Annotated in this window: 64 protein-coding genes (1 of these 64 only partly in view); 54 read left to right on the top strand and 10 right to left on the bottom strand. The window is 42.9% G+C overall.

Annotation, left to right across the window (positions count from 1 at the left end):
• The 30 genes from V7121_RS03790 to nuoN all read left to right on the top strand — a co-directional run.
• On the top strand, nt 1-103 hold the final stretch of the coding sequence (locus V7121_RS03790) for a GNAT family N-acetyltransferase (protein WP_335545788.1). It extends 344 nt beyond the left edge of the window; 103 of the gene's 447 nt are visible here — the last part of the coding sequence; the start codon falls outside the window, past its left edge; its stop codon occupies nt 101-103.
• Nucleotides 104-287: 184 nt separating this feature from the next.
• On the top strand, nt 288-1,331 hold the full coding sequence (locus tag V7121_RS03785; protein ID WP_335545786.1) for an L-threonylcarbamoyladenylate synthase: 1,044 nt from the start codon (nt 288-290) through the stop codon (nt 1,329-1,331).
• Between the two features lie 316 nt (nt 1,332-1,647).
• Nucleotides 1,648-2,205 (top strand): manganese efflux pump MntP, encoded by a 558-nt coding sequence (locus tag V7121_RS03780; protein ID WP_335497077.1) that lies wholly within the window; start codon nt 1,648-1,650, stop codon nt 2,203-2,205.
• A 79-nt stretch (nt 2,206-2,284) separates the two neighbouring features.
• Complete coding sequence (locus V7121_RS03775) at nt 2,285-2,722, top strand: low molecular weight protein arginine phosphatase (RefSeq protein WP_335497075.1); 438 nt, start codon at nt 2,285-2,287, stop codon at nt 2,720-2,722.
• Between the two features lie 180 nt (nt 2,723-2,902).
• Nucleotides 2,903-3,349, top strand: coding sequence for a ribose 5-phosphate isomerase B (rpiB, locus tag V7121_RS03770; RefSeq protein WP_335497073.1), 447 nt, complete (start codon nt 2,903-2,905; stop codon nt 3,347-3,349).
• Between the two features lie 93 nt (nt 3,350-3,442).
• The gene (locus tag V7121_RS03765) at nt 3,443-4,009 is read left to right on the top strand and encodes a TIGR01440 family protein (protein ID WP_335545785.1); all 567 of its coding nucleotides are present in this window, start codon (nt 3,443-3,445) and stop codon (nt 4,007-4,009) included.
• Nucleotides 4,010-4,275: 266 nt separating this feature from the next.
• Nucleotides 4,276-5,517 (top strand): serine hydroxymethyltransferase, encoded by a 1,242-nt coding sequence (glyA, locus tag V7121_RS03760; protein ID WP_335497069.1) that lies wholly within the window; start codon nt 4,276-4,278, stop codon nt 5,515-5,517.
• A gap of 213 nt (nt 5,518-5,730) precedes the next feature.
• Nucleotides 5,731-6,360 (top strand): uracil phosphoribosyltransferase, encoded by a 630-nt coding sequence (upp, locus tag V7121_RS03755; protein ID WP_335497159.1) that lies wholly within the window; start codon nt 5,731-5,733, stop codon nt 6,358-6,360.
• Nucleotides 6,361-6,597: 237 nt separating this feature from the next.
• Nucleotides 6,598-8,859 (top strand): S8 family serine peptidase, encoded by a 2,262-nt coding sequence (locus V7121_RS03750; RefSeq protein ID WP_335545784.1) that lies wholly within the window; start codon nt 6,598-6,600, stop codon nt 8,857-8,859.
• Between the two features lie 381 nt (nt 8,860-9,240).
• Entirely contained in the window at nt 9,241-9,465 is a 225-nt protein-coding gene (locus V7121_RS03745; RefSeq protein WP_335497065.1) for an AtpZ/AtpI family protein, read from the top strand.
• A 2-nt stretch (nt 9,466-9,467) separates the two neighbouring features.
• Nucleotides 9,468-9,842, top strand: coding sequence for an ATP synthase subunit I (locus tag V7121_RS03740; RefSeq protein ID WP_335497063.1), 375 nt, complete (start codon nt 9,468-9,470; stop codon nt 9,840-9,842).
• A 22-nt stretch (nt 9,843-9,864) separates the two neighbouring features.
• Nucleotides 9,865-10,578 carry a F0F1 ATP synthase subunit A gene (gene atpB, locus V7121_RS03735; protein ID WP_335497061.1) on the top strand — a complete coding sequence of 238 codons (714 nt, stop codon included), beginning with the start codon at nt 9,865-9,867 and terminating at the stop codon, nt 10,576-10,578.
• A 74-nt stretch (nt 10,579-10,652) separates the two neighbouring features.
• Nucleotides 10,653-10,877 (top strand): F0F1 ATP synthase subunit C, encoded by a 225-nt coding sequence (gene atpE / locus V7121_RS03730; protein WP_026568218.1) that lies wholly within the window; start codon nt 10,653-10,655, stop codon nt 10,875-10,877.
• A 99-nt stretch (nt 10,878-10,976) separates the two neighbouring features.
• Nucleotides 10,977-11,507 (top strand): F0F1 ATP synthase subunit B, encoded by a 531-nt coding sequence (gene atpF, locus V7121_RS03725; protein ID WP_335497060.1) that lies wholly within the window; start codon nt 10,977-10,979, stop codon nt 11,505-11,507.
• Nucleotides 11,504-12,040 carry a F0F1 ATP synthase subunit delta gene (locus tag V7121_RS03720; protein WP_335497058.1) on the top strand — a complete coding sequence of 179 codons (537 nt, stop codon included), beginning with the start codon at nt 11,504-11,506 and terminating at the stop codon, nt 12,038-12,040. The genes atpF and V7121_RS03720 overlap by 4 nt, the downstream gene beginning before the upstream one ends.
• A gap of 25 nt (nt 12,041-12,065) precedes the next feature.
• Nucleotides 12,066-13,574: a F0F1 ATP synthase subunit alpha gene (gene atpA / locus V7121_RS03715; protein ID WP_335497056.1), complete on the top strand. Its 1,509-nt coding sequence runs from the start codon at nt 12,066-12,068 to the stop codon at nt 13,572-13,574.
• 87 nt (nt 13,575-13,661) lie between these two features.
• On the top strand, nt 13,662-14,519 hold the full coding sequence (gene atpG / locus V7121_RS03710; protein WP_335497055.1) for an ATP synthase F1 subunit gamma: 858 nt from the start codon (nt 13,662-13,664) through the stop codon (nt 14,517-14,519).
• 219 nt (nt 14,520-14,738) lie between these two features.
• A complete protein-coding gene (gene atpD, locus V7121_RS03705) occupies nt 14,739-16,160 on the top strand; it encodes a F0F1 ATP synthase subunit beta (protein ID WP_335497053.1) in 1,422 nt (473 codons plus the stop codon).
• Between the two features lie 21 nt (nt 16,161-16,181).
• Complete coding sequence (locus V7121_RS03700; RefSeq protein WP_335497051.1) at nt 16,182-16,589, top strand: F0F1 ATP synthase subunit epsilon; 408 nt, start codon at nt 16,182-16,184, stop codon at nt 16,587-16,589.
• Between the two features lie 1,097 nt (nt 16,590-17,686).
• Entirely contained in the window at nt 17,687-18,061 is a 375-nt protein-coding gene (locus tag V7121_RS03695) for an NADH-quinone oxidoreductase subunit A (protein ID WP_335497047.1), read from the top strand.
• Complete coding sequence (locus tag V7121_RS03690) at nt 18,052-18,564, top strand: NuoB/complex I 20 kDa subunit family protein (protein ID WP_335497045.1); 513 nt, start codon at nt 18,052-18,054, stop codon at nt 18,562-18,564. The genes V7121_RS03695 and V7121_RS03690 overlap by 10 nt, the downstream gene beginning before the upstream one ends.
• A 3-nt stretch (nt 18,565-18,567) precedes the next feature.
• Complete coding sequence (locus tag V7121_RS03685; RefSeq protein WP_335545783.1) at nt 18,568-19,890, top strand: NADH-quinone oxidoreductase subunit C; 1,323 nt, start codon at nt 18,568-18,570, stop codon at nt 19,888-19,890.
• 3 nt (nt 19,891-19,893) lie between these two features.
• Nucleotides 19,894-20,994 carry an NADH-quinone oxidoreductase subunit D gene (locus tag V7121_RS03680; protein WP_335545782.1) on the top strand — a complete coding sequence of 367 codons (1,101 nt, stop codon included), beginning with the start codon at nt 19,894-19,896 and terminating at the stop codon, nt 20,992-20,994.
• Nucleotides 20,994-21,998 carry an NADH-quinone oxidoreductase subunit NuoH gene (gene nuoH, locus V7121_RS03675; RefSeq protein WP_335497041.1) on the top strand — a complete coding sequence of 335 codons (1,005 nt, stop codon included), beginning with the start codon at nt 20,994-20,996 and terminating at the stop codon, nt 21,996-21,998. Before V7121_RS03680 ends, nuoH begins: the two co-directional genes overlap by 1 nt.
• 81 nt (nt 21,999-22,079) lie before the next feature.
• On the top strand, nt 22,080-22,499 hold the full coding sequence (nuoI, locus tag V7121_RS03670) for an NADH-quinone oxidoreductase subunit NuoI (RefSeq protein WP_335497040.1): 420 nt from the start codon (nt 22,080-22,082) through the stop codon (nt 22,497-22,499).
• Entirely contained in the window at nt 22,496-23,014 is a 519-nt protein-coding gene (locus V7121_RS03665; protein ID WP_335497037.1) for an NADH-quinone oxidoreductase subunit J, read from the top strand. Before nuoI ends, V7121_RS03665 begins: the two co-directional genes overlap by 4 nt.
• A complete protein-coding gene (nuoK, locus tag V7121_RS03660; protein ID WP_335497035.1) occupies nt 23,011-23,325 on the top strand; it encodes an NADH-quinone oxidoreductase subunit NuoK in 315 nt (104 codons plus the stop codon). The genes V7121_RS03665 and nuoK overlap by 4 nt, the downstream gene beginning before the upstream one ends.
• Nucleotides 23,326-23,557: 232 nt before the next feature.
• Nucleotides 23,558-25,429: an NADH-quinone oxidoreductase subunit L gene (nuoL, locus tag V7121_RS03655; RefSeq protein ID WP_335545781.1), complete on the top strand. Its 1,872-nt coding sequence runs from the start codon at nt 23,558-23,560 to the stop codon at nt 25,427-25,429.
• Complete coding sequence (locus tag V7121_RS03650; protein ID WP_335497031.1) at nt 25,426-26,934, top strand: NADH-quinone oxidoreductase subunit M; 1,509 nt, start codon at nt 25,426-25,428, stop codon at nt 26,932-26,934. The genes nuoL and V7121_RS03650 overlap by 4 nt, the downstream gene beginning before the upstream one ends.
• A 6-nt stretch (nt 26,935-26,940) precedes the next feature.
• Nucleotides 26,941-28,452 (top strand): NADH-quinone oxidoreductase subunit NuoN, encoded by a 1,512-nt coding sequence (gene nuoN / locus V7121_RS03645; RefSeq protein WP_335497029.1) that lies wholly within the window; start codon nt 26,941-26,943, stop codon nt 28,450-28,452.
• A gap of 150 nt (nt 28,453-28,602) precedes the next feature.
• On the opposite strand, the gene V7121_RS03640 is transcribed toward nuoN, so the two are convergent.
• Genes V7121_RS03640 through V7121_RS03630 form a run of 3 tightly spaced genes read right to left on the bottom strand, consistent with a single transcriptional unit; the run spans nt 28,603 to nt 29,697 of the window.
• Nucleotides 28,603-29,163, bottom strand: a complete 561-nt coding sequence (locus tag V7121_RS03640; protein ID WP_335545778.1) for a general stress protein — start codon at nt 29,161-29,163, stop codon at nt 28,603-28,605.
• A 38-nt stretch (nt 29,164-29,201) separates the two neighbouring features.
• Nucleotides 29,202-29,372, bottom strand: a complete 171-nt coding sequence (locus V7121_RS03635) for a CsbD family protein (protein ID WP_335545776.1) — start codon at nt 29,370-29,372, stop codon at nt 29,202-29,204.
• Between the two features lie 19 nt (nt 29,373-29,391).
• Nucleotides 29,392-29,697 carry a hypothetical protein gene (locus V7121_RS03630; protein WP_335545774.1) on the bottom strand — a complete coding sequence of 102 codons (306 nt, stop codon included), beginning with the start codon at nt 29,695-29,697 and terminating at the stop codon, nt 29,392-29,394.
• 291 nt (nt 29,698-29,988) lie between these two features.
• Here V7121_RS03630 and V7121_RS03625 point away from each other — a divergent pair, with 291 nt between their 5' ends.
• Complete coding sequence (locus tag V7121_RS03625) at nt 29,989-31,494, top strand: mechanosensitive ion channel (protein ID WP_335545771.1); 1,506 nt, start codon at nt 29,989-29,991, stop codon at nt 31,492-31,494.
• Between the two features lie 49 nt (nt 31,495-31,543).
• On the opposite strand, the gene V7121_RS03620 is transcribed toward V7121_RS03625, so the two are convergent.
• From V7121_RS03620 to V7121_RS03610, 3 genes are all read right to left on the bottom strand, one after another.
• Complete coding sequence (locus V7121_RS03620) at nt 31,544-32,365, bottom strand: STAS domain-containing protein (RefSeq protein ID WP_335497021.1); 822 nt, start codon at nt 32,363-32,365, stop codon at nt 31,544-31,546.
• Between the two features lie 98 nt (nt 32,366-32,463).
• Nucleotides 32,464-33,183, bottom strand: a complete 720-nt coding sequence (locus tag V7121_RS03615) for a hypothetical protein (protein WP_335545769.1) — start codon at nt 33,181-33,183, stop codon at nt 32,464-32,466.
• 60 nt (nt 33,184-33,243) lie between these two features.
• Nucleotides 33,244-33,513 carry a hypothetical protein gene (locus tag V7121_RS03610; protein WP_335497017.1) on the bottom strand — a complete coding sequence of 90 codons (270 nt, stop codon included), beginning with the start codon at nt 33,511-33,513 and terminating at the stop codon, nt 33,244-33,246.
• A 151-nt stretch (nt 33,514-33,664) separates the two neighbouring features.
• On the opposite strand from V7121_RS03610, the gene V7121_RS03605 reads away from it, so the two are divergent.
• Both V7121_RS03605 and V7121_RS03600 read left to right on the top strand, forming a co-directional pair.
• Complete coding sequence (locus V7121_RS03605; protein ID WP_335497016.1) at nt 33,665-34,609, top strand: magnesium transporter CorA family protein; 945 nt, start codon at nt 33,665-33,667, stop codon at nt 34,607-34,609.
• A gap of 108 nt (nt 34,610-34,717) precedes the next feature.
• Nucleotides 34,718-35,062, top strand: a complete 345-nt coding sequence (locus tag V7121_RS03600; protein ID WP_335545767.1) for a hypothetical protein — start codon at nt 34,718-34,720, stop codon at nt 35,060-35,062.
• A 167-nt stretch (nt 35,063-35,229) separates the two neighbouring features.
• Here the strand turns inward: V7121_RS03600 and V7121_RS03595 are convergent, their stop codons facing one another.
• Nucleotides 35,230-35,406, bottom strand: coding sequence for a hypothetical protein (locus V7121_RS03595; RefSeq protein WP_335497012.1), 177 nt, complete (start codon nt 35,404-35,406; stop codon nt 35,230-35,232).
• Nucleotides 35,407-35,605: 199 nt separating this feature from the next.
• On the opposite strand from V7121_RS03595, the gene V7121_RS03590 reads away from it, so the two are divergent.
• From V7121_RS03590 to V7121_RS03555, 8 genes are read left to right on the top strand one after another with little or no spacing between them, the layout of a single operon-like run.
• Nucleotides 35,606-36,418 (top strand): STAS domain-containing protein, encoded by an 813-nt coding sequence (locus tag V7121_RS03590; protein ID WP_335497010.1) that lies wholly within the window; start codon nt 35,606-35,608, stop codon nt 36,416-36,418.
• A 3-nt stretch (nt 36,419-36,421) separates the two neighbouring features.
• Nucleotides 36,422-36,808, top strand: coding sequence for an STAS domain-containing protein (locus V7121_RS03585; RefSeq protein WP_335497008.1), 387 nt, complete (start codon nt 36,422-36,424; stop codon nt 36,806-36,808).
• Nucleotides 36,787-37,188: an anti-sigma regulatory factor gene (locus tag V7121_RS03580; RefSeq protein WP_335497007.1), complete on the top strand. Its 402-nt coding sequence runs from the start codon at nt 36,787-36,789 to the stop codon at nt 37,186-37,188. The genes V7121_RS03585 and V7121_RS03580 overlap by 22 nt, the downstream gene beginning before the upstream one ends.
• A gap of 13 nt (nt 37,189-37,201) precedes the next feature.
• Nucleotides 37,202-38,200 carry a PP2C family protein-serine/threonine phosphatase gene (locus V7121_RS03575; protein ID WP_335545765.1) on the top strand — a complete coding sequence of 333 codons (999 nt, stop codon included), beginning with the start codon at nt 37,202-37,204 and terminating at the stop codon, nt 38,198-38,200.
• Between the two features lie 58 nt (nt 38,201-38,258).
• Nucleotides 38,259-38,603, top strand: coding sequence for an anti-sigma factor antagonist (locus V7121_RS03570; protein ID WP_335497002.1), 345 nt, complete (start codon nt 38,259-38,261; stop codon nt 38,601-38,603).
• Nucleotides 38,587-39,069 (top strand): anti-sigma B factor RsbW, encoded by a 483-nt coding sequence (gene rsbW, locus V7121_RS03565; protein WP_335497000.1) that lies wholly within the window; start codon nt 38,587-38,589, stop codon nt 39,067-39,069. The genes V7121_RS03570 and rsbW overlap by 17 nt, the downstream gene beginning before the upstream one ends.
• Nucleotides 39,035-39,832 (top strand): RNA polymerase sigma factor SigB, encoded by a 798-nt coding sequence (gene sigB / locus V7121_RS03560; protein WP_335496997.1) that lies wholly within the window; start codon nt 39,035-39,037, stop codon nt 39,830-39,832. The genes rsbW and sigB overlap by 35 nt, the downstream gene beginning before the upstream one ends.
• Entirely contained in the window at nt 39,825-40,424 is a 600-nt protein-coding gene (locus tag V7121_RS03555) for a SpoIIE family protein phosphatase (protein WP_335496996.1), read from the top strand. Before sigB ends, V7121_RS03555 begins: the two co-directional genes overlap by 8 nt.
• A gap of 107 nt (nt 40,425-40,531) precedes the next feature.
• On the opposite strand, the gene V7121_RS03550 is transcribed toward V7121_RS03555, so the two are convergent.
• On the bottom strand, nt 40,532-40,990 hold the full coding sequence (locus tag V7121_RS03550; RefSeq protein WP_335545762.1) for a Dps family protein: 459 nt from the start codon (nt 40,988-40,990) through the stop codon (nt 40,532-40,534).
• A gap of 183 nt (nt 40,991-41,173) precedes the next feature.
• Between V7121_RS03550 and V7121_RS03545 the strand changes: the two genes are divergently transcribed.
• A complete protein-coding gene (locus tag V7121_RS03545) occupies nt 41,174-42,832 on the top strand; it encodes a phospholipase D-like domain-containing protein (protein ID WP_335545871.1) in 1,659 nt (552 codons plus the stop codon).
• Nucleotides 42,833-43,010: 178 nt separating this feature from the next.
• Here the strand turns inward: V7121_RS03545 and V7121_RS03540 are convergent, their stop codons facing one another.
• The gene (locus V7121_RS03540) at nt 43,011-43,265 is read right to left on the bottom strand and encodes a GlsB/YeaQ/YmgE family stress response membrane protein (RefSeq protein ID WP_335496992.1); all 255 of its coding nucleotides are present in this window, start codon (nt 43,263-43,265) and stop codon (nt 43,011-43,013) included.
• 211 nt (nt 43,266-43,476) lie between these two features.
• Between V7121_RS03540 and V7121_RS03535 the strand changes: the two genes are divergently transcribed.
• The 6 genes from V7121_RS03535 (at nt 43,477) to spoIID (ending at nt 48,116) form a co-directional block, all read left to right on the top strand.
• A complete protein-coding gene (locus tag V7121_RS03535) occupies nt 43,477-43,797 on the top strand; it encodes a general stress protein (protein WP_335545759.1) in 321 nt (106 codons plus the stop codon).
• A gap of 70 nt (nt 43,798-43,867) precedes the next feature.
• Complete coding sequence (locus tag V7121_RS03530) at nt 43,868-44,050, top strand: hypothetical protein (RefSeq protein WP_335496984.1); 183 nt, start codon at nt 43,868-43,870, stop codon at nt 44,048-44,050.
• Nucleotides 44,051-44,238: 188 nt separating this feature from the next.
• Nucleotides 44,239-44,481 (top strand): DUF1146 family protein, encoded by a 243-nt coding sequence (locus V7121_RS03525; protein WP_335496982.1) that lies wholly within the window; start codon nt 44,239-44,241, stop codon nt 44,479-44,481.
• Between the two features lie 182 nt (nt 44,482-44,663).
• Nucleotides 44,664-45,428, top strand: coding sequence for a YwmB family TATA-box binding protein (locus V7121_RS03520; RefSeq protein WP_335545758.1), 765 nt, complete (start codon nt 44,664-44,666; stop codon nt 45,426-45,428).
• A 32-nt stretch (nt 45,429-45,460) separates the two neighbouring features.
• Nucleotides 45,461-46,771, top strand: coding sequence for a UDP-N-acetylglucosamine 1-carboxyvinyltransferase (gene murA / locus V7121_RS03515; protein ID WP_335496977.1), 1,311 nt, complete (start codon nt 45,461-45,463; stop codon nt 46,769-46,771).
• A gap of 304 nt (nt 46,772-47,075) precedes the next feature.
• Nucleotides 47,076-48,116, top strand: coding sequence for a stage II sporulation protein D (spoIID, locus tag V7121_RS03510; protein WP_335496975.1), 1,041 nt, complete (start codon nt 47,076-47,078; stop codon nt 48,114-48,116).
• Between the two features lie 162 nt (nt 48,117-48,278).
• On the opposite strand, the gene V7121_RS03505 is transcribed toward spoIID, so the two are convergent.
• A complete protein-coding gene (locus V7121_RS03505) occupies nt 48,279-48,701 on the bottom strand; it encodes a VanZ family protein (RefSeq protein ID WP_335496972.1) in 423 nt (140 codons plus the stop codon).
• 148 nt (nt 48,702-48,849) lie between these two features.
• On the opposite strand from V7121_RS03505, the gene V7121_RS03500 reads away from it, so the two are divergent.
• The 6 genes from V7121_RS03500 to V7121_RS03475 all read left to right on the top strand — a co-directional run bounded on the left by V7121_RS03500 (nt 48,850) and on the right by V7121_RS03475 (nt 56,541).
• Entirely contained in the window at nt 48,850-49,689 is an 840-nt protein-coding gene (locus V7121_RS03500) for a M23 family metallopeptidase (protein WP_335496970.1), read from the top strand.
• 239 nt (nt 49,690-49,928) lie between these two features.
• Nucleotides 49,929-51,926: a penicillin-binding transpeptidase domain-containing protein gene (locus V7121_RS03495; protein ID WP_335496968.1), complete on the top strand. Its 1,998-nt coding sequence runs from the start codon at nt 49,929-49,931 to the stop codon at nt 51,924-51,926.
• Nucleotides 51,927-52,277: 351 nt separating this feature from the next.
• Complete coding sequence (locus tag V7121_RS03490; RefSeq protein ID WP_335545756.1) at nt 52,278-53,198, top strand: N-acetylglucosamine kinase; 921 nt, start codon at nt 52,278-52,280, stop codon at nt 53,196-53,198.
• A gap of 36 nt (nt 53,199-53,234) precedes the next feature.
• Nucleotides 53,235-54,362, top strand: a complete 1,128-nt coding sequence (locus tag V7121_RS03485; RefSeq protein WP_335545755.1) for a MupG family TIM beta-alpha barrel fold protein — start codon at nt 53,235-53,237, stop codon at nt 54,360-54,362.
• 67 nt (nt 54,363-54,429) lie between these two features.
• Nucleotides 54,430-55,797: an NDP-sugar synthase gene (locus V7121_RS03480; protein ID WP_335545752.1), complete on the top strand. Its 1,368-nt coding sequence runs from the start codon at nt 54,430-54,432 to the stop codon at nt 55,795-55,797.
• 27 nt (nt 55,798-55,824) lie between these two features.
• Complete coding sequence (locus V7121_RS03475; protein WP_335545750.1) at nt 55,825-56,541, top strand: SIS domain-containing protein; 717 nt, start codon at nt 55,825-55,827, stop codon at nt 56,539-56,541.
• Nucleotides 56,542-56,733 lie beyond the last annotated feature (192 nt).

Below are 56,733 nucleotides of genomic sequence, written 5' to 3'. Positions count from 1 at the left end.
GCGAAGTGAACGGGAGGATTTACCTAGCGAATTTTTTCACTCAGAACATATTCGACACGTTTTAAATGTGGATAACTCATTATTTTTGAAATTTTCATTATAATTGTGGATTAATCCACAAAGTTATCCACTTTTTCAAGGAAGTTGTGCACAATTTGTGGATAACACTTGTATTTATGCCCACCTTCTTTTATACTTTCAAACGTATTGAGTGAAAAATATGAGTCTAGGTGACTAAATTCGCCATATTTCGCTAAGAGACTCGTTTGAGATAAAGGTGGATAACTATGAACACAAAAGTCTGGAAAGTGGATAAGTATGTGGATAATCTAGAAAATAATCCACAAGTTGTGGATGCAGCGAATTTTTTACGGGATAACGAAGTGGTCGCTCTGCCGACTGAAACGGTTTATGGCCTTGGCGGGAATGCAGAAAGTGACGAAGCGGTACGGAAAATTTTTGCCGCTAAAGGCAGACCGAGTGATAATCCACTAATTATCCACATAGCCGAGAAAAAGCAGCTACGCTCCTTTGTGGCTGAAATTCCGGAGAAGGCTGAACGGTTAATGGAAGCCTTTTGGCCAGGCCCGCTGACGATTATTTTAAAAAAGATAGACGGTGTTCTTTCTGAAACTGCGACGGCGGGTTTAGCGACGGTTGGGGTTAGGATGCCCGATCACCCTGTGGCGCTGGCACTGTTGAAAAGTTGTGGATTGCCGATTGCTGCGCCGAGTGCAAATAGTTCGGGTAAACCGAGCCCAACCAATGCCGACCATGTCATAGATGACTTAAATGGGAAAATTGCCGGTGTGATTGACGGCGGTGCGACAGGAATTGGTGTGGAATCAACGGTTGTCGATTGTACGGAAGCGATTCCGGTTATCTTAAGGCCAGGCGGTGTAACGAAAGAGCAACTGGAGTCGGTTGTGGGTGAGGTTCATGTCGATGCTGCCTTAACCGATGAGGCGGCACGGCCGAAAGCTCCCGGTATGAAGTACCGCCATTATGCCCCTAATGCCCCGCTTTATATGGTGTCAGGTACCGCAAACTTCCTTCAGAATTTAGTTGAAGAAAAACGGCAGGAAGGTTTGCGGGTTGGAGTTCTGACAACAGAGGAGAATGCGGGTGTGTTTGAGGCAGATGTGGTGCTTGCTTGCGGGAAACGGACGGAACTAGAGACGGTGGCAACCTCGCTTTATGACACCTTACGTAGATTTAATCAGGAAAAGGTGGATGTGATTTACAGCGAAGTCTTTCCGAACACAGGTGTCGGGCATGCGATTATGAATCGCCTTCAAAAGGCAGCGGGCAATAAATTAATAGTAGAATAACCAGTCAGGTTCTCCAGCAAAGGGGGGCCTGTTTTTTTGATTGGTGGGTGTCAGGTACCACAAGAAGACACTTTAACCATTTTATCCATCCCTGGCGGACAGTACCATCAACCTTTAGATGGTGTCAGGTATAAATTTTGTGAGGGGGATTTTGGTGTCAGGTACCCAGATTTTCATGAATTTTAGAAATTAATGAGTATGAAACGAGTTAAAATAGTGTGAGGACATACTCCATTTCAGTTCTCCAACAAGACTTCTAAAATAGTTTGGACGTGCATATGCTTAGGTTAGTTAGTCCAAGGAGGCGGAGTCCGGAATGTCTGAAATGATTAGCGAATTAATAACTCTAATAATAATGGCGTTTGCACTAGGGATGGATGCATTTTCAGTCGGGCTTGGCATGGGAATGTACAAACTCAGGCTTAGAAAAATTTTTAATATCGGAATAACAATCGGTTTATTCCACGTGTGGATGCCGCTTTTAGGATTGATTGCAGGAAAATTTTTATCAGAGAAGTTTGGTGCGTTTGCGACCTTTATTGGCGGATTTCTACTGATTCTACTTGGTATCCAAATGGTGTGGTCGACCTTGAAAAAAGGGGAGGAGAAGGTCATTTCCCCAGTGGGTTTCGGCCTGCTGCTCTTTGCATTGAGCGTAAGTCTGGATAGTTTTTCAGTGGGTCTTACTTTAGGGATTTATGGAGCAAAAACCATTTTGGTGATTCTCTGTTTTGGAATCATAGCCACCGTGCAAACATGGGCAGGATTAATACTGGGCCGAAAGATGCAGGGTTGGGTTGGTGCCTACAGTGAGGCGCTCGGCGGCGCGATTCTCCTTGCTTTCGGGTTAAAGCTGCTAGCCCCGTTTTGGTAAACGAGAAATCGTTGGTCTAATTATGGTAAACTAAAGCTAGATAGTTTTTACATAAGATTTTCGTAAGGAGGTAAAAACATTGCAGCGCATTTTGTTTGTATGCACAGGAAATACATGCAGGAGTCCGATGGCTGAAGCAATATTGAAAAATAAAGAAATGGATGCGATTGAAGTAAGGTCAGCGGGAATTTATGCTGCAAACGGCAGTGAGGCATCCGCACACGCGAAAAAGGTACTGGATGACAAAGGAATCGCGCATAATCACCGTTCGAGTTTGTTGACCCGTAATGAAATCGAATGGGCAGATCTCATCCTTACAATGACGTCATCACACAAGATGGCGATTCTCCAGCAGTACCCGCAAGTAAGCAAGAAGGTATTTACCCTAAAGGAGTACACTGGTGAAAGCTTCAATTCCGATGTAGGCGACCCCTATGGCGGATCCCTTTCCATGTATGAAGCAACTTTTCGCGAACTAGATGAATTAATTAACAAAGTAATTGGAAAACTAAAGTGACGTTAACTTAAACTGGAATGCTCTCTTTCTTTTAAAAGGGAGCTTTTATTTTTGGTAATGGAACTTTATATTTTGGCGACGGTATGTCAAAATGAATCAGAAGAGCGGCTGTACCAGAATGACGTCTGGGCAGGGGCTAAACCTATAAACCAAACGAAAACATTAATAGGAGGTTTTTTTATGAAAGTTGCTTTAGCATCAGATCATGGCGGGATTAATCTTCGGAAGGAAATTGCTAACTTACTCGTAGAACTAGGGATTGAATATCAAGATTTCGGCTGTGACTGCGAAACATCTGTTGATTATCCAGATTACGCCTTGCCAGTGGCTGAAAAAGTGGCGAAGGGCGAATTTGACCGTGGCATCCTGATTTGCGGGACAGGCATCGGGATGAGTATTGCGGCTAACAAGGTGAAAGGGATTCGCTGTGCCTTGGTTCATGATACCTTTAGTGCCAAAGCAACGCGTGCGCATAATGATTCCAACATATTAGCGATGGGAGAACGCGTCATTGGTGCAGGCTTAGCCCGCGAGATTGCTCATGTCTGGCTGACCGGCGAATTTGAAGGCGGTCGCCATGCTGGCCGGGTTGGAAAAATTGGTGAATACGAGGATAAGCACCTTTAATTTGCATGAAGGTGACTGTGGAGTTTACCTCAGAGATAGACATGACGGTTACCGCCATGAACGATGGATGGAATCTGTTTGGGGGGACGGCTTATGATTCAAGCGTGTGAAAAAGAGCTGGAAGCAATTTTAACAGAATTTAAAGAACAGGCTTCCTTTAAAGCGGGGCAGCTGCTTGTGGTCGGCTGCAGTACGAGTGAAGTGATGGGCGAACGAATTGGGACCTCGGGGACAGTTGAAGTTGCTGAGATGATTTTTCGTTGTTTGAAGAAATTCCAAGCGGACACCGGGGTTGATCTTGCGTTCCAATGCTGCGAGCATTTAAACCGGGCCTTGGTCGTCGAACGTGCGGTTGCAGACGCACGGCACTTCGAGGAGGTTTCTGTTGTCCCGGTCCGGAAAGCTGGCGGAGCGATGGCGACCTATGCTTTTGGGGCGTTTGGCGATGCTGTCGTGGTGGAGTTCATCAAGGCGGATGCAGGGATCGATATTGGGAATACCCTGATTGGCATGCACCTAAAACATGTTGCGGTCCCCGTCCGCGTTGCCCAAAAAACGGTTGGACAAGCGCATGTTACCCTCGCAAAGGTCCGCCCCAAACTAATCGGTGGCGCCAGAGCAGTCTACGAACGGGAACAGGCAAACTCGAGCTGTACATAAAACATAAATTTGGTACCTGACACCTTTTTTTGCGACTTGGTGTCAGGTACCATTTTTTTATGGTGTCAGGAACTTTTTTTTTGTAGGCCTGGTACCGTTTTCTTTCTTGTGGTGTCAGGTACCAATCGGAAGGTTAGCATAATTGATATAGTAATTTCATAGGGGCTGTCTATCTTTTTCTTTTTTACTTTGTTGCAAATCGTGATAGAATGAAGAAGGAATTTTCAAAAAGTTATCGGTTGATACATAAAGGGGGATTTTTTGTCATGAAGCATTTGCCTCAAGCGGATGAACAGGTTTTTCAAGCGATTCAAAAGGAATTAGGTCGTCAACGCTCTAAGATTGAATTAATTGCCTCAGAAAACTTTGTTAGTGAAGCAGTCATGGAAGCCCAAGGGTCTGTGTTAACGAACAAATATGCAGAAGGCTATCCTGGCCGACGTTATTATGGCGGCTGTGAATATGTCGATGTGGTTGAAGACTTAGCCCGCAACCGTGCGAAGGAAATTTTCGGAGCAGAGTATGTAAACGTACAGCCGCACTCAGGTGCACAGGCGAATATGGCGGTTTACTTCACGGTCCTTGAGCAGGGCGATACTGTGCTTGGGATGAACCTCTCCCACGGCGGTCACTTAACACACGGAAGTCCGGTTAACTTCAGCGGTATTCAATATAAATTTATTGAATATGGTGTCGATGAGACGACTCACCGCATCAATTATGATGATGTCCGTGCCAAAGCTCTTGAACACAAGCCAAAGATGATTGTTGCTGGGGCAAGTGCCTATCCGCGTGCCATCGATTTTGCGAAGTTCCGCGAGATTGCTGACGAAGTCGGTGCCTACTTAATGGTCGATATGGCGCATATCGCTGGTCTTGTTGCTGCCGGTTTGCATCAAAATCCAGTACCATACGCAGATTTCGTGACAACGACAACACATAAAACCTTGCGCGGTCCACGTGGCGGAATGATTCTTTGCAAAGAAGAATTTGGCAAGAAAATTGATAAGTCTATCTTCCCTGGGATTCAAGGTGGTCCGCTTATGCATGTAATCGCTGCAAAAGCTGTTGCATTTGGCGAAGCCCTGCAGGACAGTTTTAAAGAATATGCAGGTCAGATTATCACTAATGCCAAGCGTTTAGCAGATAGTCTTCAAAAAGAAGGTTTGCAGTTAGTATCCGGCGGCACGGACAACCACCTCTTGTTAGTGGATGTAACGACACTTGGATTAACTGGCAAGGTGGCAGAAAAGGTTCTTGATGAAATTGGGATCACAGTTAACAAAAACACGATTCCTTTTGATCAACAAAGCCCGTTTGTAACAAGCGGTATCCGCATCGGGACAGCAGCGGTCACAAGCCGTGGCTTTGGGGAAGCAGACATGGATGAGATTGCTTCAATCATTGCGTTTACCTTGAAAAACCATGAGGATGCAGCCAAGCTTGAGGAAGCGGCGGGACGTGTCGAAGCTTTAACAAGCAAATTTACCTTATACCCAGAGTATTAAGAAGAAGAGCGAAGACCCTAGCCGTTGTCTAGGTACCTTTTTAATGAAAACAGCAAAGAATCGGCCTAACTATTTAAAGTGGGCCGGTTTTTTTGATTATTTTTTTGAAAAATCTAACTAGTTCACAGAACCGTATTTTGATTTGCTCATTGGATTGTTTTTCTGTAAAATGAGACGAAGTGTTTGTTATTTCAAAATAAAGGGGCGATGATTGTGGCCAAGGTATTCGTATTCGACCACCCATTAATTCAACATAAACTAACTTACATACGTGATAAAAACACAGGAACAAAAGAGTTCCGCGAGCTAGTCGATGAAGTGGCGACACTAATGGCATTTGAAATTACAAGAGATATGCCGCTTGAGGATATCGATATTGAAACACCAGTTTGTCCAGCAAAATCTAAGGTCCTGTCCGGTAAGAAAATCGGGATTGTACCAATTTTACGTGCGGGAATTGGAATGGTAGACGGTATTTTGAAATTGATTCCAGCGGCAAAAGTGGGCCATGTCGGTCTTTACCGCGATCCTGAAACATTGCTTCCGGTTGAATATTATATTAAGCTGCCAAGTGATGTCGAAGAGCGTGATTTCATCGTGGTTGACCCGATGCTGGCAACAGGCGGTTCCGCAATTGAAGCGATTCGTTCCTTGAAGAAGCGCGGCGCAAAACATATCAAATTTATGTGTCTAATCGCAGCACCAGAAGGCGTCGATGCGGTTAAGGCAGCTCATCCGGATGTCGACATCTACATCGCGGCATTAGATGAGAAGTTAAATGACCACGGCTACATCGTCCCAGGTCTAGGTGACGCTGGTGACCGGTTGTTTGGTACGAAATAAGGTTCCTTTTCAAAAAGTCGAGAATATGCTCGGCTTTTTTTGTTTGGGTTTTATGAAAAAGGGTAATTTTCTTTGAAAATTTGATTCAGAATCCATTTTGAAATAAGGAATCTCACAAGGGAGATTTTTAGAAGAAAATGTCTAATGGCATAAAACTACCAAGAATTCGAAAACGAGGAAAACATGCATACTTTCCCCCCTCAATGAAAACGATAGGGAAAAAGGGGAAATCTGCTGATGAAACTACTACTCGCATTACTGCTCGCTTTTCAAACTCCGAAAATACTCATTCATCCATCCATCTCCACACACACGAAGGAGACAACCGCAATTATTATCCTGGATAAACCGCACACCGACGAGGAAATCCGCCAGCTCATCCGTCCCTATAAAGATTTAAAGCTGCGCCGTGTCTATCGCGATGCCATTGATGGCTTCTCTGTTCAAGGCAGCGCTGAAACACTCGCCCGTTTGAAAAGTAGCCAGAAACAAATCGTCAATGTCTCACCGGTCATCCATTACCAAGCTGAAACGGAGGAAAGTGTCAAAATTATTGGCGGGGAGGAAGTCCGTAGTTTTTTTGATAAAAAGAATCAACGGCTGACGGGGAAAGGGATCACGGTTGGTGTCATTGATACCGGTGTCGATTACACCCATCCCGACCTCGAGCGAAACTATGCCGGCGGCCGCGACCTCGTCGACAACGACCGCGATCCGATGGAAACGCTCGCCCTTGGCAAGGCGACGATTCACGGGACCCATGTAGCAGGTATTATTGCAGCCAATGGAAAAATAAAAGGCGTCGCCCCTGAGGCGAAAATTGTTGCGTACCGGGCGCTTGGGCCAGGCGGCGGTGGGACGACGGAACAGGTGCTGGCGGCGATTGACCAAGCCATTAAGGATAAGGTCGATATTGTTAATCTTTCGCTGGGAAATGATATCAACGGACCAGACCTGCCAATCAGCCTTGCCCTCAACCGTGCTGTTGACCGCGGGATTGTGGCGGTAGCGGCCGCGGGAAATTCAGGTCCAGGCGTGTGGAGTGTCGGCTCGCCAGGTACAGCCTCCAAGGCGATTTCGGTAGGGGCATCCACTCCTACCCTTGAAACGCCCTTCATATTAATAGAAGGAAGCAGGGATAGATTTCAAATTGAGCCGCTGGAAGGTTCAGCCCCATGGGCGCTCGACCGCTCCGCAGATATCGTCGATGGCGGCATCGGCAGACCAGATGAATTGAAACATGTCGACGGGAAGATGGTCCTCCTCAAAAGAGGCATCTTAACATTTTCACAAAAAGCTGAGAATGCACAAAAGGCGGGGGCTAAAGCGATCTTAATCTACAATAATATGAGCGGCGGCCGCTTCATGGGGAACCTCGATACTCAGCTGACCATCCCTGTCGGAGCACTCTCGAAGGGTGACGGAGTTATTTTACAAAAAGCAGTAAAAAAACAAACGATCTCGGCACGTGTTTCTGTCAGTGAAGAAAGTGACCAGCTCGCCGACTTCAGTTCGCGCGGACCTGTGACGGGGACTTGGGAAATCAAGCCGGATATTGTGGCGCCTGGGGTGGCGATTAATTCCACGATTCCGGGCGGATATTTGTCGCTGCAGGGAACGAGCATGGCAGCACCGCATGTTGCTGGGGCTTGCGCCTTAATTAAACAGGCGCACCCCGACTGGACGCCAGAGCAAATTAAGGCAGCCTTGATGAATACGGCCAAACCACTGGCAAAGTCAAACGGGGCCAGCCGCTCGCATTTCGCCGCCGGGCAGTCGGCTTCAAGCTCAAACCAGATCCACCGGGACCTTGCCCCGTACCGGACCTATGAACAGGGCGCAGGCCGAATCCAGGTCGATGAAGCGATCAAAACGACTACCCTTGTGACACCAAGCAGTCTAAGATTTGGAAAATTTACGGAGCAGAGCGATGTTCATAAAGTTTATTTGCATGTTGAAAATAAAAGTTCGACCCACCGGCAGCGCTATTCATTTAGGGTCCCGCCTCAGGTCGATGGACTTGACTGGCGGCTCCCGCTTTCGTTTATGCTCGAGCCGAAGGAAGCAAGGGATATCACGGTTGAGTTAACGGTTGACCCACAGGTATTTAAGGGGAAGATTCATGACGGCTATCTTCAGCTCGAGGCCGGCGCAGCAACGATTCGCATCCCCTATCTATATGTGTTGGAGGAGCCAAACTACCCGCGGGTGATGGGCTTTGATTTTGCAAAGGGAGACAAACCAGGGCAGTATCGCTATGAGGTGTATCTGCCTGGCGGGGCGGACGAATTTGGGATTGCGTTGTTTAACCCGGAGGATTACCGTTTTGTTGGCTTTTTGGATACCATCACTGATGTAAAAAAAGGACTGATTCGCCGCGATCTTCTTGACAGCCAGCTTCCAGCTGATGGGACATACTTAGTCAAGGTATTTGCTAAAAAGGCGGGTAAGGAGGATTTTGTGGAGGGGATGATTACAATTGAGGACAGTGAAGAGTAACAAGTTGTTTGGGAAATAATCTTCAAAAAAATCAGCCATGTCCTTCAAAGGACATGGCTGATTTTATTATAATACAGGTCCATTAAATTATACCATTGGTATAAGTGATTGTTCACAAAATAGACACAAAATTAACAAAAATTCTCCACAATTTACAATACAATAAAAATGTTGAGAAAAGTTCTAAATTGGAAAGGTGTTCAGGAAATACTTTGTGGTATAATTCACGTAAATTCATTGACATTGATTGGGTGCTATTGTATGCTAACAAAGGGTGTAAATGAGAGGGTTTTCATGTACATAAATCTATCTAAAGATAGTATTTTGGTGACTGATTTTATTTGCCCGATTGGCATTCTCTTAGAGTGAGGATGTGTTTATATGCGTCAAAACAACCGCAATCCATTACAAGCTATGGCTTTAATGTCCGCAATTGTCTCCCAATTAGTAGGTTCCATTCTAATAGGTATTTTCTCAGGCAGATGGCTGGATCGTTCTCTGGGTACCGAGCCAATTTTCTTAATAATCGGACTGCTTATCGGTCTTGCTGCGGGCACCTATTCCATGCTTCTTTCAATCCGCCATTTCTATTCAGGAGATAAATAACTATGCCAGATTTCAGAGTCATGTACAACAGGCAGCGCAAATGGATTTTTTACTTGTTGTCCATTTATGTTCTAGGCTGGGGCTTCACTTCGTTTCAAACGATATTTTTAGGACTGATACTTGGGACATGCTTCGGTTATCTGAATCTATGGCTCTTGGTAAGAAAGACGGAAACTTTTGATAAAAAGGTAACAGAGGGTAAAAAACCTAAATCCTTAGGATCGCTCTCGAGAATGGCGATGGCTGGAATTGCTGCGTTAATTGCCTTAAAATATCCAGAGCAATTTAATATGGTTAGTTTAGTGGTAGGATTGATGACATCCTATATTGTCATTATGATAGATTATTTTTACCATGCTTTGCATGTACATAAATGAAGCGGAAGCGAGGTGAGTTTACATGGAACATGGTACTCCACAGTTTGAATTTATGGGTCTTTGGTTTAATGCCGCAAATATGCTGATGATTACGGTTGCTAGTTTGATCGTTTTCCTTATTGCTGTTCTTTCTACACGAAAGTTGGCGATGAAACCTACAGGGATGCAGAACTTCTTTGAATGGGTAATGGACTTTGTTAAAGGCATCATCAACAGCACAATGGATTGGAAGGATGGCGGAAGATTCCACATTCTTGGGATTACATTAATTATGTATGTTTTTGTCTCTAATATGTTAGGTCTTCCATTTGCAATTGTGGTTGATGAAAAGCTTTGGTGGAAATCGCCGACAGCTGATCCAATTATCACCCTAACACTAGCAGTTATGGTTTTGGGACTTTCCCATTATTATGGTGTGAAGTTAAAAGGTGTAAAAGGTTATGCAGAAGGTTTCTTCAGTCCAATGAAATTCTTATTCCCATTGAAAATCATTGAGGAATTTGCGAATACATTGACACTTGGTCTGCGTCTATACGGAAACATTTTCGCGGGTGAATTGCTATTATCACTATTGGCAGCCGGATTAGCGCATCAAGGTATTGTCGGCAGAATCGCAGCGATTCCGCTAACGTTGGTATGGCAAGGTTTCTCTGTTTTCGTTGGTACGATTCAGGCTTATATTTTCACAATGTTAACAATGGTTTACTTGGCCCATAAAGTGAGTCAAGACCATTAATAATATACCGTTCATCTTTATGGACAATATCAAAAACTAATATATGTTTTATACATTTAAGGAGGAAAAAAGTAATGACAGGATCAATTGGTGTTTTAGCAGCAGCAATCGCAATCGGTTTAGCAGCAGTAGGTGCAGGTATTGGTAACGGACTTATCGTAGGACGTACAGTAGAAGGTATCGCTCGTCAACCAGAACACCGTGGTTTACTACAAACAACAATGTTTATCGGGGTTGCGTTAGTAGAAGCATTACCGATTATCGGTGTAGTTATCGCGTTCATGGTATTAAATAAATAATTTTAGGTTAATTGACATTGGCGATGATCAACAAATCCTCGCCATTCATTTATGCGTTTTTTCTATCGTTAAGCAACTCTTGAAAGGAGTGAACCGAGGGTGTTAACAAACAATTTGGTATTAGCGACTGCAGCTGAAGGCGGCGGCCACATTAATACTGGAGATATTTTCTTCCAGCTCATCGTATTCCTTATTTTATTAGCCTTGCTCAAGAAGTTTGCATGGGGTCCGTTAATGGGCATTATGAAACAACGTGAAGAGCATATTGGTAATGAAATTGGTGCGGCTGAAAAAAGCCGTTTAGAAGCAGAAAAGATTTTACAAGAACAAAGAAATCTTTTAAAAGAAGCTCGTAATGATGCACAAAGCTTAATTGAAAGTGCAAAAAAGCAAGGCGATATTCAACGTGAAGAAATTATCGCGCTCGCTCGCACTGAGGCGGACCGCATTAAGGATGCAGCGAAACTTGAGATTGAGCAGCAAAAAGAAAAAGCAGTTGCCGCGATTCGTGAACAGGTTGCGTCTCTGTCTGTAATGATTGCTTCTAAAGTCATTGAGAAAGAAATCACAGCAGCAGACCAAGACCAGCTAATTAACGAATACATTAAAGAGGCAGGAGAAGAGCGATGAGCAACTCTATAGTAGCTAAGCGCTACGCGTTGGCTCTTCTTAAAATTGCGAAAGAAACGGATTCGCTCGGAGTTATTGAAGAAGAACTTCGTGTAGTGAAAGAAATTGTACAATACAATCCTGAATTTAAAGCCATCTTAAGTTCTTCTAAGCTTTCAATTGAAAAGAAAAAAGAGATTATTAAGGCTGCTTTCATATCAGTTAATGTAAATGTACTGAATACACTGTTGATCTTAATCGACCGCCACCGTGAAGACCAAATCATTGATTTGGCAAATGAATTTTTAGAGTTAGCAAATGAAGAGATGGGCATTGCCGAGGCGGAAGTTTACAGCACACGTGCATTAACGGATGCGGAACGCGAAGCGATCTCAGCTGTATTTGCAGCTAAAGTTGGCAAAAAGTCACTAAAAATCGAAAATATCGTAGATTCCCATTTGCTAGGCGGTATTCGCCTTCGGATTGGAAATCGTATATATGACGGGTCGTTAAGAGGTAAACTCGATCGTTTAGAACGTAAATTGTTAAGCTAGATTCGAAAGATTAGGGGTGAAACTCATGAGCATCAAAGCTGAAGAAATTAGTGCCCTGATAAAAAAGCAAATTGAAAACTATCAGGCGGAGATTCAAGTGACTGATGTCGGTACAGTTATCTCGATTGGTGACGGTATCGCACGTGTTCATGGCCTCGACAATGTCATGGCTGGAGAACTTGTTGAATTTTCAAATGGCGTTATGGGTATGGCACAAAACCTTGAAGCAAATAACGTTGGTATTATCATTCTTGGACCTTTCACTGAAATCAAAGAAGGTGACGAGGTTCGCCGTACAGGACGCATCATGGAGGTTCCTGTTGGTGAGGAACTAATTGGACGTGTTGTAAACTCGCTTGGACAACCAGTTGATGGTATGGGTCCAATCAATACAACAAAAACACGCCCTGTTGAAGCGGTCGCTCCAGGCGTTATGGCTCGTAAATCCGTTCATGAGCCATTACAAACAGGGATCAAAGCGATTGACGCTCTTGTGCCAATCGGCCGTGGTCAACGTGAGTTAATCATCGGTGACCGTCAAACAGGTAAAACATCTGTTGCCATCGATACAATTTTGAACCAAAAAGGTCAAAACATGATTTGTATCTATGTTGCGATCGGTCAGAAAGAATCTACCGTTCGTAATGCTGTAGAAACACTTCGTAAATATGGCGCATTAGAATACTCAATCGTTGTTACTGCATCTGCATCACAACCTGCTCCATTGCTTTACTTAGCACCATACTCTGGTGTGGCAATGGCTGAAGAGTTTATGTATGCTGGCAAACACGTATTGATCGTTTATGATGATCTTTCTAAACAAGCAGCTGCATACCGTGAGCTTTCCTTGCTGCTTCGTCGTCCTCCAGGTCGTGAAGCTTATCCAGGGGATGTATTCTACTTGCACAGCCGCCTTTTAGAGCGTGCCGCAAAAATTAACGATACACTTGGGGCTGGTTCGATCACTGCGCTTCCGTTCATTGAAACGCAAGCAGGCGACGTTTCCGCATATATCCCAACAAACGTTATCTCAATTACTGATGGACAAATTTTCTTACAATCTGACTTATTCTTCTCCGGTGTACGTCCGGCGATCAACGCTGGTCTTTCCGTATCACGTGTAGGTGGATCTGCACAAATCAAGGCCATGAAAAAGGTATCTGGTACCTTGCGTCTTGACCTTGCCTCATACCGTGAATTAGAAGCATTTGCTCAGTTTGGGTCAGACTTAGATAAAGCTACTCAAGCGAAACTTGCTCGTGGTGCCCGTACGGTTGAAGTTCTTAAACAAGACCTTCATAAGCCACTTGCAGTTGAAAAGCAAGTAGCAATCCTTTACGCATTAACACGCGGCTTCCTTGATGATATTCCATTAGAGGACATCAGTCGTTTTGAATCAGAATACCTTAATTGGTTAGACCACAACCGCAAAGAGTTGTTAGACCATATTACAAAAACGAAGGATCTTCCTTCTGATGACGATATGGCTTCTGCAATCAACGCCTTCAAAAAGACGTTTGCAGTTTCCGAATAATAGGGTCTGACATATTGAACGGTGAGGGCGTGCGGTCCGCCGCGCGTTCCAAACCAGACATTCTTTGAAAAAGGGTGGTGAGAACCTATGGCTTCATTACGTGAGATAAAAACTCGTATTAATTCAACGAAAAAGACGAGTCAAATAACGAAAGCAATGGAAATGACTTCTGCTGCAAAGTGGAATCGTGCTGTCGTCAATGCAAAAGCATTTGTTCCTTATATGGAAAAAATCCAAGAAGTAACAGTGTCGATTGCATTAGGCTCAGGCGGCGTGAATCATCCTATGCTGACAAGTCGGCCAGTTAAGAAAACTGGTTATATTGTGATGACTTCTGACAGCGGACTTGCTGGTGCATTTAACAGCAACGTGCTGCGTCGCGTTAGTCAAACAATCCAAGAGCGTCATAAATCGAATGATGAATTCGCCATCATTGCCATCGGTCGTGTGGCTCGTGACTTTTTTGTCAAGCGCGGCATGAATGTAGTCCTTGAGACAATCGGGATTCCAGCTCAGCCAAACTTCGCTGACATTCAAGACATTACCCGTGCAACCGTGGGCATGTTTGCCGATGGAACGTTCGATGAACTATATGTCTATTACAGCCATTACCTAAGTGCCATTTCTCAGGAAGTCCTTGAGAAGAAGCTTCTTCCACTAACGGACTTAACCGCTTCTAATAAGCTCATTTCCTATGAATTTGAGCCATCTGCAGAAGAAATACTAGAAGTTCTCCTGCCACAGTATGCGGAAAGTTTGATTTACGGTGCCCTTCTTGACAGCAAAGCAAGTGAGCATGCTGCCCGGATGACCGCAATGAGAAATGCAACAGATAATGCAAAAGAATTAATCAATCACTATACATTAGTATTCAACCGCGCCCGTCAAGCGTCGATTACTCAAGAAATCACAGAAATCGTCGGCGGTGCGGCAGCGTTAGAATAGGAAAAGTGGTTGTTCTAATCTGGTGCCTGACACCAGTTAAACCTTTTTTATAAAAATGAACCCGATTTAGCGGGCTTGATTAGATCGAGTAGGGAGCGATTATGGCGTTCCCGACTCATTTTGTTCAGGATAGAACAATTCGCGTGACCACACTGCGTTCATTTTTTAAAAAATGCAGTTGGTGGTTTTTCGCGAAAGAGTAAGTTAGGAGGGAAAACGATGAGCAAAGGACGCGTTCTTCAGATTATGGGTCCGGTAGTTGACGTTAAGTTCGAAAGCGGTCATCTTCCTGCGATTTATAATGCGTTGAAAATTTCAAGTAAAGCGAGTAATGCATCCGAAGTTGATATCAACATTACCCTTGAAGTAGCTCTTCATTTAGGTGATGATACGGTTCGTACGATTGCGATGTCAACCACTGATGGTTTAACTCGTGGAATAGAAGTTGAAGATACTGGTGCACCTATTTCTGTACCAGTTGGTGATGTAACCCTTGGCCGTGTATTTAACGTGTTGGGTGAAACGATTGACCTTGCGGCTGATATTCCTGCAGGTGAGCGTCGTGATTCAATCCACCGTGAAGCGCCAACATTTGAAAATCTTTCTACGCAGGTAGAAATTCTTGAAACTGGAATTAAAGTAGTAGACTTACTTGCTCCATATATTAAGGGTGGTAAGATCGGACTATTCGGTGGTGCCGGTGTAGGTAAAACCGTTTTAATCCAGGAATTGATCAACAACATCGCACAAGAGCACGGTGGTATTTCCGTATTCGCCGGTGTTGGTGAGCGTACTCGTGAAGGGAATGACCTTTACCACGAGATGACGGATTCAGGCGTTATTAAGAAAACAGCGATGGTATTCGGACAAATGAACGAGCCGCCAGGCGCACGTATGCGTGTTGCTTTAACTGGTTTGACGATGTCTGAGTATTTCCGTGATGAGCAAGGACAAGACGTGTTGTTCTTCATGGATAACATCTTCCGTTTCACGCAAGCAGGTTCTGAGGTTTCCGCGCTACTTGGCCGTATGCCATCTGCCGTAGGTTACCAGCCAACTCTTGCCACTGAGATGGGTAAATTACAAGAGCGTATTACTTCTACAAATTTAGGATCAGTTACATCAATCCAAGCGATTTATGTACCAGCCGATGACTATACGGATCCGGCTCCGGCGACTACATTCGCTCACTTAGATGCAACAACAAACCTTGAGCGTAAGCTTTCTGAGATGGGTATTTACCCAGCGGTGGATCCTTTGGCCTCAACTTCTCGTGCCTTGTCACCTGATATTGTTGGCGAAGAGCACTACAATGTAGCGCGCCAAGTTCAATCAACTTTACAACGTTATAAAGAGTTACAAGATATCATCGCGATCCTTGGTATGGATGAATTAAGTGATGATGATAAGTTAACGGTACAACGTGCGCGTCGTATCCAAGTGTTCTTATCTCAAAACTTCCACGTTGCTGAGCAGTTTACTGGCCAGCCAGGTTCTTATGTACCTGTTAAGGAAACAGTTCGCGGTTTCAAAGAGATTCTTGAAGGTAAGTATGACCACCTTCCAGAAGATGCGTTCCGTTTGGTTGGACGTATTGAAGATGTGCTTGAGAATGCAAAACGTATGGGCGTTGAGGTCTAAACTGAGCCTGGAGGGTAAAAAATGAAGACGATTAAAGTCAGTATTGTTACTCCCGATGGCCCGGTGTATGAATCAGATGTAGAAATGGTTAGTACCAAGGCAACGAGTGGCGATTTGGGGATTTCCCCTGGCCACATGCCGTTGGTTGCCCCGCTGGAGATTACTTCTGTTCGTCTGAAAAAAGACGGTAAAACGGATTTTGTTGCGGTCAGTGGTGGATTTTTAGAGGTCCGTCCTGATCAAGTGACGATTTTAGCTCAATCAGCGGAAACTGCTTCTGAAATTGATGTGGAACGTGCCCTAAGAGCGAAGGAACGCGCCGAACAGCGTATGAAAGATCAGCATGTTGAGCATATTGATTTCAGACGTGCTGAGCTCGCCTTACAGCGTGCCATCAATCGCCTCGCCGTATCGGAAAGAAGAATGTAGTATTTTAAAACCCCTTTGGTGGCAACTTTTATGTTGTCGGTGGAGGGGTTTTTTTGTGTTTGGAGGGAGATGGTTTCTAGCTTATTCAGGGTCGGGATAGCTGTTTACCTTGCCAGTCTTGCGACTGGCTTTTTGGTGGTGGGAATGCTGGATTTGTGGAAGTGCAGATAAATCGTTTTTCGGAGAAATTTAGGGGTAGTATTTTTATAAAAAAAGGTAATTTTTGAGGTTTTGGGAATGGAATTTTAGTGGTTGACTCAAAATTAGGAGGGAAAGTTAGTTGGGCCAGTCTTGCGACTGGCATTTGAGGTATGGGAGAGTCATTGTGAAGGAAAGTGGCAGATAAAATGTATAACGGCGGGTTACTTTGAATTTGTGGGGATTTATTACTTATGCCTTCGGTCTCAATCGATTGATTACATGTCTTAAAGCTGGAATTTTGCATGAATTTTATGTGTGTGAATATGATGGTAGAGGGACATGTTGACATAATGTGAGGATTGTTCTGATTTAGATGGTGAATTACTTTTTTAGAAGAATATAATGCCGGTTAAAAAAGAGAATTTTTATGAATTTTTTATGACAAATCTCACTGACATTGTTCACATTTTGTTGTTAAATAGGGGTTGTTGTCGAATTTATTTGGTGTTTTGTGGTTCTTGCGAACCTTTACTAGGCACGTCATCTTCCGCTCACGCTCCAGAACACGTGCGCTAAAACCCTTCCTATTAATATAGTTTGGCAGGTTCGCTCTTGCGTCATCTCTGATGTTATTCAAGGATGTACCACTGCGAGATCACGCAAACGCTCAGAGGAGGGGACCCGTGTCGACTAGACTAGTTCGGGTGTAAATTGTAATTCACCGCCGGCTGCTGTCGCATCCTGCGCTTCAGCTGTCGCTGAAGCTTGCAAAAATTTCCCAATTTCAGTCTCTTTTGAGAGCGAGCTCTCAAGAGTCTGAAATTGGGAAATTTTCGCGGCGATGAATTCCAATTTTTATGAATATGGCTTGTCGACACGGGTTTGTAACAATGCTATAATGAATTCGGTTACAATATTCATTAGTATGAAAATTTACAACATTGGAGGGGATGGACATGGAACTTCTAAATGTATATCAGAATAATTATCTGATTGTTTTTGCGTTTCTATGTCTTGGGGTGCTGCTGCCTGTGGTGGCGTTATATTTAGGTAAGCTTCTGCGTCCGCATAAACCGAGTGATGCGAAGTATACCACATATGAGAGCGGTATTGAGCCATTTCACGATTCCCGTGTACAGTTCAATGTCCGCTATTATATTTTTGCCCTAATGTTTGTTATTTTTGATGTAGAAACCGTGTTTTTATATCCATGGGCGGTGGCCTATGATAAGTTAGGGATTTTTGCGCTTATCGAGATGTTGATTTTTGTTATTATGTTATTAATTGGCCTTGTGTATGCCTGGAAAAAGAAGGTGCTACGATGGAATTAAAACTAGATGGCATTTCACCACAAGAAATGGCTGAGTTACAGCGAAATGTGTTTATGACTACCCTAGAGCAAATTAAAGCTTGGGCTCGGAGCAGTTCGATCTACCCAGTTACATTTGGTCTGGCTTGTTGTGCGATTGAGATGATGGGTGTAGGTGGTGCAAACTATGACCTAGACCGTTCTGGTTCGTTTTTCCGGACGTCGCCGCGTCAGTCGGATTGTATGATTGTGTCTGGAACGGTGACGAAGAAGATGGCACCAATTTTACGAAGATTATATGATCAAATGCCTGAGCCAAAATGGGTAATTGCGATGGGTTCTTGTGCGACAGCAGGTGGGCCGTATGTGAAATCTTATTCAGTCGTAAAGGGAGTCGATCAAATCGTTCCTGTCGATGTATACATACCTGGATGCCCTCCAAATCCAGCCGCTTTAATTTATGGAATCAATAAATTAAAGGAAAAGATTCGCTATGAAGCGAAGACTGGGAAGAAGGTGATCTAACCGATGAGTGGGGAAAAGGATCTTGAGCAGTTAAAAAAAGAAGCGGTCGCAAAAGCGAAGGCTGCGGCGGCTGCGAAACGGGCGGCAAAGGCCGCAGGGGAAACCGTGCCAGCTCCGAAGCAGGAGGAAAAACCAGCGGAAGAGCCTGTTAAAGCTGAAACGTCAGCACCAGCAGATGACGCAGATGATCTCGCGAAGCGAAAAGCTGAGGCGGTCGCGAAGGCAAAGGCGGCAGCTGCAGCGAAACGGAAAGCGATGGAGCAAGGCGGCACTTCAGCCCCAGCCGAAGAAACCGCGCCAGCAGAACCGTCAACACCAGCATCAGATGATAGTGATGATCTCGCCAAGAAAAAGGCCGCGGCCGTTGCGAAAGCGAAGGCGGCAGCCGCAGCAAAACGAAAAGCGATGGAGCAAGCAGGTGGAAACGCTCCAGCCGAAGAATCGGCGCCAGCAGAACCAGCATCAGACGATGGCGATGATCTCGCCAAGAAAAAAGCAGCGGCTGTAGCGAAGGCAAAAGCGGCGGCAGCGGCAAAGAAAAAAGCGATGGAACAAGCAGGCGGAACAGCTCCAGCTGAAGAAACTGCACCAGCCGGGGAAGATGACAAAGCGAAAGCGGCAGCAGCTGCCAAGGCGAAAGCAGTAGCCGCAGCAAAAGCAAAGGCAGCCGCAGCGGCAAAAGCAAAAGCTGCAGGAGCCGGAGCAGATGCTGTTGCGGGTGGGGATGACGAAAAGGCGAAAGCAATCGCGGCAGCGAAAGCGAAAGCAGTGGCAGCAGCGAAGGCCAAAGCCGCAGCAGGTGGAAAAGCGGATGATACCGCCGCACCAGCAGCTGCAGAAGCACCATCACCAAACCAGTCATACCTCGATAAATATGTGAAGGTAATAACTGAACATTTGGGTTCTGATGTTTTAGAAGATTCTTATATTAATAAACTTTCTAAGGATGTTCCAACCCTTGTGGTGAAGCGTGATACATATTATAAAGTAGCTCAATTTTTAAAATATAATGAGCTCTTAGGATTTGATTATTTATCAGAGCTTCATGGGACGGACTTTGTCACACATATGGAAGTATATGTTCACTTGTACTCATACAAAAACCGTCAGTCTGTTGCCTTCAAGGTGAAGATTGACCGCAGCGAACCAACAATCGAGTCCTTGCAGCCGCTTTGGGCAGGCGCTGAATGGCCTGAATGCGAAGCCTATGATTTACTTGGAATCAAGTTTCCAGGACATCCGAACTTACGACGCATCTTGCTTGGCGAGGAATGGGTTGGCCATCCACTGCGCAAAGATTACGAGCCGTACGACGTGGAGGTGTAACCAATGATCAGAACAGAAGAAATGATATTAAACGTCGGTCCTCAGCATCCAAGTACGCACGGAGTGTTCCGTCTGGTCGTTAAAATTGATGGGGAAATTATTACCGAAGCCACACCTGTCATCGGATACTTACACCGTGGGACAGAAAAATTAGCGGAAGACCTGCAATACACGCAGATTATTCCATATACCGACCGGATGGACTATTTGTCTTCGATGACGAATAACTATGTCATCTGTCATGCCGTTGAAACGATGATGGGGATTGAAGTTCCGGAACGGGCTGATTTCCTGCGCGTGATTGCGATGGAATTGAATCGGATTGCCAGCCACCTGGTCGCTTGGGGTACGTATATCCTTGACCTTGGTGCAACGAGTCCGTTCATCTATGCCTTCCGCGATCGTGAAATGATTATCAATATGTTAAATGAGTTGTCAGGGGCACGCTTGACCTTCAACTATATGCGAGTTGGCGGAGTAAAGTGGGATGCACCTGAAGGCTGGATTGAAAAAGTAGGCAGTTTTGTTCCATACCTGCGCGGCCAGTTGAAAGGCTATCACCAGCTTGTGTCTGGAAATGAAATCTTCCTTGACCGGGTAAAGGGCATTGGGAAATATACGAAAGAAGAGGCCATTCAATATTCGTTGAGCGGACCGAATCTGCGCAGTACCGGTGTGAAGTGGGATCTTCGTAAAGATGAACCATATTCAGTTTATAACCGTTTCAAATTTGATGTACCAACGTCTGAGGAAGGCGATTGCTTGGCCCGTTACCATTTGCGCTTGGCTGAGATTGAAGAATCCTTGAAAATCCTTGAACAAGCGGTGGAACAATTCCCAGCAGAAGGACCGATCATGGCAAAAGTGCCGAAGATTATTAAGGCACCTAAGGGAGAAGCCTTTGTCCGAATTGAATCACCACGCGGAGAGATTGGCTGCTATATTTATAGCGACGGTAAAAAAGAGCCGTACCGCTTGAAGTTTAGACGACCATCCTTCTATAACCTGCAAATTCTCCCGAAACTATTAAAGGGTGAAAATATTGCAAACATGATTGCTATTTTAGGGGCAGTGGATATTGTCCTTGGGGAGGTTGACGGCTAATGATAGAAGAATTGCTCCAGTCAAGTCCGGGTTGGGCTAACTTTGGAATTTTCTTTTTACTCGGCGCTGTCTTGCTTTTAATCGTATTAGGATTCGTTACCTACGGAATTTTAGCAGAACGAAAAGTTTTAGGTTACATGCAATTGCGTCATGGTCCAAACCAAGTCGGCGGTAAATGGGGACTATTGCAAACCGTCGCTGACGTTCTCAAGCTGTTACTTAAAGAGGATATTATTCCAAAAGCAGCTGACAGACCATTATTTATCATTGCACCAGTCATTGCCTTCGCACCGTCGTTTATGGTTCTCGCAACGATGCCGTTCACGGATGCGTTTCAGTTCGCTGATATCGGTGTCGGACTGCTTTACTATATCGCGGTGAGTGGATTAACCACGTTCGGCATGCTGCTTGGCGGCTGGGCCTCGAATAACAAGTACGCCCTCTTAGGAGGCATGCGTGCTTCAGCCCAGATGATTTCTTACGAAATCCCGTTGGTTATGTCCGTATTAGGCGTTATTCTTTTAACAGGAAGTTTAAATCTAAATGATATGGTCGAAGCACAAAAACATGGCTGGTTCATTCTTTTGCAGCCAATCGGCTTCATCGTCTTTTTCATTGCATCAATTGCCGAATTAAACCGGACACCATTTGACCTGCCGGAATCGGAAAACGAACTAGTTGCTGGTTACCACGTAGAATATACCGGATTCCGCTGGGCCTTCTTTATGCTCGCAGAATATGTGTATTTATTCGCAATGTCGGCGCTAATTACTGTTGTTTTCCTTGGCGGCTGGCTGGCACCAATCAGCTTCTTGGGCTTTATCCCAGGTGCAGTCTGGTTCGCGATTAAATTTAGTATCGTTGTTTTTATTTATATCTGGCTGCGGGCAACCTTACCGCGTTTCCGCGCCGACAAACTGATGGAATTTGGCTGGAAAGTTCTCCTGCCAATCGCACTTGCGAACATTTTCCTAACAGCCTTAATCAAATCGTTATTCTTCTAAGGGGATTCGTGTGAATGTTAGAGCATTCACATGGTACCTGACACTAATAATCATCTTTAAAATGTAAAAGGGGTGAAAAACGTGCTTGGAGTATTTAAAGGCTTGAAATATACCCTAAATAACTTGACGAAGGAAAAGGTTACGTATGATTATCCGAACAAGCCGATTCCACTGCCAGACCGCTTCCGCGGGATTCAGAAGTTTTATCCGGAAAAATGTATTGTTTGCAATCAGTGCATGAACATCTGCCCAACTGAATGTATTAATTTAACGGGTAAAAAACATCCAGACCCAGCGAAAAAAGGAAAAATCATTGATACCTATGATATTAACTTCGAAATCTGCATCCTTTGTGATCTATGTACAGAGGTATGCCCGACTGAAGCGATTATCATGACCAATAACTTCGAGCTCGCTGAATACAGCCGTGACATGTTATTTAAAAACCTAGAATGGTTAGATGAAAACGACGAAAACATACGGCAGGTGAATAAACCATGACCTTTTCGGGGGAATTCCTCGCCTTTATGGGGCTCGCACTAGTCGCCATTATCGGCGGTGTGCTTCTATTAAACCTTACCAAGGTTGTTCATATGGTCGTTTCACTGATCTTCACCTTTGTAGCAATCGCTGGTATCTACGTGCTGTTGTCCGCTGAATTTGTGGCTGCGGTGCAAATCTTAATTTATTCGGGTGCGATTACGATCATTATGCTGTTTGGAATCATGTTAACTAAGCATAGTGATGAAGAAGAACCGAAAACAGGTAAATGGAGAAAAATCCTTGTCTTCTTAGGGATTGTCGGCTTTGCGGCTGCTGTTTACCTTGGCATTTACGATTTCAATATCGAACAAGTTCCGACCACCCTGCATGAAAATAACACAATGCAAATCGGTAAAGCACTTTACTCGAAATATATCATTCCGTTTGAGTTAACGTCTGTTTTACTATTAGTCGCCTTAGTTGGTTCGATTATTTTAGCAAAAAACGAGAAGAAGGAGGCGGATGACAAATGAGTTCCGTTCCCGCTTCAGCCTTCCTGGCCCTTGCACTCATCTTATTTTGCATCGGCTTATACGGTGCACTGACTAAAAGAAATACAGTCATTGTCCTGATTTCGATTGAATTAATGCTGAACGCCGTGAATATTAATCTCGTCACCTTCAGCAAATATGGTTTGAATCCGTCAATCACAGGCCAAATCTTCGCACTGTTCGCCATCAGCGTCGCAGCAGCCGAAGCGGCCGTCGGTCTAGCGATCCTCATCTCGCTTTACCGTGCAAGAAAAACCGTCAACATCGACGAAATGGACACAATGAAAAACTAAACAAAAAATATTTTATATTTTTTAATTGGGTGTCAGGTACCACAAAAAGACACTTCGCTTCTTTTGTCCACTGTGGACGGACACTGCGCGTTTAGTGATAGGTAGTACATTCCACACGGACATAATGGCGATTTTGTCCACGAAGGGTGTCAGGCACCATAAAAAAGACAAAACTGACTTTCAACAATATTCGAATGGTGATGTTTGTGTCATTCGAAAGGGGATAGTGATAATGATGGAGAATGCATGGCTCATACCGCTTTTCCCGCTATTATCGTTTTTGATCCTTCTTCTTTTCGGGAAGCGACTGAAGGAAGCAAGTGCGTATGTGGGGATTCTTCTCACATTGGCTTCGCTTGTCTACTCAATCCTAGTCTTATTCGAGCGCTTCAGAGAGCCAACCTATGTCACGAAGTTTGACTGGCTCACGATAGGAGATATGCATCTAACAGCGGGTTTTGAAGTGAATCAATTAAATGCATTAATGCTGTTTATCGTATCGCTCGTAAGTTTCTTAGTACATACCTACTCCAAAGGTTATATGCAAGGGGACGAGCGGTTTCCGGTATTCTATGCCTATTTAGGATTATTTACGTTTGCAATGCTCGGACTGGTTATTTCGCCAAACTTGCTGCAAACTTATATTTTCTGGGAACTTGTCGGCGTTGGTTCCTTCTTATTAATCGGTTTTTATTTTTATAAACCAGAAGCAAAGGCGGCTGCTAAAAAAGCATTCATTATGACCCGAATCGGGGATGTGGGCTTATTTATCGGCATGATTCTGCTATTCTGGGAAACCAAAAGCTTTGAATATAGTGATATTTTCGCTGCAGTCGAAGCGCATGCGGTGTCAGGTACCATGATCACCTTAACGGCCATCCTGATTTTCATTGGAGCGGTTGGTAAGTCGGGTCAGTTCCCGCTCCACACATGGCTTCCGGATGCGATGGAAGGTCCAACACCTGTTTCGGCCTTGATCCACGCGGCGACGATGGTTGCGGCTGGGGTTTACTTGGTGGCGGCACTGTTCCCACTATTCGCAGCAAGCAATACGGCACTTATGACGATCGCAGTAATCGGTGCGTTTACCGCAATATTTGCTGCAAGCATTGGTCTTGTGCAAACAGATATCAAACGCGTACTCGCGTATTCAACCGTTTCACAGCTTGGCTACATGATGCTTGCCCTAGGTTCTGCCGGCTATGTAGCGGGTGTATTCCACCTGATGACACACGCGTTCTTCAAAGCGCTTCTATTCTTAGCAGCAGGTTCTGTCATTCATGCAGTACATACACAGAACATCGAAGAAATGGGCGGACTTTGGAAAAAGCTTAAACTAACCGGACCGCTTTTCTTAATCGGAACACTTGCGATCAGCGGTGTGCCAGGGCTTTCCGGCTTCTTCTCAAAGGATGAGATTTTAGTAGCAGCTTGGGAAGGCGGACATCCAATTCTATTTTTCTTAGCCCTTGCGGCTGCCTTCATGACTGCATTTTATATGTTCCGCTTGTTCTTCATGGTCTTCACTGGTGAAGCGCGCGGCGAACAAAAGCATGTGCACGAATCGCCAGCCAATATGACGTACCCGATGATCCTTCTCGGCGTGCTTGCAATTGTTGCTGGTTATGTGAACACACCATGGTTTGGAACATTCCTTGGCGACTGGCTCCTCGATGGCAATGAAGCGTTAGCGCACCATGGCCATGCTGAAGGATCACCATTGATTATGATCGCCGCAACAGTTATTTCTTTAGCGGGTATTTTTCTTGCATACCTGATGTACTTCAAGCGTTCACTCAAGCGCAACTGGTTAAGCGGTACAGGTGATACATTACACACGATTTTAACGAATAAATATTATGTAGATGAATTTTATCAATTGACGGTTGTCGCCTTAACGAAGGGGATCAGCTACTTCTTACGTTTCATTGATGTGTTCCTTGTTGGAGGACTTGTCAAAGGCGTCGTTGGGATTATACAAGGACTTGGTGCAGCCGGTTCAAAACTTCAATCCGGACAGGTTCAAACGTACGGCGCAGTGGCCTTTGTCGGACTAGCGGTTCTCGTCGTCATCTTTGCATTAACAGGGGGGTACTTACGATGAATTTAACATCTGTTCTTTCAATCCTAGTATTCTCCCCTTTACTAGGGATTGTGGTTTTGGCGTTCATGCCGAAAACAGCAGAAAAAGCAATTAAGGCAGTAGGTTTTCTAGCGACACTGCCGGCCTTGCTGCTGGCACTGGCTGCTTACCTTCACTTTCAATTTGGTAAGGATTTAGCCGATTTCAGCGTCTCTGCCAAATGGATTCAATTTCACGGCATCAACGTTTCAGAACCGTATTATTCGGTTTACTATGAGCTTGGCTTAAGCGGCTTTCAGCTGCTGCTCGTTGTCTTGACGGCCATTGTGGCTACACTCTCGGCGATTGCAGCGGCAAAGTTTGTTAAAAAAGAATGGAAAGGCTATTTCATGCTGTTCCTTCTTTTAGAAATAGGTATGCTTGGCGTGTTTACCGCTGAAAACTTAATTCTATTCTTCATTTTCTTTGAAATCACCCTGATTCCAACCTTCTTCTTAATCGGAAAATGGGGCTATTTTGAAAAAGAAAAAGCAGCTTACAGTTTCTTAATTTATAACGGACTGGGTTCTGCGATTCTATTAATTGTCATTATGATTCTTTTTGCAAAAACAGGATCAACCAATATTGATTATTTAACGCAATTGATGGCAAAACCAGACGCACCGCTGTCTAGTGATTTGAAAATGGGCTTATTCATCGGACTTCTTTTAGCGTTTGGTGTGAAGTTGCCGATTTTCCCGTTACACAGCTGGATGCTGAAGGTTCACGTTCAAGCACCGCCATCAGTGGTTATGATTCACTCAGGGATTCTGTTGAAAATTGGTGCGTACGGATTAATCCGTTTTGGAATGGGCATTTTTCCCGAGCAGTTTGAGACGCTTAGCGTGCTGATTGCTGTCCTTGGAGTAGTCAATCTCCTTTACGGGGCGTTTCTAGCGTTCATTCAAACAGATTTTAAAATGGTTTTGGCGTATTCATCGATTTCTCATATGGGAATTGTGTTAATCGGATTAGCGGCAATGAATGAAGCCGGTGTTCAAGGGGCAATTTTCCAAGTGATTTCACACGGATTAATTTCCGCGCTGTTGTTCTTCTTGGTGGGCATCCTCTACGAACGCACCGATACGTCGCTCATCGGAAATCTAGGCGGTATGGCAAAGGGCATGCCGATTGCTGCAGGCTTCTTGTTAGCCGCAGGGATGGCCTCACTTGGTTTGCCGGGGATGTCTGGTTTTGTCAGTGAGTTCATGTCGTTCCTCGGTTTGTTCAAGGAAATGCCAGTTATCGCTGCAGTTGGTACACTCGGAATTATTATGACGGCGGCTTACTTGCTGCGCGCGGTCTTAGGCATTACATACGGTAAGGCGCACCGCGAGTTCACAGGTGTCCTTGATCTAAAGGGTGTCGAATTCGTACCTGTGCTTGTATTAATGCTGTTAATTGTAGTGATTGGTGTTTTCCCAAGTGTCCTAAGCGCACCGCTGCAAACTACACTTGAAACGATCATGCTAGGGATAGGAGGGTGATGAAGGATGAGTCTTGAGTCCTTGCAACAATTTCATTGGAGTGCTATGACGCCAGAGTTCATCATCCTTGGTGTCGCTGCACTTCTTACACTACTAGATTTATTTATGCCGAAAAATATGGATCGCAAAATTCTCGGCTGGATCGGAATTGCCGCCATCTTCGCTAGCATCGTTTCTGTGCTTGGCATGGTCGGCGGACCGGTAACATCGATTTTAGAGGATTCGTTCCGTTTAGATAGTTTCGCGCTGGCCTTTAAGTTATTGATGCTGGCGGGGGCGGGTCTGGTCATGTTCCTCGCTGTCAGCTATGAGCCGAAGGACGGGCTCGAGGAATATCGGGGCGAGTTTTATTACTTGTTCTTAACTGCCTTGCTCGGTGCGATGATTATGGCGTCAAGCGGCGATTTAATTACACTGTTCGTGGGCTTGGAATTGTTATCTGTTTCTTCCTATATTTTAGCAGGAATCCGCAAGTATCATTTAGAGTCAAACGAATCAGCAATGAAATATATCATCAATGGAGAAATTTCCACGGCAATCATCTTGTTTGGGATGAGCTATGTGTACGGATTAACAGGTTCAACCAACTTAATTGAAATTGCCAACACGTTGTCGGGTATCGCTGATAGCCAGCATGCTTACCTGTTAACCTTAGCGTTCCTAATGGTATTCGTCGGGTTATCGTTTAAATTGGCAGCTGCTCCGTTCCATATGTGGGCACCTGATGTCTACCAGGGCGCGCCAACACCAGTTACTGCTTTTCTAAGTGTTGTTTCGAAAACAGCCGGTTTTGTAATTGTACTAAGGATTATCTTATCAATCTTTGGCTCGGCCGCATCGCTTAGCGATCCACAAGTGCCGATTTTGGCAGAAATGCAGGATTACCTTGCCTTTATCGCTGGTGCAACGATGATTATCGGTAACGTGGTCGCGTTGAAGCAGACGAATATCAAGCGGATGTTTGCTTATTCAAGTATCGCGCATGCAGGTTATCTTCTTGTTGCTGTCACGACGCTCGGCTCAAATTTGTTTTATTCCATTTGGTTCTACCTGCTAGCTTACCTGCTCATGAACCTTGGTGCGTTTGCCATCATCCAGGTTGTGACGGAAAAGTCAGGCTCGACGAAGATTGCTGACTTTGCAGGCTTGTATCGCCGTTCGCCAGTGCTTGCCGTTTTAATGGGCATTTTGCTAGTTTCTCTGGCAGGTTTCCCAGGCACAGCCGGCTTTATCGGAAAGTTAAACATTTTTATCGGAGCATTTTACGGAACACCGCATTACGTCCTCGCATCGGTGATGATCGCGACGACAGTTGTGTCGTACTTCTATTATTTTGGTGTAATGACGCAAATGTTCTTCCGTCCAGCCAGTGACGACAGCAAGTTGAATATTCCATTCGGCATCATTGTCGTGTTAATTGTGGCAGTGGCTGGCTCCTTGCTATTCGGAATCATGCCGAATATCGCCTTAGACTTTATGCAAAATAACCTTGATATTTTAGCTGACTTTTTCAGTTGAGATATAGGGAGAACTTTTTGTAAAATGAACTGGCTGCTTTGGGGAAAGCAGCTAGTGAGTGCGAGTCAAATTAAAGGGGTCTTAATACATGAAAAGAAGAGGTTGGGGAGCCTCTTCTTTTTTTGCGCTTTTGCCTATATTTCTATTAAATTAGAATTTGTTACTTAAAGCAGGGTTTCGATCTCTAATCGAATCGAAACGCTCGTCTCTATTATCGTTGATTGGCTCCACATCTAATGGTGTTTCCTGCTCCAAATCGATGTTGGTGTGTTCTCGTTTATCGACCAAAACTAGAATCTTGCCATCTTCAACGGATTCTTGATAATATTTGGCGTCATCGTCTGGAATTCCAAGTCCAATTAGTGCCCCAGCTAGTCCGCCGACACCTGCACCGGTTATGGCTCCCATGATGCTTGCGGCGATTGGACCTGCCGCGACAATCGGACCGATACCCGGTATCGCAAGTGCGCCCAGACCTGCTAATAATCCTGTTGCTCCGCCGAGTGCTCCGCCTGTGAGTGCACCTGTGGCAGCTGTATCTTCGACAGCAGTGCCTGTTTCCTCGGTGACATAATCAACGTGATTATGGTCTTTCCCGATGACACTGATTTCTGATTTATCATATCCCGATTTTATCAGATCCTCAATGGCTGCAATCGCCTCTTGTTCCGATTGATATACACCTACAATGTTTTTTCCATGCTTGTCCATTTTTTCTCCTCCTCTTTTTTTAGTAGGATCCTCTTTCCCTATTTTGAAAGTGTATCCTTCACTTCGCCGACGCCTTCTTTTACTTTTCCTTTTGCTTTATCGACTTTACCTTCAACGACCTTTGAATCGTCATCGGTTAAACGGCCCCATTGCTCTTTCGCTTCACCTTTTACCTGATCGACATTTCCTGACAATTTCTCTTTATTCATATTGTTCAGCCTCCTAGTATTAGTTATCTAATTCATCTTTCTTTTCGCCATCGCTAATCCCATTATCTTGATCTACTTCATCACCAACACCATCCTTTTTCATTTTTTCCTCGACATTGTTCATCGCTTCTTCAAGGTTCTGCTTCGCCTCGTTCATATTGGCCTTAGCATCCTTCTGGGTATCATTGTCTACCGCATCTTTTTGTTGTCCATCGCTAATTCCATTATCCTGGTCGACCCCATCTCCACATCCGGCTAATCCGCCCAATGTAAGGGATGCAGCCAACCCTCCAAAAAGTAATCTTTTCTTCCAACCCATCTTCAAGGGTAACTCCTCCTTCTAATTGAATTAAGAAACATCGTTTAGAAGTTCTTGTCTTGCTTATTGGTTATATTCCCAGTGGAACGGACTTGAAACCTACTTTTTTCTCCCTATGGAAGTAAAACAAGGGGTGAAATTCAATTCCTACAATTAAATGTGCTTTTACCAAAACTGATAAAAAATATTTTAAGAGAGTTAATTTTGCTTCCGTTTATAAAAAATAAGTTTCAACTTATAAATAAGGGTTATATATCCATTAGAAAAATACAAAATCAGGTAAAGGAGTTCGATACAATGGAGATGGATCAAATGATGACTGGGTGGTACTCGTATTTTCAGCAGCTGCCAACGTTGCTGTTTGCTCTCTTGGTCTTGTTAGTGGGCTGGCTGGTTGCTAAGAGTATTGGCAAAGGTGTGGAAGCACTATTAAAGAAAACGAGCCTGGATGATCGGCTGTTTTCCAATCTTGGGAAGAGGAAATTCTCATCAGAAGTTATTATTGGGAAAATTGTTTATTATCTTTTACTCGTGTTTGTGTGGATTATCTTTTTTAATATGCTTAACTTAAGCTTTATTGCCACACCGCTCGTTCAGATGTTATCAAGCATTACAGGAGCGATTCCTAACATTTTAAAAGCAGCGTTGATTTTACTGCTTGCCTGGGCGGTTGCCTCCTTATTGCGGATCCTCTTTAAAAAGGCTGCAAGCATGTTTCATTTTGAACGTCACTTAGTAAAGTGGAAAATGACCAACAATCAAGCAGAAGCTGTCCGTAAGGTTGACAGTATTGGCAAAGCTCTCTTCTATTTTGTTTTCCTATTATTTTTACCAGGCGTATTAGATGCGTTGCAAATGAAAGGCGTTTCTGAACCTTTCGCAAACACCCTATCAACTTTGCTTGCCTTCATACCTAAGTTATTTGCGGCGGCACTGATTGTTTTTGTCGGCTGGCTGATTGCAAAAATTGTTCGTGATATTTTAACCAATTTTTTAAGCAGTCTTGGTACAGAGAAAATCGGTCAACGCTTTGGGTTAAGCCCTACAGGAGAGGGAACCACTCTTTCAAGTATGATCGGAAATATTGCGTTTATTTTAATCTTAATTCCTACCATTATTACAGCACTAGAAAAGCTTCAGCTAAAAGGAATTTCGGACCCGGCCATTGCGATGCTTGATCAGGTGCTCTCGCTCATTCCGAATATCGCTGTCGCGGTGATCTTAATCCTAGTGGGCTTATGGCTTGGAAAATGGATCGAAAAAGTGGTTGCGCAAATGCTTTGGAGGTTGAAATTTAATAGTCTATTTCATCAGATGGGGATTGGCTCGTTAAATCCTGAGCCATCCAAGTACAATCTTTCGCAAATCGTAGGTATGCTCGCAAAAATAGTGATTGTCCTATTATTTACAGTGGAAGCCTTGCAAATTGTCCACTTAGAGTTCTTAGTGACGCTTGCAACAGGCGTGCTTGCGTATGTACCGATGTTAGTCGCTGCTCTTGTCATTTTAGGAGTTGGATTATATCTAGGTCATTTAGTTGAGCGTATTTTACAAAACATTTTAAAAATCAGCTATGCGCGGACACTTGCAGCTGTTGGTAAATATGCCATTTTTGCCGTGACTGTCTTTATGGCTTTAGACCAGCTTGGGGTTGCCCATTCAATCGTAAACGCAGCCTTCATTCTCGTATTAGGTGGTGTGGCTCTAGCATTTGGTCTGGCATTTGGCCTGGGCGGCAGGGAATTCGCCAGCAAATATTTAGCTAGAGTCGATGATAAGATCGACAAGAAGATAATAGAATAAAAGAAAAACAATCCGAAACACAAAAGATTTCGGATTGTTTTTTGCTATATTACACTAGATATTTATTTAATGTTTGCTGTAAGGTTGCTTTTGTTTCTGTGTAAGTATGTAAATCAATTCCTATTTTCACCATTTTTCTAACAAGTTCGGGGCGTAATCCGGTAATGATTGATTTCGCGCCCATCAACGTAATGCCAATCAAGACCTTTTGAAATTGATCAATCGTTACTTCGTCCATGTCCGATATTCCGGAAAGGTCAATGATTAGAGTTAGAATTCTTAACCTGGATATATCTGTTAATACTTTTTCTTCAATGATTTCCATTCGATACGAATCAAGCGTCCCGATCAACGGTAAGACGGCTACAGTGGGGCTGACCGGTATGATTGGCACCGATAAATGCTCAACTAATTTCCTTTGCTCGAGAATTAATTCATCTTTAAAAAGAGAATAGCTAATGAAAAAGGTGTTTAGAAATTCATCAATTCCATCATTCACTTGATGTTCCAATTTGAAAAAATCTTCAACAAAATTAACATTCTCATTTGATTGATTAAAAAGATTTATGAAATGCCATAAGGAACGCCGGATGGCATGTACCCATTCGAGTTTGAACGCCAAGGTTAACGAATGTTTGGCCCAAGCCACTCCTTCTACTTTAGCAAAATTAATCAGTTCTTCTGTTCGATTTTCCACCACGTAAAGAACCAGCCGTTGAGCATTTTTCAAAAGGTCAATATTCCCAGCCTTTAAAATACGATCAATATTTCCGGCAACATTGATTGCCTCTGATAACAGCTTTTTCTGAAATTCTTCATTGTTTTCGGTAAGATAAGTCGAAATATTTTTTGTATCATAAAAGGTGCCCACCGTTTGTTCCTCCTCAAAAATCTGCTCTAGTCTGCCTAGTAACAATACCCGCTTTTTTAGCTAGTTAAACATTTTTTTGCAAAAAAAAAATCCCAGCTTTAACTAAGAGGCTTTATTAACGGTTGATTTCTAATTGTTTCTTCCATGATGTGTATATCATCTTTAAACAATGTGGTGATGACCTCTTTTTCTCCAAATAAAAACAGCTGATCGCCTTCACGGATTTTTATGTTGTAGATGTTTCTTCTTATCTTCATTTCACCTCTTTTGATAAAAAGGGCAATAAACTCTAACTGATTATGATTGTTAATGACTTGATTGATGGATTTACAAGCAAGCGAAGAATCTTTATAGATATGCAGATTGAGTAGGTAGTCTTCCTTTTCTGTTAAAAATACGTCGCGGATTGGCAAATCGCCAAGTTCAATCGTATGTTCCATTTTCCTATTAAATAATTTCGATAATAAATTTTGGATAACTGTCAGCTTCAGTACAGCAAAGATGAGCAGGACACTTGCTGCTAGGTATAAAATGTCATGTATTCTTAGATCATCGGAGAGGAAATTGCTAATTGATGAAATAATCACAGCAAGAGAGAAGGCCCCAAACAAGATAAGGAAAGTGGCCAATTTTCTTCGAATCGGGTGACCTAAAATCAGCTCGGACTCTCCTGTCGTAAAGCCAGTTCCCGTCATCAAGGAGATGACTTGAAACCTTGAAACCTCTAATTTAAGCCCCGTTAACCGAAATAAAACGACGAAAATTTCGATAACGGCGGTAATGATGATGAAATAGACGAGTAAAAATAGTAAATTCATCTGTAGCCACCTCACCCGGGTCAAAAAATTAGTTGGGACAGCATCTGCCCCAACCACTTATCACTGCATTTTCTCGTTAAAAAATTGAACAGAATACATAGCCCCTTCACTGACCATATTATTATCTTCAAGATCATGTGGGTGCGGGTGACCGCCTTTAGCAATCGGAAGTTCTTCACTTTTATGAAAAGGAGAAGGTTTAATTTTACGTTTCCAGTCTCTAAGTACACTCTCTGCTTTAACTCTGTTTGGCTTAGATGATAACCACATTGCAGCAGATGCTCCCATTCCAACCACAACCAATGATGTAATCGGCACAACTCGTTTCATATCAAGACCTCCTTCATTTTTTGAAAACATAGGACTTAACGTTCTATTAATCCTTTCATACCCGTTTCCTTATCTTTAAAACATATTTCCTAGGTTTCATTTTTTATAAATGAGGGGATTTAATGAGAAAACTTTTACGAAAGGAGATTCTATGAAAAAAACGATCGGACCGAACCAATGGAAGTGGTATCAATTTGATAAAAACGATAGTGAACGAATTGGACCCATTATTGAAAGCGTCAACTGTGGCAGCACAGGATGGCTGGAACAACTGCAGGAACATAAAACCAATTACTTACGGATAAAAACACTCGAAGATGGAAAAAAGGTGGTGACAGGTTCACTTATTTATCAGCAAAATCTCGAAAAGGAACAAGATTATAAAATCTTTCATTTTTATGTAAGTACGGATCAGCTCATCACAGTGGATTTGATGCTGTCTTCCTTTAAACATATCGATAAGGAGGACCTTCACAGGTTAATTTCACGAACGGAAAACCCAGTCGATGGCTTTTTAATCTTTTTAGGAGAATTGATGAATGAAATATTGTATGAGATTGATCAATTTGAAGCTGCGTTAAAAACATTGATTTGGAGTGTTCGCAAACGAAATGAAACAAGTCTGCTTGAAAAAATTTATATGCGAAGGCATGAATTATTAGTTTGGAAGAATCTCTTAATTCCGATCAGGGAGTTAAAGATGGGGATAGAGGAGCTCAATCTGAATGAGGTATGCACGGGGGATATCTTTAAAACGACGTGTAAACGAATTGAACGGGCGGTTGAATTGCTTAATGAATATGAACATGAACTGGATTCTATGATTAATTTAGAAGAAGTGATTTCCTCCCATCGTGGTAATGAAATCATGAAAACCTTAACGGTCATCACAACCATCTTCACCCCTGTCATGGCGTTCGGGGCATTATGGGGGATGAATTTTAAGCATATGCCAGAACTAGAATGGAAGTACGGCTATATCATGTCCGTCATCCTAATCATAGTCTCCACCATCCTACTCTATGGATTTTTAAAATACAACGGCTGGACCGGCGACCTATTACGAGGGAAAAAGAAAGGGTCATTTTTTAAATAACAAATCTATCAAAAAGAGGTTTAGGTTCCAACAAAGGGTGGTACAACATAACCAAGGTTACAAATTAACCTTAAAGTAAATTTTAAAAATTAAAAGGAGGAAAATCAAATGGCTAAGAACACTAGTGAGACAACAATCAGTAGGGAAGAAGCAAGCCGGAAAGATGATACTACTTTTAAGAATCAAGGGTTAGGTCAACAAGATCGACAAAATGAGTCAAGAAACGTTGACAAAGGAATGGAACAACAGGATCGACAAAACCAGTCAAGGAACTACGACCAAGGAATGGGACAACTAAACGGACAGAACACGGCTGGGAATAGTGATCAAGAGATGAGACAGCAAGGTGAAGATATTAATTCCAAGAATTACAAACAAGAATCGGGTCGAGAAACAGGGAAACAGAGTAACCAATCCAATTCTAATCACCAAGAACCACGTTCTGCTCTATAAGCCCAGCCTAATTGCTGATGAAACGTCTAATAAAACTATTAAACTATAAAAATACAACTGAATGATAATGGGTATGACGAGTGAGTGATCACTCGTCATATTCATGTTAACCCTCCCAACAAAAATAACGGCCCTCTAAAGGAGGACCGTTACTAGAAAGGCATCAGCTATTGCTGTGGATCGGGGAGCAGATTATCGTCTTCCAGCTGCTGACTCCCGGTTTTCATATGATTCATTTCCTTGCCGAGCTTTTTTATTTCCTTAAAATTCTGGGCCATCGAGCCATTTTTGTTATTTTTAACAGATTGTGGTCGGGACAATTGCTGTGGAGTCTTCTTATCCATGGGGTCCTCCTTATTGTAAAAAAATGATTTATAACGATTCTATCCTGTATATACCCTCTTTTTTTCGTTTGAAACATGGTAGAAATTAGGACAATTAGTCTATGCCAATTTCTTCATTTTTTAACTTGAATATATTGGTATAATGCTAGATAACAAATAATTCTTCGCATCCCGAAGATATATTTAGGTGGGAAATAATTTGGAAAAAGTAAATCAGATAGTAGAATATGTCCAAACCAACCGAGTGCAGATTGTCACGGACTGGTCTGAGAAACTAATCCTTATGGATAAACAAAGGGCAGCCAATGTGATATCTGAGAAAGTCTATATCAATATTTGTGATGATTACCTCGATTTATTAATGAATAGTTATGATAGTCAAAATAAGATAAGCGAATTTACTAGAAAAATCATTCAACTTGGGTGGACCTTAGGTTTTACGATGGACTGTCTAAGTGCATTCGGAAAAATTGTTTTCTTTCCAATGGCAGAGCAGGCGACAGAACGAGAACAAGTTGAATTTATTTTGGAGTATGACCGATGGATTAGCCCAATTAACATAGCAATATTTAATCAGTATGCGGAGGATTGGCAAAGAACCGTATCCTTACAAAAAATAGCGCTGCAGGAGTTATCGGCACCACTTCTGCCCATTTTTGAAAATATAACGATTATGCCGTTAGTTGGAACGATTGACACAGAACGGGCAAGATTGATTATGGAAAATCTATTACAAGGGGTTGTTAAGCATCATGCTCAAGTGGTCTTAATCGATATAACAGGAGTTCCTGTCGTGGATACAATGGTTGCCCACCATATTATCCAGGCATCTGAAGCAGTGAGATTAGTAGGTGCAAAGTGTATTATCGTCGGGATTCGTCCAGAGATTGCCCAAACAATCGTGAATTTAGGAATTAATTTAACTAAAGTCATGACAAAAAATAGTTTACAAAAAGGAATTGAGGCTGCCTTGGAAATGACAAATCGAAAGGTCATATCAACGGAGGAATAATAGATGGTTGCTAGAATACCAATACTAAAATTATATAACTGCTTGCTTATTTCTATTCAGTGGGAACTTGATGATCAGACGACAATCCAATTTCAAGAAGACTTGCTTCAAAAAATTCATGAAACAGGCGCGAATGGGGTCGTCATCGATTTAACGTCGATTGATGTGATCGATTCGTTCATTGCCAAAGTACTCGGCGATGTGATTAGCATGTCGCGAATGATGGGGGCAGAAGTAGTCTTAACAGGCATCCAACCAGCTGTAGCCATTACATTAGTTGAACTAGGAATCCACCTTCAAGAAGTGCTTACAGCACTAGATTTAGAAAAGGGGTTAGAAACACTACAACGGGAGTTGGGGGAGAAAGCATGGAGAACGAATCCTATGTGAAAATCATGACCGAATGGGATATCGTTGCAGCTAGGCAACTAGGAAGAAACATTGCCAAGGAGCTTGAATTTGGTACAGTTGACCAAGCAAGAATCACGACAGCGATTTCTGAGCTTGCTCGTAATATTTATTTATATGCCGGACAAGGTGAGATACGGATTGAACGTATGAATGTATACGGTAAATGTGGTGTAAAGGTGACCGCTGCCGATAATGGACCAGGAATTCAGGATATTAGAAAAGTGATGGAGGATGGATACTCGACATCAGGCGGTTTAGGTGCCGGATTGCCGGGAGTTAGGCGCTTAATGGATGAATTTGATATTACCTCTTCCTTACAGGAAGGTACGACGATAACGGCAGTAAAATGGATTCGTTAGGGGGAGCTGATGTATGGAAATTTTTAAATCAAGGTATCGGCATTTGCTTCGCAGGTACCTGAAAGAATCATCCGAAAATGCCTTGTACCAAGCGCAGCTTTTTAGCAGGAAATCAATTTTACAGCAAATTTCCCCTGAGGAAATTATCAGCTTACATACGGAAGCATTGAAAGAAATTCTTCCGGATCTTCCGAAAGAGGTCTTATTGTCCTTCGATTTTCTATTAGAGGTGATGGTGGACTATGGCTTAGCCTACCAGGAACATCAAAGCATGCGTGATCAACAGCTTGAAATCAAATCAGAAATTGAGATTGCCGCCAGCATTCAGGAAAATTTATTAGAAACATCGATTCCGCAATTAGAAGCCTTAGATATTGGGGCAACTAGTATTCCTGCCAAACAAATGAATGGCGATTTCTATCATTTTATTCATGAGGGCCAAAGTGTTCATGTAGCCGTTGCAGATGTCATTGGTAAGGGCATCCCTGCAGCCATTTGTATGTCGATGATTAAGTATGCACTCGATAGTTTACCGGAATCGAGAAAAAGTCCTCATTTTGTGTTAGAAAGCTTAAATAAAGTCGTCGAGGAGAATCTGGAAGAAGGAATGTTTATTACCATGTTCTATGGGATGTACGATACAGTTAACCATTCCTTTACTTATGGGGCAGCAGGGCATGAGCAAGGATTCTATTATCATTCGGCAGCAAATTCATTTGAGGATCTTGCGACAAAGGGTCTCGTTTTAGGCGTGGATCAGAATTTTACATATGAACAATATCAAAAACAGGTGGAGCCTGGGGATATGATTGTCCTCTTATCGGACGGAGTGACGGAGGCAAGGACAGAAGAAGGATTTATCGAACGTTCAGTGATCACCGGCCTCATTCAAAAATATAAGCACTTAACCGCTCAAGAAATGGTGGAACAAATTTATCGCGAGTTGGAAAAAATGCAAAACTATGAAATGAATGATGATTTTACCTTAATTATTTTACGAAGAAAGGTTTAATCGATAGTAGGACGGGGTAAGTACATAAAAATAGATTACATTCCTGAGGTGATAATGGATGGATTTAAAAGTGGACAAACAACACAGTGATGGGAAGACATTCGTTACTGTTGCAGGCGAAATAGATGCATACACAGCACCAAAGCTACGGGAGGAATTATTACCACTGGCTGAGGAGCAAAACCAATCACTGATTGTCAGTCTAAGAGATGTCTCGTATATCGATAGTACCGGCCTAGGTGTGTTTATTGGCTTATTCAAACTCATCATGAAAAATGAGGGTGAATTAAAGCTCGTGAACTTGTCGGATCGCTTGGAACGACTTTTTCAAATTACAGGTTTAAGTAATATCATTGATATTTCTACGAACTCAGAGGTGGGGTACAATGAAACAATTAGTTGATTACATTGAAGTGAAAATGCCTGCAAAGCCGGAATATGTAGGGGTAATCAGATTAACGTTATCAGGAATTGCCAGCAGGATGGGCTATGCCTATGAGGAGATTGAAGATTTAAAGATTGCCGTTAGTGAAGCATGTACCAATGCCGCCCAACATGCATATAAGGATCACGGCAGCGGAGAAACCATTGTTGGATTTGGTATTTATGATAATAAACTGGAAATTATGATTTCTGATCGAGGCGAGAGTTTTAATTTTGAAGAGACAAGGAACAAACTTGGCCCATATTCCGCTGTAAGTAACACCGATCAACTGGTGGAGGGAGGGTTGGGTCTGTATTTAATGGAAACGCTCATGGATGAAGTCCATGTATTTAATAATTCCGGAGTAACGGTCTTCATGGTGAAGTATTTAAGTGGGGAGCGTGCAGAACATGACACAACCATCTCAACCTATGAAGAAAAGTAAGGAAGAAATAAACGCCCTAATCAAAGACTTTCAGCTAAGTGAGAATATGGCAGCTCAAGCAATTTTAGTAGACCACTATACTCCGCTAGTTGGAAGCTTGGTGATGAAATATTCAAAGGGCGGCAGCTTTCATGAGGATCTCATGCAAATCGGAATAATCGGGCTATTGGGTGCTATACGGAGATATGATCCAGAACTTGGGTCCACCTTCGAAACATTTTTAATACCGACCGTTATTGGCGAAATCAAACGTTACTTAAGGGATAAAACATGGGGAGTCCATGTCCCGCGACGGGTAAAAGAATTATGGACGAAAATAAAGACCGTTGTCGATGAACTAACCAATCAATATCAACGGTCACCGAAAGTCCATGAAATTGCGGACCATTTAGGTGTTTCTGAGGAAGAAATATTAGAAGCGATGGAAATGGGGAAAAGTTACCAGGCTGTATCAGTCGATCGTTCGATTGAAACGGGGTCAGATGGCAGTCCCGTTACCATACTCGATACGATCGGGTCACATGAGGATGGTTATGAAAAAGTCGAGAAAAGGCTTTGGCTTGAGAGTGTTCTCCATGTTTTATCAGAACGGGAAGTCGAAATTCTCCGCTGTACGTTTGTAGAACATAAGAGTCAAAAAGAAACAGGAGAATATCTAGGAATTTCACAAATGCATGTATCTCGCCTCCAAAAAAAGGCGATTCAAAAATTACGAGAGGCCCTCAGCAAAGATGGGACCAATATAGGAGTAACAAATGCTTGAATTGGAGTCAAATCAATATATTCAAACCGTAGCCTATCAGATTCAAAAGGAAGGCAATGTCTGTAACGGCGATAGTTTTTATATGAAGGCAACCGAAGAGTACTTCATTTGTGCTGTTGCAGACGGGTTGGGAAGCGGGCTCCACGCACATGACTCGTCAAATGCGATTCGGGAAGTCGTCGAACAATCCCATTATGAAAAGGTTGATCGATTAATAGATGATTGTAATAACGTTCTTAAGAATAAGAGAGGTGCCGTAGTCTCTCTTTTTAAGGCAGACTTTTTACAGAGAAAAATTACTTATAGTTCTGTGGGAAACATTCGATTTGTTGTGTATTCCCCCCCTGGCCACTTCTTTAATCCAGTCCCTGTCTACGGATATTTATCCGGAAAGCCGCAAAAGTATGGGATGGAGACTTTTTCATATGAAAAAGACGCTAAATTCCTTATTCATACAGACGGCCTTCATATTCCCGCCATAAAACATTTACTAGCTAGTTCTCAATCGATAAAAGAGATATCGAATCATCTGGAAATGTATACGGAAACTCGAAAAGATGACTTAACGTACATTATCGGACAACTTTATTAACCTGCCTTTTTGGGGGAAGTGCGTATCCAAACATGATTGGATACGTTTTTGTTTTAACTGGAAAAAGGGTACCAGCGATATAACGCTGATACCCTTTTTCCATCCTCTTATTCTGCTAAATACGCTTCGAGCATCCATCTGTGTTTTTCTAAAGAAGTGCGGATTGCGATGAACAGATCGGCCGTCGGTTGATCGTCGTTATCCTCGGCCGAGGTGATTCCCTCTGTCAGTTCGCTGCAGAAGGTGTTAAAATCATCAGCCAGTGACTTGACCATCCCAGCGGCGTTTTCGTCGCCTGCCGCTTCCTTGATCGATGAAATCTGCAATTGTTCCTTTAGAGTCGCTGTTGGCAACGCCCCAAGTGACAGCATTCTTTCCGCGATGGTATCAAGATGCAGCGCCGCTTCCTTATATAATTCTTCAAATTTTGGATGCAGGGTGAAGAAATTCTCTCCTTTTACATACCAGTGGAAGTGATGCAGCTTCATATAAAGAACTGAGAAATTAGCTACCTGCGTGTTGAGTGTGTCTGTTACTAAACTTTCTTTTTCTTTTACTTTTGGCATTTTCATTACCTCCGTTTGATTTGAAATAGTGTGGATATCTATTACTTACCCTGGACTTCAGCTGATGAAACCTTTTTAAAGCGTTCTTGGGGCGAGCGATTTTTTTATAAGAAGGATTAACCTTTGCCGCAAGGGGGTATTACCACATAAGGGAAACCAGATAAATGGGGGGAGAATGACGTGTTGAAAAAACGGAGATTGGAATTGGTCTTTATCATTGTTATGATCACGCTAGCTTATTTGGTGTTTTTTACAGACATTCCGTCCCTGCCGAAGTTAATTTCGATGGCACTCTACTGGGGAATGATTTCGATTACGGTCCTGTCGTTAATGCTTGAAAACCGAACGGCACAAAACACGCTTTTATGGATATATATACTGGTGTTTTTGCCAGTCCTCGGCTATATCATTTATGTCTATTCAGGGCAATTATTTTTTAAAGGCTATCTGTTTAAGAGTAAGCGTATCAAGGACCGTGAAGTCTTTGAAGCCATGAGCCGCAACCAGGAAAAGCTTGATCTTTCCTGGTTAAATTATCACCAGAACCACTTTGTCCACTATTTAGACTGGGCGACCAACACACCAATGAATGCCAAGACAAAGACTAGAATGTTAAAGAATGGCGGAGAAACGTTTCGGGAAATCAAACGAGCCCTTCAGGAAGCAGAGGACTTTATCCATCTGGAATATTACATCTTCCGCGATGACCGGTTAGGGAATGAGATCATTGATATCTTAATCGATAGGGTCGAAGCGGGGGTAGAGGTGCGCCTGATGTACGATGCGATCGGAAGTCTCACCCTTTCAGGAACGGCGATAAGAAGAATGAAGGAAGCTGGAATCAAGGTTCAGCCGTTTTTGCCATTAAAAAATGGGCTGATCAATCAAAAGTTTAACTTTCGAAATCATCGTAAAATCATAGTCATTGACGGAAGGACAGGCTTTGTCGGCGGACTGAACATTGGGGTCGAATATCTTGGCGAAGATGAGCGATTTGGTTTTTGGTGTGATACACATGTCCTCATAGAAGGAGAGGCCGTCCAAACCTTGCATGCCGTATTTTTATTGGATTGGCGGTATGTGAGCGGGGAAATGCTGGTTACAGATGAACGGTATATGAAACCAGGACTTCTAGCTGGTCGTGGTCCCGCCGCGCAGGTCGCGGAAACGGCGGCTAGTCTTGACCATGCCGCTGCACGCGATCCGGGGAATGGGAGTGGTCTAGAGCAAGTCGGCGCAAGCGGTCCGGGAAGTGGTGCCGGTCCGGACCAAGTTGCTGCAAGCGATCCGGATACTGGTACGGGTCTGGTTCATGTGGTTGCAACTGGTCCAGAAACGGAACGGATGAGTGATCATTATTATGCAATGATTTCATGTGCAACAAAGTCGATTTGGATTGCGTCACCGTATTTTGTCCCCAATCAAGCGATTCGAACAGCACTAAGAATTGCCGCTAATAAAGGGATTCAGATTCGCATCATGGTACCTGACACCAATGACGGTTTTCTCACGCAATATGCTTCTCGCTCTTATTTACCTGAACTTTTGCGGGCTGGAATCGAAATTTATGCGTACCAAAAAGGCTTCCTCCATAAAAAAGTGATGATTATTGATGGCGATCTTGCCACAATTGGTACAGCCAATATGGATATGCGCAGCTTTCGCCTCAACTTTGAAGTCAATTTATTCTTAATAGGAACAGATTCGATTCAAGACCTTGTCACTCATTATCAGGAAGACCTAGAGGACTGCCTAAGAATTCGCCCGGTGGAATTTTACAAACGAGGATTTTCTGAAAAGGTAAAAGAATCATTTGCCCGTCTATTTTCTGGTGTTTTATAATTCCATCCTTTGTTAACGGCGGCAGCGTGTCGGTCGGTATGGGCACAACCTGCTGGAACAGTTACATTTCAAATCAAAAATTCAGGCACCTTTTAGGTGTTTGTTTTCTTTTTGTATAAAAAATGGCGCATAAAAAGAGACTGCATGATTGGCAGTCTCTCTCGAGTGAAAACTTTCATTATGCTGTGTGCCTCATACTTTTCAAAATGAAGCCGACGATTAAGGTGAGAAGAATCGCACCTAAGATCGCTGGGATCAGATAAAAACCGCCAACTTCTGGTCCCCAATCGCCTAATAGCAGCGAACCAAGAAAGGCTCCAATAAATCCAGCGATGATGTTCCCAATGACACCTCCTGGAATATCACGCCCAATGACGAGACCTCCTAACCACCCGATGATTCCTCCGATAATTAAAGACCAAATAAATCCCATGAAAACTCATCCCTTTCTAAATGTAATGTGAATCTACTAAAGTAAATACCCGAAAATCCAAGGGACAAACCTGTTTTTTTTAAAAGAAGGAAAATCATTTAAATAGAAAATAAAAAGTTTCACTTTTAAAAAAAGGGGTTATATAACAAATAGAACACCAAGTAACATTTCAACTTACTTACGAAATGAACCAATCTAGGAGGTAGTTAAAATGAGACAGGTAAAAGTAGTGGAGAATGGTCTTCAAGCAAAACAAGAAATTGAACAATTATTAAATCAAGGGTTTACCAAAGATGAGGTGTACTTATTGGCCCACAGGAAGGATCGTTCCGAAGATTTGACAGAGGCACTTGATATCAAGGATATAGGGGTAAACGAACAAGGCTTCTTTGACTCCATCGCAAATGTGTTTCGATCACGCGGGGACGAGCTCCGGGCGAAAATGGAATCATTAGGACTAACCGATACAGAAGCGCAACGATATGAAGAGGAATTAGACCGGGGAAGAGTAATGGTTATTGCAGCAAAATGATTTTGACTTGGTGAGTAGTGGGAAAAGATTTTAAATAGAAAGTAATGATAAGAAGAAAGGGGAAACGGTGATGAAATTTTCAAGAGTAAATTTAGCTGATTTCTTTGGAGAACATGTTCGAGCACGGCGTAAAATTCGAGTAGATCAAGGTTTAGATGCTAACTTTGAGAATCCAATCATCCACAGACAAATTCAGGGCGATAAAATTTATGTCCCATTAAATCTTAGCAGAGTTTGGAATCAGGTTAATTAATGTATCCCTATAAGGAATTTGATAAAGAGGTCGTCAATAAAAATTCGCCTTCTATTCATGTAACGGGAAGGTGAATTTTTATTTTATGACAGTAAGATGTGTTTATTTTATTAAAATGGATACAAAAGGAAACCTTTTTGCCCACTTTGTGATAGAATAAACTTTGTGTGAAAAAAGGGGGGCACAGAGTGATAAATGATTTTGGGCAAATGGCTTTGTTAAGTATCGTGTCGCATTTAATTTTTATAGCGATTTCGTGGTGGGCGTTACAGGCGATTCGATTGGATCAACTGTTGAAAGCAAGCCATGTTTTCCAGGCGCGGTTACTCTACATATTATTAGCTATTATCATTGGTTCTTCTGTTAGTAATTTTTTCCTTGATTATCTACAATGGTCAAGGCAGCTGCCTTTGATTATGCAAAATAGCTAATTGGAAAAAATTTAGGTCTTCGTACATGTTCCTATTTGTCAATAAATTGAGTACAATCTTCTTTGTATGGAAAAATAACATCATGTGATTGACATAAAGTTTGGAGCTTGTCAAAAAGTGACGACATTTCCCAAGTATGCGACTCCTCTACCTGGTAACAATGGTAGTAAGGGGGAGTAGAGATGAAGAGAAAGAGTCAAATCCTTTTGAGTGTAGTTACCATCATTAGTTTAATCCTGGTTGTGATTGGGAACCAAACAACGGAAGCTTATGGCATTTTTGATAAAGAAATGGACTTAATGAAAATCGGTTCTATTTTAGAAGCCGAAAATATTTTGCTCGATGAATGGACTTTTTATGCACGTGAGCATTTAGATTCCATGAAAAGTGAGCAAGAAGTTAAGGATTATGCGAAGGAGCTTCAAGCTAAGTTTCCTGATTGGGAATGGTCTGTTAATAATACCAGCCAAAAATGGGAAGTAACAGCAGTATCTCCAACATCTAAACACCACAAAGAAATGCTTCAAATTATGGCAACCCACACAAAACAACCTGTTAATGCGTATATAGTATATAGTATCAGTGGTAAAGAGTGGAATTCGGCGACAAAGGCCCTTTTCACTACGAGTCAATTTAAATCTAGGCTTACCGACATATTTCGAGGAAAACCAACAGTTTTCTCTTGTATGAAAGGTACGGTCGGTGATAAGATTGATGAGGCTTTACCCGCGACAGCCAATCATTTGCTGTCAAAATTTAAAGCAAAAGAGATCGAAGCGTTAAAAGAGGAGACATTCATGTCTGTTTCGGCGAATTCGCCGTTGTTTACAGGCTCGATAGAAAATCAAAGAGATAACATGAATTTACAAATTGGTATACGCTCCGAAGGATTGGGCGCTAAGACTACCATCGTAGTTGGCACACCAATCATTACGATTGAATATTAATATAGAGAAAATGGACGCGGAGGGGAATACTCTTGGAAAAGATCATCGTCCGCGGCGGAAAAAGGCTTGATGGAACTGTGAAAGTTGAAGGCGCAAAAAATGCTGTCTTGCCTGTACTCGCTGCAACATTATTAGCAAGTGACGGAAAAAGTGTATTACGTGATGTACCTACACTCTCCGATGTATACACAATTAATGAAGTTTTACGCAACCTAAATGCTGAAGTATCATTTGAAAACAATACAGTCGTAGTAGATGCATCCAGAGTGTTAAAGGATGAGGCGCCATTCGAATACGTTCGAAAAATGCGCGCATCCGTGCTTGTCATGGGATCATTACTCGCTCGTAATGGCCGTGCACGTGTGGCCCTGCCGGGTGGCTGTGCAATTGGATCCCGTCCTATTGATCAGCATCTCAAAGGCTTTGAAGCGATGGGAGCAACCGTCAAGGTAGGCAACGGTTTTATTGAGGCGGAAGTTAACGGCCGCTTACAAGGTGCGAAAATTTATTTAGACTTCCCAAGTGTTGGAGCCACGGAAAATATTATGATGGCTGCCACTCTTGCGGTTGGTACGACGATTATTGAGAATGTAGCGAAGGAACCAGAAATCGTGGACCTTGCTAATTTCTTGAACAAAATGGGCGCTAAAGTTCGCGGCGCTGGCACGGGAACTCTTCGGATTGAAGGGGTAAATGTGTTATTTGGTGCAGACCACAATATTATACCTGACCGTATCGAAGCGGGAACTTTCATGGTTGCTGCCGCGATTACAGGTGGGAATGTATTGGTAAAGGGCGCTGTTCCTGAACATTTATCATCTTTAATCGCAAAAATGGTTGAAATGGGCATTACGATTGTGGAGGAAGAAGATGGCGTTCGTGTCATTGGAACGGATCGGATGAAGGCTGTGGACATCAAAACGATGCCGCACCCAGGCTTCCCAACAGATATGCAATCCCAAATGATGGCGCTATTGCTTCGTGCTAATGGAACTTCGATGATTACCGAGACGGTTTTCGAAAACCGTTTTATGCATGTCGAGGAATTCCGCCGCATGAATGCTGACATCAAGATTGAAGGCCGTTCCGTTATTTTAAATGGTCTTTCAAATTTACAAGGTGCAGAAGTATCAGCAACAGATCTTCGTGCCGCTGCTGCCTTGATTTTAACTGGTTTAGTATCAGAAGGCGTGACACGCGTGACCGAGTTGAAACACTTAGACCGCGGTTACGTAGATTTCCACGGCAAACTTGCTCGACTAGGTGCCGACATCGAACGAATCAACGAAGCAGACGAAACGTTCACAGAAGTCCAAAACCTTGTATCGGATATGAATGCGTAAATCGTATTCTAACCCGAATAGGTTCGAACTAGCTGTAATAATGCGAAATCGCAAAACAACGGGGCCTGATGTCAAATCGGGTCCTTTTTGCATTGTGTCCTTGTGGTGTGGATTGGTGTCTTTTGGTGGTACCTGTCACCCTTAAAAGACATTTGTCCACGAGCGGTACCTGACACCACGTTTTAGTTCAGTTTTATGAAAAAATCTGTAATAAATGCTTGTCCGCTTCCATATGTATGAATTAAAGACGCAACCCACCTGTGGATTTGGTGTGGCTGTGAATTTGCAAACTGGAGGCACTATCATGATAAAAATCAAACCATTCGTCGTAGTAGCAGCAGTCCTTATTGCCTTAACATTAATTATTCCCGCTGTACTTGTACTACCCTTTTCGAATGAGCATCGGGCGAGCGGAAAGCTGGGGGAGGATTTAACAAGAACCCCCGCCGCAAAAGAAGTAAAAGCGGAGCCTGCTTCATCGGATCCTGCAGTCGAAGTGGCCGTATTTCGAACCTCAAAATCAAAAATTGAAAATGTGCTATTAGAAGATTACCTCGTTGGTGTGGTAGCAGCTGAGATGCCGGCAGAGTTCAAGGAAGAAGCCCTGAAGGCCCAGGCACTAACAGCGAGAACCTATATCGTGAAAAGGTTGTTAAGTAAGGATGCATTAGGCGTTCCAAAAGGCGCACAGGTTACCGACACCCAAGTCCACCAAGTGTATCTAAACGATGATGAGCTAAGAAGAGAATGGGGTATGGAATATGATACGAAGCGAAAGAAGGTTTTAAATGCTGTCCGGGCGACGGCAGGGCAAATTTTAGCTTATGATGGCAAGCCGATTGATGCTTTGTTCTTCTCTACTAGTAATGGCTACACGGAAAACTCAGAAGATTATTGGCCAGGGAGTATTCCTTATTTAAGAAGTGTATCGAGCCCATGGGATAAAAACTCCCCCAAGTTTAATAGTCAAAAGGTGCTTACAGTCAGTCAATTTGAAGCGAAGCTGGGCGTGAGGATCGGCTCCGGTTCAACGATTGGAAAAATTATCGATCGGACAAAGGGAAAGCGTGTCGGCAAGGTTGATTTTAACGGAAAAGTTTTAACGGGCAAGGATATCCGCGAAAAATTGGACCTGCGCTCATCGGACTTCGCCTGGAAGCGCAAGGGTGATAATATCGTGATTACGACGAAGGGCTTCGGTCATGGCGTCGGTATGAGCCAGTACGGAGCGAACGGAATGGCTAAGGAAGGGAAGAGCTACAAGGAGATCGTGAAGCATTACTATAAAGGTGTGCAGATTACGTCCGCGGATCATATACTTGATACAGTTACTGCGAAAAAATAGTAGTGGGTGATGTTAAGCCAGGCTGGAGAGGATGCCTGGCTTTTTAGCGTGGTTATTGGGTGAAAAAACATTTTCTGCAAATTGACTCTCCTAAAAGTGCAAATAAGATTCTTAAATCTATGAAGTTACCCTATACAGGAACATATAAAAGGTAGTGCTCATTTATCCATTTACCCTGCCCAATGCCCTCCCGAGCCGGGCAAACTTCCCCTTAAACAAAGCACCTCTGACAAAATAAAAGCATACGCTGATGCCTGTGAAATCTTTTACTAAGTCAAACCATGAGGCAGAACGGTAGGCATAGAATGATTGGTGAAATTCGTCACTGATTCCGTAAAGGGCGGAAAACACAGCGCAGGCGACGTTTAATGCAGGAGTAAAGGCACCGCGGCGGGTTAACATAGCAAGCACTAGCAAAACATACAAAATCGCAAACTCTATTAAATGGAGCGATTCTTTAATATTGTGGTCGATTTCGGAATCTGGCAGCTTCACGAATTGGTCGGATGGCAGGCTCGACATAATAAAAATGGCCGTCATATAGACAAATGGAAGGACCCGCAATATCCATTTGATGATTTTCATAAAAAACTCCTCCAATACCTCAAAAAATAATTTTTCAACTTCATGCATAAAAACTTTAACACTGTCGAAAAATAAGTTCAAAAAAATTTTTTTCGGTTGTGTATATAATTCTACTTATTTGTTCAGACTGATTGCTGAGGTGATGAAAATGAGAGAGGAAGAAAACAAACGATCTTCTCAAAGTTCCAGCGTAAAACGCTTTTTCAAAAAGCGTTGGGTATTTCCAGCCATTTATATCGCAAGTGCAGCAATCATTTTGACCGCAGTACTTTGGTATCAAACTAGCAACAATGCATCCGACAAATATGATTACAAATCTACGGATATTGCTGGTAAAAAGGGTCAAGAGCCAGCTGTCGAAGTTAGCAAGACTTTTGAAGATTTCAAGATGCCAGTGGAAAAAGCAGATGCAGCTGTCGTCAAAACGAAATTCTATGATTTCAATGGAAAAACGGAAGACCAGGAAGCGGCATTGGTATTCTACAACAATACCTACCAGCCAAACACTGGTATCGATGTGACCATGAAAGACGACGAATCCTTTGATGTTGTGGCATCATTAAGCGGTACGGTAACACGTGTTGAAGAAGATGCAGTCCTTGGGAATGTCATTGAAGTGGAACACGACAAAGGTATTGTAACACAATATCAATCCGTTAAAGACATAAAAGTAGCGGTTGGCCAAGAAGTAAAACAGGGACAAGTTCTTGCCAAGGCTGGACAAAGCTTGTTCAATGAAAAAGCTGGAACCCATGTACATTTTGAAATTCGTAAAGATGGAATTGCTGTAAACCCTAGTGACTATTTTAACAAATCGTTAAGCACGTTACAGGAAGCAAAACTTTCGAATGACAATGCAAGTGAATCAGTAGATACTCCACAAATGAAGGAAAAAGAGCAAATGATTGAAGATCCAGATAACTCTTCTGACCTAGATAAAAATGTGGACGACAACTCTACGAACTCATCAGAAAAGACAAACTCATAATAAGATCGATACAAAGGGGAAGGGGAATTCTTTCCTCTTTTTTTTGCGCATATTTTACCTGAAATAAACCAAATGGGAACCATTTTTTATACACAAACGGTATAATTAAAGTTATTGGTACCATTAATAGTACCTGACACCCAATATAGGTAAACTGTCCGTCAGGGACAGACAAAATGGTGAGAGTGTCTTTCTGTGGTACCTGACACCGAATGAAAAAAACCAAAGGAGGGATTTGCTTGAAGAAGTTGGTAGGGTCTTTGCTATTGGTGATGCTGCTAGGTTTGGGGCTGGCTGGCTGCAGTAAGGAACCGACGCCGCAGGATCGTTTTGCGAAGTACATAGCATTATGGAATGAGCAGAAGTTTGATCAGATGTATGATTACCTTTCTAACGATGCGAAGAAGAAAATCACCAAAGAGGAATTTACGAGCCGCTACGATAAAATCTACAAAGATCTTCAGATTTCTGACCTCAAGATAGACTTTAAAAAACCAAAAGAAGATAAGCAGGCGGATAAAGAGAAAGCTCACTATTCTTTTACCGCTAAAATGAACAGCATCGCAGGAGTTATTCAATTCACCCAGGTAGCTAATTTGAAAAAAGAAGAACGGGCCGACAAGAAGAATTGGTATCTTGACTGGAATACTGGGTTCATTTTTCCAAAGTTGCAGGAAGGGGATAAGCTCGGGATTGAGACGACTACGCCGAAACGGGGGGAGATTCTCGACCGCAATGAGATTGGGCTTGCGGTGAATGGCCAGGTGTACGAGGTGGGTGTCGTGGCCGGGAAGGTGACGGACCAGGTGTTAGAGCCGTTGGCTTCGCTTTTACAGATGAGCCCGGAGCAGATTAAGAAGGCGATTAGTGCGAGCTGGGTCAAGCCGGAGCTGTTTGTTCCGCTGAAGCGGGTGTCGATGGATGATGAGGAGCGGATTGTCCAGTTGATTGCGCTTGAGCCGGTGCAGACACGGAAGGTGGAGGCGCGGATTTATCCCTATAGCAAGGCTGCGGCGCACCTGATTGGCTATGTGGGGCCGATTACAGCTGATGAGCTGGAGGACCTTAAGGATAAAGGGTATACGAGTAATGATATGATTGGAAAAAGAGGGCTCGAGCAAGTGTATGACGAGCAGCTAAAGGGTAAGCCAGGCGTGAGGATTACGATTAACAAGAAGGATGGAGATAAGGAGGTACTTGCGGAAAAGCCGGTTGAGGATGGAAAAACGGTGAAACTGACGATTGATGTGGACGTGCAGACAGCGATTTATGACCAGCTAGGCAAGGAAGCAGGCACGGGAGCGGCGATGAACCCAGTGACCGGGGAAACGCTGGCGCTTGTCAGTACGCCTTCGTTTGACCCAAATCAGGCGATGCTAGGTTTCTCAGCCGCTCAATGGAAGGCGCTCCAGGAGGATAAGAAGCAGCCGCTCTCGACGCGCTTTAAGATGACCTTTGCACCGGGATCAGTGATGAAGGCAATTACGGCAGGAGTGGCGTTGTCGAATGGGGCGATTACGCCGGAACAGGCCGTAGCGATTTCAGGGAAGAAGTGGCAAAAGGATACGTCATGGGGCGGTTATTATGTGACGCGGGTCCACGCAGGGGCTGAGCCGGTTAATTTGGAAAAGGCGTTCGTGTTTAGTGATAATATTTATTTTGCTCAGGCGGCGTTGAAGACGGGGAAAGCGGCGTTTACCGATGGACTGAAGAAGTTTGGCTTTGAGGAGGAGCTGGCGTTTCCGTTCCCGCTTGAAAAATCAACGATTGGTTCGCTCGATCGGGACATTGTGCTTGCCGATTCGGGATATGGACAGGGGCAGATTCAAATGAGTATCGTACATTTGCTGTCGGCGTATACGCCATTTATGAATAATGGCAATATGATTAAACCAATTCTATTGGCGGAGGAACAGCAGGGCCAGGTGTGGAAAGAGGCAGTGGTCTCGGCTGAGCATGCCGGTGTGATTGCGGCGGACCTACGAAAGGTTGTGGCGGACGCGGCAGGGACGGCTCATGCGGCTGACATGAAGGGGTATCCGCTGGCAGGCAAAACGGGTACAGCGGAGATGAAACAGAAGCAAGGGGAGACTGGGACGGAAAATGGCTGGTTCATTGGGTACAATACGGAGTCGCCGAGTTTGATGGTGGCAATGTTGGTCGAGAACGTCCAAAAGCGGGGCGGCTCGCAGATACCGGTCAAGAAAGTGAAGAAGGTCTTTGAGCTCGCGCAATAAAAGGCGGCGGATTTGGTTGGTGTCAGGCACCACCATGGATGTTAGCTGGATAACGATTAGAGATGAAAACACCTAGGGGGCTAGGTGTTTTTTTTGTCCTGGTGATTTTGCCTATTTTTCGTGGTTTTACGATGAAGTCTTCTCATCTGTCATGGTATCCCTTAATTTACCAGTTACATATAACTCATATTATTGCAAATTAGCTTGGAAAAAATCCAACTGTTTAATGTTTTGGGTCGTAAGTATACTTAAATAAACTAGAGTAGTATTTTTTCTGAATCCTTACGATTTCATTTTTAGTTTTAGCACTTACTCTAACCATAAAATCAAGAAAGGATGAATGAACAGAAAATGAGAAATCGATTGATTATTGGAATGGACGGTGGAGGAACGAAAACGAGAGTCAACGTCAAAGAAAGACCGGATGGAGAAACGCTATTTGACCAAAATTTTGGGATGTCAAATTATAATAACATTGGCGTGGAAGGTCTAAAACCAGTATTTCGTCAAATTTATCAAGCATTATTCTCATGTTTTCAAGAACAACTCCAAGATGCAATTCTCGTACTAGGCTCTGCAGGTGTCGATCGACCGAAAGATGTTGAAATCTATCTGTCTTCCTTAAAAGAGAGTGGATTTACTTGCCAAACAGTAGTGGTGAATGATGCAGAGATTGCCCTTGTCGGTGGCAACGGCGATCGAAAAGATGCCTTGATGATTGCTGGTACAGGTTCCATTGTTGTAGGAATTGATTCAAATGGAAAAATTGTGCGCTCTGGTGGATGGGGCGGATGGATAAGTGATGAAGGAAGCGGTTTCCAGATTGGTCGACAAGCGATTGCAGTTGTTATGCAAGAGTACGACAAAGTTATTGCACCTACATCATTTACAGAAAAGTTGCTCGCACATTTTCAGTTGACTTCTCCAGAAGAGTTTATGGATTTATTATATTTGGGCGATACGATACCCGTCGACAGGGTAGCTTCATGTACGCCAATAATCCTGGAAGCATGGGCACAAGGAGACGAAGCAGCACGTACTATAGTTGAAGCAGAACTAGAGAAATTAGTTCGTTTAGTCGTTGGAATCAGTCGACAAATGGGGTCAGAAAACTTCCGTCTTTCTGTTGCAGGTAGTTTGTTGACGAAATCAACAGATTATTTCCGTTCGTTAAAAGAGAAGTTGAGGATGGTTTTACCACAAGTAGAGATTTCTGCACCACTATATGATCCAGTATTCGGTGCCATCATTATTGGTGCAGGGTACAAGTAAATACAAATCAGGAATAGTAAGGAATGACGACATCACATGCGTGAAATAGGAATTAGTGTGTATCCCAACTTTTATCCAGCAGATCAAATAAAGGAATATTTGGAAAAGGCCAGTTCGTATGGTTTTACAAAAGTATTTGTTTCACTAATTTTAAATAATCATGGTTTTGAGGGTGCAGAGAATGTAAATGCCAACACTTGGAATGACATACTGAGTTACTGTAAAAAACTCGGTATGACTGTATCAGCTGATATGAATGATGAAGTTTTCAACGAGTTGGGTTGCACATTGAACGATCTTACACCGTTACAAAAGATGAGCATTACAAAGCTCCGTATCGATGGAGGTTTTACGAGCCAAGAAATTGCCCTTCTTTCAAAAAATCAGCAGGGGATTCAAATAGAAGTAAATGCTTCGATGTCTTCTTCCGATAATCAGCATGGAAATGCTTTACGTGAATGTCGTGAATTTTTAGAAACGATAGAAAAAGAAGGAAATATAGGTCAACTAACGGCTTGTCACAATTTTTTCCCACTACCGGATACAGCGTTGTCTCTTGAGGACATTCGTGTAATTAACAACTTGTTTGCCTCATTTGGTGTGCCGGTCGGTGGGTTTATTGCATCGCAACTTTCGCCAAAAGATTTGCACCACTTAGGTCATGGGGTTTGTACCATTGAAAAACACCGCTTTTTGCCTTGTCATATCGCAATGCAAGAGTTATTTGCCAATGGTTTTGATGATGTGCTTATTGGTGACTCGTTTGCCGACCTTTCAGAGCTTATTGAAATGGCAAGGTGCTACAAACAAGATTATATTGAGATCCCAGTTGTATTTAATCACTTTGTTCCTCATAAAACAAAAATGACAATTCAGGAGTCCATCCTCATTTCAAGAGTGGATCAGCCTGCCAACCTAATTCGGGCGACTGATACAAGAGGAATGGAAGTGCCTCCTTGCTATTGTGCACCAAGAGGAATGTATACTGTCTCTGTATTAAATAATAGAAGTGCACAATATGAAGGGGAAGTACAAATCTCATTGAAAGATTTAGGGCAATCGGTTGAGCACAATGTCATTGGATTTGTTCACCCGTTTGCAAAAGATTTATTGCCTTATATTTTAGCCGGCAAAAATAAATTTCGATTAGTAGAATATAAGTGAAACAAGACTGTATTTAATGGTGTTTAAAACAAGATTATAAAACGTGAATGAAACCGGAGGTGATCGAATGGTGAACAGCGCCATTATTCTTGCGGCAGGAAAGGGTAGGAAAATGTTTCCTTTCAACGCGGTTCGCTCCAAAACAACAATAAAAATCGCAGGGAAGCCATTAATCCGCTATAACATTGAGTCCATTGTGGCAATGGGAATAGAAGAAATTGTTGTTGTTGTTCATGAAGACCATCAAAGAGAAATAGAAAATCTTTTATCAGATATAGAAAACGTTAAATTTGTAAGTGATCCAACCAATTTAGGAAGCGCAGAAAGTCTAGTAAAGGGAGCTGAGAAACTCTCTTCTACTCAGGACTTTATCGTTCTCTATGGGGATACCATTGTTGACCAAAAGGATCTAGAGAATTTAGTGAATACGAAAAAACCTGCTGTACTGTTGAAAAGTTTAGCGGAATCTTCAAGAAACTGGATTGGTGCGAGCATTGAGAATGGGTTCGTTCAGTCGATAGGTGCCCACTATCGTGGGGACAGCATTACCCATCAATTTGCTGGATTTTACTTGGACGATACACTATTAGATTATCTGAAAAGAACTCCAGATTATTTTCCAGATGTAAAAGTAGGTGTAGGTGTTCCAAAAGAGAGATTTATTGAAGCAGGACTTATGGAATCGCTTAATAAAATAAAATTAAATGCCATCCAATGTCATGGATATTTCTTTGATATTGACAAGCCTTGGCATATGTTAGAAGCGAACCAATTTATGGTGAACCATTTTTGTCATTCCCTGCAAGAGAACCAGCTTGCAGAAGGTGCGACGATTTCAGCGAATGCAACCATCCACGGCCATGTAAAACTGGGCAGGAACTCCTCAATTGGTGATCGAGTGGTCATTCACGGTAACCTGATTGTTGGTGACAATACAATTATTGATAATGGAGCCATTTTTAATGGCAATGCAGTGATTGGTGATCATACAAAAATTAGTAATTACTGCATCATTTACGATGGAGTATCGATTGGTTCCAATTGTATATTCGACCATTGTGCAGAGTTCCTTGGTGGAATGGTCATGGACAAGGTATATCTTTACCACTATGGTGAGTTTTATGGTGCAATTGGAAGTCATACGGATATCGGAGCAGCAACCGTTTGCGGAACATTGCGCTTTGATGACGGAGAAACGGAGCACGTTGTGAATGGACGAAAAGAAGTACCGCTACATTTTTCAAATGCTGCATATCTTGGCGACTATTGCAGAACCGGCGTCAATACGATTATTATGCCTGGTTGTAAAATAGGTGCTTATAGTGTCCTTGGAGCTGGTACAATCATCGATCAAGATATCGAAAAAAATAGTCTTGTTTTCGTGAAACAGGATCAAATTATAAAAAAATGGAGCGAAAACAAGTACGGGTGGTAACAAATCAATAAAAGGGGGGAAGGTATCATGGAGAATTATTATCAATATGTGACAGCTAATCTCGAAAAACTGTACACGACACAGATTGAAAAAATGGACGTAGCGGCCACATGTATTTTTGAAGCACTCCAAAAGGGAGGTCGCTTTCTTGTTACGGGTTCAGGTCACTCCCATATGTTTGCAGAAGAGTTCTATGTCAGAGCGGGTGGATTTGCCCAAGTCTCCCCTATTTTGCCGAATGAGTTTCTTTTACACGATCATCCTTTAAAAAGTACCGTGATTGAACGCATGGAAGCCTATGCAAAAGTTATCTTTGATTTATATAAAATCAACTCAAAGGATGTACTCGTCATTGCTTCCAATTCAGGAAGAAATGGAATGACGGTGGAACTGGCAAAAATGGCACAGGAATGTGGTACAAAGGTCATTGCTTTTACAAATCCGAATCATCCTGCAGGCTCAAAATCCAGACACAGTAGCGGAAAATATCTTGGTGACTTTAGTGATGTAGTGATTGATAGTTGTACGGGACCTGGAGATGCTGCCTTTTATGTAGAAGAGGCAAACACAGGCATGGGGGCAACTTCTACGATGGCGGGAGCTTTTGTTGCGCAAACCATTTCTATTTTGTTAGCCAAAAAATACCATCAAGCTGGACTGAAACCTCCAGTGTTTAAGAGCTCGAATGTGGATGGCGGCGATGAATGGAATAAGGAACTTTTTGCCAAATATTATGGTGTTTAATTTACCCATTAAAGTAACTAGAAAATAATGATAAGCTTAATGTGAGAAGTGTTCCTAGGATATGGGGATGCTTTTTTATTGTATAGGAAATTATAAAATAATTAATTGTGGATATATTGATTTAGTCTCTCTGAATCCAGCTCCAGCGCCCAACGGCTAGTGTCCTTCGCTCTCCGCCCTACGATAAGTCAA

This window comes from Neobacillus drentensis, assembly GCF_036962125.1.
Lineage (GTDB): Bacteria > Bacillota > Bacilli > Bacillales > Cytobacillaceae > Neobacillus > Neobacillus drentensis_B.
The sequence above is the reverse complement of the archived record's forward strand: the minus strand, read 5'-3'. Positions and strand labels throughout refer to the sequence as shown.

Bases quoted from the DNA above. Each gene is read 5' to 3' on its own strand.
- V7121_RS03785 (WP_335545786.1), top strand. From the start codon at position 288: ATGAACACAAAAGTCTGGAAAGTGGATAAGTATGTGGATAATCTAGAA.
- V7121_RS03780 (WP_335497077.1), top strand. From the start codon at position 1,648: ATGTCTGAAATGATTAGCGAATTAATAACTCTAATAATAATGGCGTTT.
- rpiB (WP_335497073.1), top strand. From the start codon at position 2,903: ATGAAAGTTGCTTTAGCATCAGATCATGGCGGGATTAATCTTCGGAAG.
- V7121_RS03765 (WP_335545785.1), top strand. From the start codon at position 3,443: ATGATTCAAGCGTGTGAAAAAGAGCTGGAAGCAATTTTAACAGAATTT.
- glyA (WP_335497069.1), top strand. From the start codon at position 4,276: ATGAAGCATTTGCCTCAAGCGGATGAACAGGTTTTTCAAGCGATTCAA.
- V7121_RS03750 (WP_335545784.1), top strand. From the start codon at position 6,598: ATGAAACTACTACTCGCATTACTGCTCGCTTTTCAAACTCCGAAAATA.
- V7121_RS03745 (WP_335497065.1), top strand. From the start codon at position 9,241: ATGCGTCAAAACAACCGCAATCCATTACAAGCTATGGCTTTAATGTCC.
- V7121_RS03740 (WP_335497063.1), top strand. From the start codon at position 9,468: ATGCCAGATTTCAGAGTCATGTACAACAGGCAGCGCAAATGGATTTTT.
- atpB (WP_335497061.1), top strand. From the start codon at position 9,865: ATGGAACATGGTACTCCACAGTTTGAATTTATGGGTCTTTGGTTTAAT.
- atpE (WP_026568218.1), top strand. From the start codon at position 10,653: ATGACAGGATCAATTGGTGTTTTAGCAGCAGCAATCGCAATCGGTTTA.
- V7121_RS03720 (WP_335497058.1), top strand. From the start codon at position 11,504: ATGAGCAACTCTATAGTAGCTAAGCGCTACGCGTTGGCTCTTCTTAAA.
- atpA (WP_335497056.1), top strand. From the start codon at position 12,066: ATGAGCATCAAAGCTGAAGAAATTAGTGCCCTGATAAAAAAGCAAATT.
- atpG (WP_335497055.1), top strand. From the start codon at position 13,662: ATGGCTTCATTACGTGAGATAAAAACTCGTATTAATTCAACGAAAAAG.
- atpD (WP_335497053.1), top strand. From the start codon at position 14,739: ATGAGCAAAGGACGCGTTCTTCAGATTATGGGTCCGGTAGTTGACGTT.
- V7121_RS03700 (WP_335497051.1), top strand. From the start codon at position 16,182: ATGAAGACGATTAAAGTCAGTATTGTTACTCCCGATGGCCCGGTGTAT.
- V7121_RS03695 (WP_335497047.1), top strand. From the start codon at position 17,687: ATGGAACTTCTAAATGTATATCAGAATAATTATCTGATTGTTTTTGCG.
- V7121_RS03690 (WP_335497045.1), top strand. From the start codon at position 18,052: ATGGAATTAAAACTAGATGGCATTTCACCACAAGAAATGGCTGAGTTA.
- V7121_RS03685 (WP_335545783.1), top strand. From the start codon at position 18,568: ATGAGTGGGGAAAAGGATCTTGAGCAGTTAAAAAAAGAAGCGGTCGCA.
- V7121_RS03680 (WP_335545782.1), top strand. From the start codon at position 19,894: ATGATCAGAACAGAAGAAATGATATTAAACGTCGGTCCTCAGCATCCA.
- nuoH (WP_335497041.1), top strand. From the start codon at position 20,994: ATGATAGAAGAATTGCTCCAGTCAAGTCCGGGTTGGGCTAACTTTGGA.
- V7121_RS03665 (WP_335497037.1), top strand. From the start codon at position 22,496: ATGACCTTTTCGGGGGAATTCCTCGCCTTTATGGGGCTCGCACTAGTC.
- nuoK (WP_335497035.1), top strand. From the start codon at position 23,011: ATGAGTTCCGTTCCCGCTTCAGCCTTCCTGGCCCTTGCACTCATCTTA.
- nuoL (WP_335545781.1), top strand. From the start codon at position 23,558: ATGATGGAGAATGCATGGCTCATACCGCTTTTCCCGCTATTATCGTTT.
- V7121_RS03650 (WP_335497031.1), top strand. From the start codon at position 25,426: ATGAATTTAACATCTGTTCTTTCAATCCTAGTATTCTCCCCTTTACTA.
- nuoN (WP_335497029.1), top strand. From the start codon at position 26,941: ATGAGTCTTGAGTCCTTGCAACAATTTCATTGGAGTGCTATGACGCCA.
- V7121_RS03640 (WP_335545778.1), bottom strand. From the start codon at position 29,163: ATGGACAAGCATGGAAAAAACATTGTAGGTGTATATCAATCGGAACAA.
- V7121_RS03635 (WP_335545776.1), bottom strand. From the start codon at position 29,372: ATGAATAAAGAGAAATTGTCAGGAAATGTCGATCAGGTAAAAGGTGAA.
- V7121_RS03625 (WP_335545771.1), top strand. From the start codon at position 29,989: ATGGAGATGGATCAAATGATGACTGGGTGGTACTCGTATTTTCAGCAG.
- V7121_RS03615 (WP_335545769.1), bottom strand. From the start codon at position 33,183: ATGAATTTACTATTTTTACTCGTCTATTTCATCATCATTACCGCCGTT.
- V7121_RS03610 (WP_335497017.1), bottom strand. From the start codon at position 33,513: ATGAAACGAGTTGTGCCGATTACATCATTGGTTGTGGTTGGAATGGGA.
- V7121_RS03605 (WP_335497016.1), top strand. From the start codon at position 33,665: ATGAAAAAAACGATCGGACCGAACCAATGGAAGTGGTATCAATTTGAT.
- V7121_RS03600 (WP_335545767.1), top strand. From the start codon at position 34,718: ATGGCTAAGAACACTAGTGAGACAACAATCAGTAGGGAAGAAGCAAGC.
- V7121_RS03595 (WP_335497012.1), bottom strand. From the start codon at position 35,406: ATGGATAAGAAGACTCCACAGCAATTGTCCCGACCACAATCTGTTAAA.
- V7121_RS03585 (WP_335497008.1), top strand. From the start codon at position 36,422: ATGGTTGCTAGAATACCAATACTAAAATTATATAACTGCTTGCTTATT.
- V7121_RS03580 (WP_335497007.1), top strand. From the start codon at position 36,787: ATGGAGAACGAATCCTATGTGAAAATCATGACCGAATGGGATATCGTT.
- V7121_RS03575 (WP_335545765.1), top strand. From the start codon at position 37,202: ATGGAAATTTTTAAATCAAGGTATCGGCATTTGCTTCGCAGGTACCTG.
- V7121_RS03570 (WP_335497002.1), top strand. From the start codon at position 38,259: ATGGATTTAAAAGTGGACAAACAACACAGTGATGGGAAGACATTCGTT.
- rsbW (WP_335497000.1), top strand. From the start codon at position 38,587: ATGAAACAATTAGTTGATTACATTGAAGTGAAAATGCCTGCAAAGCCG.
- sigB (WP_335496997.1), top strand. From the start codon at position 39,035: ATGACACAACCATCTCAACCTATGAAGAAAAGTAAGGAAGAAATAAAC.
- V7121_RS03555 (WP_335496996.1), top strand. From the start codon at position 39,825: ATGCTTGAATTGGAGTCAAATCAATATATTCAAACCGTAGCCTATCAG.
- V7121_RS03550 (WP_335545762.1), bottom strand. From the start codon at position 40,990: ATGCCAAAAGTAAAAGAAAAAGAAAGTTTAGTAACAGACACACTCAAC.
- V7121_RS03540 (WP_335496992.1), bottom strand. From the start codon at position 43,265: ATGGGATTTATTTGGTCTTTAATTATCGGAGGAATCATCGGGTGGTTA.
- V7121_RS03535 (WP_335545759.1), top strand. From the start codon at position 43,477: ATGAGACAGGTAAAAGTAGTGGAGAATGGTCTTCAAGCAAAACAAGAA.
- V7121_RS03530 (WP_335496984.1), top strand. From the start codon at position 43,868: ATGAAATTTTCAAGAGTAAATTTAGCTGATTTCTTTGGAGAACATGTT.
- V7121_RS03520 (WP_335545758.1), top strand. From the start codon at position 44,664: ATGAAGAGAAAGAGTCAAATCCTTTTGAGTGTAGTTACCATCATTAGT.
- spoIID (WP_335496975.1), top strand. From the start codon at position 47,076: ATGATAAAAATCAAACCATTCGTCGTAGTAGCAGCAGTCCTTATTGCC.
- V7121_RS03505 (WP_335496972.1), bottom strand. From the start codon at position 48,701: ATGAAAATCATCAAATGGATATTGCGGGTCCTTCCATTTGTCTATATG.
- V7121_RS03500 (WP_335496970.1), top strand. From the start codon at position 48,850: ATGAGAGAGGAAGAAAACAAACGATCTTCTCAAAGTTCCAGCGTAAAA.
- V7121_RS03490 (WP_335545756.1), top strand. From the start codon at position 52,278: ATGAGAAATCGATTGATTATTGGAATGGACGGTGGAGGAACGAAAACG.
- V7121_RS03485 (WP_335545755.1), top strand. From the start codon at position 53,235: ATGCGTGAAATAGGAATTAGTGTGTATCCCAACTTTTATCCAGCAGAT.
- V7121_RS03480 (WP_335545752.1), top strand. From the start codon at position 54,430: ATGGTGAACAGCGCCATTATTCTTGCGGCAGGAAAGGGTAGGAAAATG.
- V7121_RS03475 (WP_335545750.1), top strand. From the start codon at position 55,825: ATGGAGAATTATTATCAATATGTGACAGCTAATCTCGAAAAACTGTAC.